This window comes from Hymenobacter rubidus, assembly GCF_016734815.1.
Taxonomy (GTDB): domain Bacteria; phylum Bacteroidota; class Bacteroidia; order Cytophagales; family Hymenobacteraceae; genus Hymenobacter; species Hymenobacter rubidus.
Map to the genome: position 1 here is coordinate 57,672 of NZ_JAERQF010000019.1, position 43,970 is coordinate 101,641.

General features: G+C 60.5%; 34 protein-coding genes and 1 other RNA gene (1 of these 35 only partly in view). 19 read left to right on the top strand and 16 right to left on the bottom strand.

Annotated features, from left to right (window positions below; all coding sequences use genetic code 11):
* Positions 1–712: the start of a DNA polymerase III subunit gamma/tau gene (locus JKL48_RS13755; protein WP_201983421.1), read on the bottom strand. Its footprint begins 1,415 nt before the window's first position; only the first 712 of its 2,127 coding nucleotides appear in the window; its start codon is at positions 710–712; its stop codon lies beyond the left edge, outside the window.
* 310 nt (positions 713–1,022) lie between these two features.
* Here JKL48_RS13755 and ssrA point away from each other — a divergent pair.
* Positions 1,023–1,395, top strand: a transfer-messenger RNA (tmRNA) gene (ssrA, locus tag JKL48_RS13760).
* A gap of 191 nt (positions 1,396–1,586) precedes the next feature.
* On the opposite strand, the gene JKL48_RS13765 is transcribed toward ssrA, so the two are convergent.
* Both JKL48_RS13765 and JKL48_RS13770 read right to left on the bottom strand, forming a co-directional pair.
* Positions 1,587–2,330 carry a sterol desaturase family protein gene (locus tag JKL48_RS13765; RefSeq protein ID WP_201983424.1) on the bottom strand — a complete coding sequence of 248 codons (744 nt, stop codon included), beginning with the start codon at positions 2,328–2,330 and terminating at the stop codon, positions 1,587–1,589.
* Positions 2,331–2,372: 42 nt separating this feature from the next.
* Positions 2,373–3,440: a fatty acid desaturase family protein gene (locus tag JKL48_RS13770; RefSeq protein WP_201983427.1), complete on the bottom strand. Its 1,068-nt coding sequence runs from the start codon at positions 3,438–3,440 to the stop codon at positions 2,373–2,375.
* 314 nt (positions 3,441–3,754) lie between these two features.
* Here JKL48_RS13770 and JKL48_RS13775 point away from each other — a divergent pair, with 314 nt between their 5' ends.
* From JKL48_RS13775 to JKL48_RS13845, 15 genes are all read left to right on the top strand, one after another.
* A complete protein-coding gene (locus JKL48_RS13775; protein ID WP_201983430.1) occupies positions 3,755–4,756 on the top strand; it encodes a helix-turn-helix domain-containing protein in 1,002 nt (333 codons plus the stop codon).
* Positions 4,757–5,081: 325 nt separating this feature from the next.
* Positions 5,082–6,155 (top strand): 1,2-phenylacetyl-CoA epoxidase subunit PaaE, encoded by a 1,074-nt coding sequence (gene paaE / locus JKL48_RS13780; protein WP_201983432.1) that lies wholly within the window; start codon positions 5,082–5,084, stop codon positions 6,153–6,155.
* A 158-nt stretch (positions 6,156–6,313) separates the two neighbouring features.
* Positions 6,314–7,270, top strand: coding sequence for a 1,2-phenylacetyl-CoA epoxidase subunit PaaA (gene paaA, locus JKL48_RS13785; protein WP_201983434.1), 957 nt, complete (start codon positions 6,314–6,316; stop codon positions 7,268–7,270).
* A gap of 152 nt (positions 7,271–7,422) precedes the next feature.
* Positions 7,423–7,710, top strand: coding sequence for a 1,2-phenylacetyl-CoA epoxidase subunit PaaB (gene paaB / locus JKL48_RS13790; RefSeq protein ID WP_201983437.1), 288 nt, complete (start codon positions 7,423–7,425; stop codon positions 7,708–7,710).
* A 5-nt stretch (positions 7,711–7,715) separates the two neighbouring features.
* The gene (paaC, locus tag JKL48_RS13795) at positions 7,716–8,513 is read left to right on the top strand and encodes a 1,2-phenylacetyl-CoA epoxidase subunit PaaC (RefSeq protein WP_201983441.1); all 798 of its coding nucleotides are present in this window, start codon (positions 7,716–7,718) and stop codon (positions 8,511–8,513) included.
* The gene (paaD, locus tag JKL48_RS13800) at positions 8,507–9,022 is read left to right on the top strand and encodes a 1,2-phenylacetyl-CoA epoxidase subunit PaaD (protein ID WP_201983443.1); all 516 of its coding nucleotides are present in this window, start codon (positions 8,507–8,509) and stop codon (positions 9,020–9,022) included. Before paaC ends, paaD begins: the two co-directional genes overlap by 7 nt.
* Positions 9,023–9,111: 89 nt before the next feature.
* Positions 9,112–10,266 carry a 3-hydroxyacyl-CoA dehydrogenase NAD-binding domain-containing protein gene (locus JKL48_RS13805; RefSeq protein WP_201983445.1) on the top strand — a complete coding sequence of 385 codons (1,155 nt, stop codon included), beginning with the start codon at positions 9,112–9,114 and terminating at the stop codon, positions 10,264–10,266.
* A 187-nt stretch (positions 10,267–10,453) separates the two neighbouring features.
* Positions 10,454–12,517 carry a phenylacetic acid degradation bifunctional protein PaaZ gene (gene paaZ, locus JKL48_RS13810; protein WP_201983447.1) on the top strand — a complete coding sequence of 688 codons (2,064 nt, stop codon included), beginning with the start codon at positions 10,454–10,456 and terminating at the stop codon, positions 12,515–12,517.
* A gap of 169 nt (positions 12,518–12,686) precedes the next feature.
* A complete protein-coding gene (locus JKL48_RS13815; protein WP_201983460.1) occupies positions 12,687–15,455 on the top strand; it encodes a substrate-binding domain-containing protein in 2,769 nt (922 codons plus the stop codon).
* A gap of 255 nt (positions 15,456–15,710) precedes the next feature.
* A complete protein-coding gene (locus tag JKL48_RS13820) occupies positions 15,711–18,899 on the top strand; it encodes a SusC/RagA family TonB-linked outer membrane protein (protein ID WP_201983461.1) in 3,189 nt (1,062 codons plus the stop codon).
* 180 nt (positions 18,900–19,079) lie between these two features.
* Positions 19,080–20,804 (top strand): RagB/SusD family nutrient uptake outer membrane protein, encoded by a 1,725-nt coding sequence (locus JKL48_RS13825; RefSeq protein WP_201983462.1) that lies wholly within the window; start codon positions 19,080–19,082, stop codon positions 20,802–20,804.
* A gap of 153 nt (positions 20,805–20,957) precedes the next feature.
* A complete protein-coding gene (locus tag JKL48_RS13830; RefSeq protein ID WP_201983463.1) occupies positions 20,958–22,277 on the top strand; it encodes a sugar porter family MFS transporter in 1,320 nt (439 codons plus the stop codon).
* A 187-nt stretch (positions 22,278–22,464) separates the two neighbouring features.
* On the top strand, positions 22,465–24,597 hold the full coding sequence (locus tag JKL48_RS13835) for an alpha-galactosidase (protein WP_236668797.1): 2,133 nt from the start codon (positions 22,465–22,467) through the stop codon (positions 24,595–24,597).
* Positions 24,598–24,767: 170 nt separating this feature from the next.
* The gene (locus tag JKL48_RS13840; protein WP_201983465.1) at positions 24,768–25,682 is read left to right on the top strand and encodes a carbohydrate kinase family protein; all 915 of its coding nucleotides are present in this window, start codon (positions 24,768–24,770) and stop codon (positions 25,680–25,682) included.
* A 48-nt stretch (positions 25,683–25,730) separates the two neighbouring features.
* A complete protein-coding gene (locus JKL48_RS13845) occupies positions 25,731–27,326 on the top strand; it encodes a glycoside hydrolase family 32 protein (RefSeq protein WP_201983466.1) in 1,596 nt (531 codons plus the stop codon).
* Between the two features lie 77 nt (positions 27,327–27,403).
* Here the strand turns inward: JKL48_RS13845 and JKL48_RS13850 are convergent, their stop codons facing one another.
* The 6 genes from JKL48_RS13850 to JKL48_RS13875 all read right to left on the bottom strand — a co-directional run bounded on the left by JKL48_RS13850 (position 27,404) and on the right by JKL48_RS13875 (position 32,273).
* Entirely contained in the window at positions 27,404–27,787 is a 384-nt protein-coding gene (locus tag JKL48_RS13850) for a DUF3037 domain-containing protein (protein ID WP_201983468.1), read from the bottom strand.
* On the bottom strand, positions 27,765–28,559 hold the full coding sequence (locus tag JKL48_RS13855; RefSeq protein ID WP_201983470.1) for a HipA family kinase: 795 nt from the start codon (positions 28,557–28,559) through the stop codon (positions 27,765–27,767). The genes JKL48_RS13850 and JKL48_RS13855 overlap by 23 nt, the downstream gene beginning before the upstream one ends.
* Positions 28,560–28,838: 279 nt before the next feature.
* A complete protein-coding gene (locus JKL48_RS13860) occupies positions 28,839–29,576 on the bottom strand; it encodes a DUF4097 family beta strand repeat-containing protein (protein ID WP_201983472.1) in 738 nt (245 codons plus the stop codon).
* 180 nt (positions 29,577–29,756) lie between these two features.
* Positions 29,757–30,524: a DUF4097 family beta strand repeat-containing protein gene (locus tag JKL48_RS13865; RefSeq protein ID WP_201983473.1), complete on the bottom strand. Its 768-nt coding sequence runs from the start codon at positions 30,522–30,524 to the stop codon at positions 29,757–29,759.
* Between the two features lie 247 nt (positions 30,525–30,771).
* Positions 30,772–31,608, bottom strand: coding sequence for a zf-HC2 domain-containing protein (locus tag JKL48_RS13870; protein ID WP_201983474.1), 837 nt, complete (start codon positions 31,606–31,608; stop codon positions 30,772–30,774).
* A gap of 125 nt (positions 31,609–31,733) precedes the next feature.
* Positions 31,734–32,273, bottom strand: coding sequence for an RNA polymerase sigma factor (locus JKL48_RS13875; protein ID WP_201983475.1), 540 nt, complete (start codon positions 32,271–32,273; stop codon positions 31,734–31,736).
* Between the two features lie 178 nt (positions 32,274–32,451).
* On the opposite strand from JKL48_RS13875, the gene JKL48_RS13880 reads away from it, so the two are divergent.
* Entirely contained in the window at positions 32,452–34,671 is a 2,220-nt protein-coding gene (locus JKL48_RS13880; RefSeq protein WP_201983476.1) for a choice-of-anchor I family protein, read from the top strand.
* A gap of 157 nt (positions 34,672–34,828) precedes the next feature.
* Here the strand turns inward: JKL48_RS13880 and JKL48_RS13885 are convergent, their stop codons facing one another.
* The 4 genes from JKL48_RS13885 to JKL48_RS13900 all read right to left on the bottom strand — a co-directional run bounded on the left by JKL48_RS13885 (position 34,829) and on the right by JKL48_RS13900 (position 38,176).
* Positions 34,829–35,674, bottom strand: a complete 846-nt coding sequence (locus JKL48_RS13885; RefSeq protein ID WP_201983478.1) for a DUF4097 family beta strand repeat-containing protein — start codon at positions 35,672–35,674, stop codon at positions 34,829–34,831.
* A gap of 237 nt (positions 35,675–35,911) precedes the next feature.
* A complete protein-coding gene (locus JKL48_RS13890; protein WP_236668798.1) occupies positions 35,912–36,787 on the bottom strand; it encodes a DUF4097 family beta strand repeat-containing protein in 876 nt (291 codons plus the stop codon).
* Positions 36,732–37,643 carry a zf-HC2 domain-containing protein gene (locus JKL48_RS13895; RefSeq protein ID WP_201983494.1) on the bottom strand — a complete coding sequence of 304 codons (912 nt, stop codon included), beginning with the start codon at positions 37,641–37,643 and terminating at the stop codon, positions 36,732–36,734. Before JKL48_RS13895 ends, JKL48_RS13890 begins: the two co-directional genes overlap by 56 nt.
* Positions 37,644–37,651: 8 nt before the next feature.
* A complete protein-coding gene (locus tag JKL48_RS13900) occupies positions 37,652–38,176 on the bottom strand; it encodes an RNA polymerase sigma factor (RefSeq protein WP_201983495.1) in 525 nt (174 codons plus the stop codon).
* Positions 38,177–38,499: 323 nt separating this feature from the next.
* On the opposite strand from JKL48_RS13900, the gene JKL48_RS13905 reads away from it, so the two are divergent.
* Together JKL48_RS13905 and JKL48_RS13910 are read left to right on the top strand one after the other, a co-directional pair.
* Positions 38,500–38,829: a hypothetical protein gene (locus tag JKL48_RS13905; protein WP_201983479.1), complete on the top strand. Its 330-nt coding sequence runs from the start codon at positions 38,500–38,502 to the stop codon at positions 38,827–38,829.
* Between the two features lie 93 nt (positions 38,830–38,922).
* The gene (locus JKL48_RS13910; protein ID WP_201983481.1) at positions 38,923–39,303 is read left to right on the top strand and encodes a hypothetical protein; all 381 of its coding nucleotides are present in this window, start codon (positions 38,923–38,925) and stop codon (positions 39,301–39,303) included.
* Between the two features lie 135 nt (positions 39,304–39,438).
* Here the strand turns inward: JKL48_RS13910 and JKL48_RS13915 are convergent, their stop codons facing one another.
* The 3 genes from JKL48_RS13915 to uvsE all read right to left on the bottom strand — a co-directional run bounded on the left by JKL48_RS13915 (position 39,439) and on the right by uvsE (position 43,824).
* Positions 39,439–42,096, bottom strand: a complete 2,658-nt coding sequence (locus tag JKL48_RS13915) for an MGH1-like glycoside hydrolase domain-containing protein (RefSeq protein WP_201983483.1) — start codon at positions 42,094–42,096, stop codon at positions 39,439–39,441.
* A gap of 212 nt (positions 42,097–42,308) precedes the next feature.
* On the bottom strand, positions 42,309–42,662 hold the full coding sequence (locus JKL48_RS13920) for a hypothetical protein (RefSeq protein ID WP_201983485.1): 354 nt from the start codon (positions 42,660–42,662) through the stop codon (positions 42,309–42,311).
* Positions 42,663–42,831: 169 nt separating this feature from the next.
* Positions 42,832–43,824, bottom strand: coding sequence for a UV DNA damage repair endonuclease UvsE (gene uvsE / locus JKL48_RS13925; protein ID WP_201983487.1), 993 nt, complete (start codon positions 43,822–43,824; stop codon positions 42,832–42,834).
* Positions 43,825–43,970: the final 146 nt, after the last annotated feature.

A 43,970-nucleotide genomic window follows, 5' to 3' on the forward strand; every position in this document is an offset into this window, starting at 1 on the left:
CTTTGTAAGTGAGGTTGTTGCCGCCGAAGGTCACCATCTGGTCAAACATCGACAGGGCGTCGCGTAGGCCGCCGTCGGCCTTCTGGGCCAGCAGGTGAAGGGCGTCGTCTTCTGCCGTGATGCCTTCCTGGGTGGCCACATAGCGCAGGTGCCCGCGCATGTCCTCCACCTTGATGCGGCTGAAATCGAAAATCTGGCAGCGCGACAGGATGGTGGGAATAATCTTGTGGCGCTCGGTGGTGGCGAGGATGAAAATAGCGTAGCTTGGCGGCTCCTCCAGCGTCTTCAGAAACGCGTTGAAGGCCGCATTCGAGAGCATGTGCACCTCGTCAATAATGTAGATTTTGTACTTGCCGGCCTGCGGGGCGTAGCGCACCTGCTCCACCAGCGAGCGGATGTCTTCGACCGAGTTATTCGAGGCCGCATCCAGTTCGTGCACGTTGAAGGAGGCATTTTCCTGGAACGCCACGCAGGAGGCGCAGGTACCGCAAGCCTCGGTTTCGGCCGTGAGGTTGGTGCAGTTGATGGTTTTGGCCAGGATGCGGGCGCAGGTGGTTTTGCCCACCCCGCGCGGGCCGCAAAACAGGAACGCCTGGGCCAAGTGGTGGCTCTGAATAGCGTTTTGCAGCGTGGTGGTGACGTGCTGCTGCCCCACCACGCTGCGAAACGTGGAAGGACGGTACTTGCGGGCCGAAACGACGAAATTATCCATAAGTTCTGTCTACAAAGTTACCCAGAAACGGGCGGCTTTGGAAGCGGTTTGCCCCTCATCTGTCATCCTGAGCGCAGCGAAGGACCTTATCACGCTGGCACAGTTAGAAGTAGAAAATCAGCCTGCTTTTCGCATTAAACAAGAGTGCCGTTCAGCATCGTTCATCCGTGAGAAGGTCCTTCGCTGCGCTCAGGATGACAGGCGTGAAAAGGAAACCTTCCCTCTTGCCTTGGCGTTTCTACCCCGAACCGCGTACCTTCGCGGCCCGCTTGGCATTAATCGGACTTGTGGGACTCGTTCTTTACCATTTGGGGATGACCGGAATTGACAGCTTGCGCAAATTGCGGGTAAGCGTGCCAGGAGTTGATGGAAGCTCTCCTGTCAAAAAATCTATCAACAATCAACTGGCGACTATTCGTACGCCATGGCTGCCTAGTTCAGAATTAGGTAATTGCCATCGTTCCGCCCGGGTAAGTTTCTACACCTGGGAGTTCGGAGCGTCGTAAGTAGAAAATAGCCTTCGGGGAGCTGTGACCCGGGGGCGAAACCCAACTGCAGCTAAGGGAAGCTCAAGGGCCTGACTGACGCCTGGGCTTCTTCGAAAATTCAAGTCTGGATACGCACGTAGAAAGCACGTTGATTTCCTTGTCTGGACCAGGGTTCGAATCCCTGCATCTCCACTTTAAACCCCGTTTGCGGCAAGCAGGCGGGGTTTTTCGGTTTTCAAGGGGCGGTATATGAGACACGTCATCACACCCTGCACGACTCGCTATGTGATGAGGTGGTCTGGGCAAGGCGGGCAGCAGAAGGTCGTAAACCAACTAAGCGATAAGCCACCGCCGGGGTTCATCGGCTAAAACCGGCGAGGCGCTATTTATAAACGGCGGCGCGCTGGTGGCTCGGCTTGCGCGGTGTTCATCCACCGGTCCCAGTGTGTGAAGTAATACCCGTAGTTTTTGGTGAAGAGCTGGTGGTGCAGGTTGTGGTGCGTGGCCGACGAGAGCAACCTGCCCCAGAAGCTGGACCGTTTTGTTTGCGGCACAAACTCGAAGCCTAAGTGCCCTACAATGTTGCTCAACAGCACTACCCCAAGGAAACCAGCAAACACATAAATGTGCAGCGGAAACACCAGAATGAGCGGAAACACTACGGCCCCTTCCAGCAGCGCCTCCACTGGATGAAAGGCATATGCGGCCCAGGGCGTGGGATTGGTGGAGCGGTGGTGCACGGTGTGCACGTGCCGGTAAAGCCAGCGCGTGTGCAGCAACCGATGCGTCCAATAAAAATACGTGTCGTGCAGCACCAGCACCAGCCCGCCCGACAGGCTCAGGTAGGCCCACCCGTGCTGGCGCACATCGGTATATAAGGTGGTGTGGCCTCGGGTATAAAGCCAGTACACCAGCACGCCGAGCAACGCAAAAATGTAGGCCGTGGAGCTGGAATAAACCAACTCGTGTCGGATTTGGTCGGCCTTAGGCGACCGGGGCTGAATTTTGAACCGCTGCAAGCCCGGTAGCCCGGGCCGGTAACACAGCGCGTAGCTCAGCCCGGCCAGCACCGCATAGCGCGCAAAGGCCAGCACCACCAGCGCCAATACAATGTTTCCTTCGTGTTCCATGAGGCAGAGAAGTAACCGGTGCAACAAGAAGCCCGCCGAACGTTAGCAGGAACTCAGTTTTTTGAGCAGTCGGAAATGCGACCCCAGGGCCCCAAATAGGGAATTGTGCCGGTAGCGCAAGCCGAACTCCTGCGCCGTGGCTCGCACCAGCTTGGTGATGGCCGGATAGTGCACATGACAATAGCGGGGAAATAGGTGGTGGGCTACATGATGATTGAGGCCGCTAAAGAGGAAGCTGACGAGGCGCGAGTCGGGGCTGTAGTCGTCGGTGGTGCGCAGTTGGTGTTCGCCCCAACTGCAGTCCATGAGGCCGTCGGCGTTGGGCACGGCAAACACCGAGTCTTCTACGGCGTGGTTGGCCAGCAGGGCAAACATGGCCACCACCCCCGAACCCAGGTGCATGCACACAAACCCCAGCCCAATGTGCCAGAACGGCACCGGCAGCACCGCAGCCGGCACCACCAGCAGGTAGAACAGGTAAAAGGCTTTGCTGGCAACTAGCGTGAGCCAATGCACCGCAGCGTGGTGCGCCGTGGCCGTCCCAATCTTCGCGCGCCGGTAGTAGCTAAAGTCCCGAAACAGTACCCAGAACAAGATGTAGAATGGGTAGAGCACCCGCATGTACCAGTGCTGGAGCCGGTGTCTGGCGCGGGAAGTGGTGAAGGGTGTGACGCGCACCAGGGAGCTTTGCTCCAGGTCGATGTCCAGGCCCGGGATGTTGGTGTAGGCATGGTGCGACACGGTGTGCTTATACTTATACATGTAGCCGTCGCCCCCCACCAGGTTGGCAAAGTGTAGCAGCACCGCATTGACCCACGGGCGAGCCGAGAATACGCCATGTGCTGCATCGTGCACCATGCTCATGGCCGCCAGCAGCAGGCAAACGCCCATTAGAAACCACATCGCCAAAAACAAGAATAATGGCATGGTTACCAGCAGAATAATGCCGTAGCTGAGGCCGAACGACCCCGCAAAAAAGGCCGCCTTCCACCGCGCCTCCGGCGTGGCGTAGCGCGGAATTCCTTCCTGTGCAAAGTAGGCCTGCACCCGGCTTTTTAGGGTGTGGTAAAATCCATCGGATGGTTCGGGCTGAAAGCGAATACTGGCCATGACTGTAGCAGGAAAAAGGTGAAAGCAAGAATGAGAAAAGCAAGCATCGCACGGGCACCACTGCGGCACCAGCCACTGGCCCACGCTGTGACGCAGGCATTTACCCAACTTCGGAAAGCTACCGCCCGGCCTTGCGCATCCCTAATTGACTGCTACCGGCGTCCATTTTTATTTCCGCTGGTGCTGCGCCAAAACTGCTATTGCAAAGGTTCGGGCCGCAGGCTTGCCTACTGCAAAGTCAGATTGAAGAGCTTGTGGCAATAATTACTACTTGCTCAAGGAAGCATCGTAATTATTACTAGCTTGCTTTCTGTATGGAAACGCCCGATGCCCAGATTCGCTTCCTTCAGCAAGTCAAAGCCCAGTTGCTGCCTCACCAGTCGCTGGTGGAAGAAATAGCCGACGTGCTGGGCCTAAGCACCGATAGCGCCTATCGGCGCATTAGAGGCGAGAAGCCGCTGGACCTGCCCGAAGTGCAGAAAATAGGCGCCCGGTTTCGAGTGTCTATCGACCAATATCTTTTTCCGCAAACCGAGGGCATCCTCTTCACAGGGCGGCAGCCCTTGCAGCAGGACCACGCTCTGGAGCGGTGGCTGCAGGACGTAGAAAATCAGCTAACGCTGGTAAACCGCTTTCTCGACTCGCATATCTACTTCATCATCAAGGACATTCCTTTGTTCTACCATTTCCAGATACCGGAGTTGGCCGAATTTAAGTTTTTCTTCTGGATGAAGTCCATTCTCCACGACGACCAGTTGCGTGGGGTCAAGTTTCGGTTGGGTGATGCCCGGTACAGCCATCTGCACGTGGCCTGCCAGCGCATCATCAAGCTCTATACCCAAGTGGCCACCACCGAAATCTGGAACGTGGAAAGCCTAAACAGCGCCCTACGCCAAATTCAATTTTACCACGAGTCCGGCAACTTTGCATCTGATGATGACGTGCGCCTGCTGTACGCCAAAGTAAGTGAGTTGCTCGACTACGTAGAGACGCAAGCCGAGCACGGCGTCAAGTGCATCCTGAGTCAGGTCCCTGCCTCCACCGCCCCGCCCTACCGCCTGTTTGTGAACGAGTTGATACTAGGCGACAACACGTTTGCCGCCGAACTGGGCAATACCCGCATCACCTTTCTCAACCACAGTGTGCTGTATTTTGTGGGCACCCGCGACGAGGGATTCAACGACTTCATGTTTGCTCACCTATCCAACCTTATGAAGAAATCGACCCTCATCAGCGGCACTGGCGAAAAAGAGCGAACCCAGTTTTTCAACAGCTTGCGCCGCAACCTGCACACCCACGCGCTAGCCCTACGCTAAGGACGTACTATCGCTGCTGTGCTTGTTCCACGTTGGGCAATGGTGGTCCACAGCCAACCCATTTCAGCGTAATTGTCTCAACAAGAGTGAAAGTTGCCACTTCTGCAAAACGAACAGTCGTTAGTTTTTTTGCGGGAATGTATTACTTTTGCCATTACTTTCACCCCTTCTTTTCCCACCCGTCAACTCTCCGCCTGCGCTTGACAGGCACCGCTTCCATAATTCCGGAGCTGTGGTGCTGATGCAACGCAAGAGGCACTGGCCGCGCCGACAGCATTTTGAAATCGAGCGCGCCTGCTTCTAAAAGCCAGAGCCGAGTTCCCACATGAGCAGGTTCCACAAACTCAAAATCAAGAACATCCGCCGCGAAACGCCCGATTGCGTTTCCCTGGCCTTTGAGGTGCCGGCCGAACTGCGCGAGGCTTTCCGCTACACCCCTGGGCAGTACCTGACCCTGCGCCGTGAGCACCAAGGCGAAGATTTGCGGCGGTCCTACTCCATTTGCAGCAGCCCGTTGGACGAGGAGTGGCGTGTGGCCATCAAGAAAGTGCCCGAGGGGCGCTTCTCGGCCCTGGCTGTGGATGGCCTGCACGTGGGCGACACGCTAGAGGTGATGCCGCCGCAGGGCCGTTTCACCGCTACGCTGCACCCTTCGCATGCCAAGAGCTATGCATTGTTTGCAGCGGGCAGCGGCATCACGCCCATTCTGAGCATCGTCAAAACGATATTGCTGACCGAGCCGGGCAGCCAGGTGTACTTGGTGTACGGCAACCGGGGGCGCAACTCCATTATTTTCAAGGAAGCCATTGAGGGGATGAAGAATAAATTCCTTGACCGGCTGAGCGTGTTCCACATCCTGAGCCGCGAGCAGGGCGACAGCGACCTGTTTTTTGGCCGCCTCGACCAGGCCAAGACGGCGCAGCTACTTGAGAAAGTGCTGCCGGCTTCGTTGCTCGATGAATGCTTCATCTGCGGGCCGGAGGAAATGATTCACGGCGTGCGCGCCGCTCTAGGCGAAGCTGGCGTAGCACCCGAGAAAATTCACTTCGAGCTCTTCACCGCTGCCAACGGGGCCAAGGCCAAAGCCGCCGTGCAGCGACCAGTGGGCGACGACGACCAGAAAAGCCTGGTGACCCTGCGCCTCGACGGCCGCGCCTACTTGCTGGATATGTCGTACTACGGCGATACCGTGCTCGATGCCGCGCTGGCCGCCGGGGTTGATGCGCCGTATTCCTGCAAAAACGGCATGTGCAGCACCTGTCGGGCCCGCGTCACGGCCGGCACCGCCGCCATGGACGTAAACTACTCGCTTTCGGAAACGGAAGTGGCCAAAGGCTACGTTCTGACTTGTCAGGCCCGGCCAACTTCGGCCGAGGTTACCGTTGATTTTGACCATTGATGCGTTATTTAAGAACGTCCTGCTGAGCGCAGTCGAAGCATCTCGCTCGCTTCGTTGACCGATTGATATACTGCTGCACGCGAGATGCTTCGACTGCGCTCAGCAGGACGCTGTTTTTTTATCCCTAGAATACACCCGCAACCCACTCATTCAGTCCCATGGAAACCCTCGAAAAAGTCCTCACCCCAGAAGAGCAGTTTCAGGCCCGCATCGACGCGGATATCCGCATCGAGCCCAAGGACTGGATGCCGGATGCTTACCGCAAAACACTGATTCGTCAGATTTCGCAGCACGCGCACTCGGAGCTGGTGGGCATGCTGCCGGAAGGCAACTGGATTACGCGGGCGCCTTCGCTCAAACGCAAATCCATTTTGTTGGCCAAAGTGCAGGATGAAGCCGGCCACGGCCTCTACCTCTACAGCGCCGCCGAAACCCTTGGGACTACCCGCGACCAGATGCTGGCCGACCTGCACTCCGGCAAGGCCAAATACAGCAGCATTTTCAACTACCCCACCCTGAGCTGGGCCGACATGGGCTGCGTGGGCTGGCTGGTGGATGGCGCCGCGATTCTGAACCAGGTGCCGCTGTGCCGTACCAGCTACGGGCCGTATGCACGGGCCATGGTGCGGGTATGCAAGGAGGAAAGCTTCCACCAGCGCCAGGGTTTCGAGATTATGCAGACGCTGTGCGAAGGCGCTCCTGAGCAGAAAGCCATGGCGCAAGAGGCCCTCAACCGCTGGTGGTGGCCCACGCTGATGATGTTTGGCCCGAAAGACGAAGACTCGCCCAACACGGCCCAAAGCATGAACTGGCGCATCAAGCGCTTCACCAACGACGAGCTACGCCAGAAATTCGTGGACATGATGGTGCCCCAGGCCGAATTCCTGGGCCTGACCGTGCCCGACGAAAAAGTGAAGTGGAACGAGGAGCGCCAAGCCTACGATTTTGGCGAAGTGAACTGGGACGAGTTCTGGTCGGTGGTGAAGGGCAACGGGCTGTGCAACCACGAGCGCCTGCAAGCGCGGGTGCAAGCCCACGAGGAAGGCGCCTGGGTGCGCGAGGCCGCCAACGCCCACGCTGCCAAGCGCGCGGCGCGGGAAGCGGTAGCGGCGTAGGTTTTGGCGAGTAACAAAGGAAAAAGAACGTCATGCTGAGCGCAGCCGAAGCATCTCGCGTGCAGCAGTACATCAATCGGTCAACGAAGCGAGCGAGATGCTTCGACTACGCTCAGCATGACCGTTCTTTTTGACAACGAACAAAAAGCAAAATGAATCAATCCGAATGGCCTCTTTGGGAGGTGTTTATCCGTAGCAAGCAGGGGCTTGACCACAAGCACGTCGGCAGCTTGCACGCCGCCGATGCCACCATGGCCGTGCAAAACGCCCGCGACGTGTACACCCGCCGCCTCGAAGGCGTGAGCATTTGGGTAGTCGAGTCGAAGCACATTCACGCTTCGAATCCCGACGACGCCGATGCCTTCTTCGACCCGGCGGCGGATAAAGTGTACCGCCACCCCACGTTCTACGAGGTGCCGGATTCTATCAAACACATGTAACTTCCATGCTCACGCAAGACCTTTCCGGCACCAAAGCCGCTGCTGCCACTGAGCCGTCGCTGCTGTTTCCGTACGTGTTGCAGCTGGCCGACACCAGCCTGATTCTGGCGCACCGCCTCTCCGAATGGTGCGGCCACGGCCCCATTCTGGAGCAGGATTTGGCCATGGCCAACATTGCGCTGGACCTGCTGGGCGAGGCCCGTAGCTACTACCAATACGCCGCCGAACTTGAAGGCCAGGGCCGTACCGAGGACGACCTAGCTTACTTGCGCAGCGCCGTGGAATACCGCAACCCGCTGCTGGTGGAGCAGCCCAATGGCGACTTTGCGCACACCATTCTGCGGCAATTTCTGTTCGACAACTTCCATTACCACTTGCTGCGAAAGCTGAAAGACGGGCCCGATGCGCAGTTGGCCGCCATTGCCGAGAAGTCGGTAAAAGAGGCTGCGTATCACCTCAAATGGAGCTCGGAATGGGTAATTCGCCTCGGCGATGGCACGGATGAGAGCCGGAAGCGGCTGGACAAAGCCATTGCCACGCTCTGGCGCTTTGCGGGCGAGCTGACCACGCCTACGGCTGCTGAAACAGCCCTGCAGGAAATTGGCGTGCTGCCCGATTACGCTACCCTGCTGCCGGAGATGCAGGCACACACCGAACACGTATTCGCCGAAGCCAACGTGCCACTGCCCACGGCTGTTTTTGCGCAGTTGGGGGGCAAAACCGGCCGCCACTCCGAGCACCTCGGTTACCTGCTGTCGGAGCTGCAATACATGCAACGCACCTATCCCGGCCTGACGTGGTAATCCCCGCAACTTCAGCCCCGACCGAAGCTCGTATCTGGCAACTGCTGGAAGAAGTGAGCGACCCCGAAGTGCCAGTGCTCAGCATCCTGGACCTGGGCATCGTGCGCGGGGTGGCGGTGGAAGGCGATAAAATTACCGTGACCATTACGCCCACTTACTCGGGCTGTCCGGCTATGAACACCATTGCCACCGACATTCGGCTGCGGCTGCTGGCCGAAGGCTACACCCACCTCACCATCCACAACCAGCTCAGCCCGGCCTGGACCACCGACTGGATGAGCCAGGCCGGCCGCGAGAAATTGGAAGCTTATGGCATCGCCCCACCCGTGGACGGTACCGCCACGGGTCACATGCTCAATTTATTTGGCAAAGACACAGCCGTACGCTGCCCCATCTGCAAGTCGGAGCACACGCATTTGGTCAGCCAGTTCGGTTCCACGGCCTGCAAAGCGCATTACCAATGCGACGACTGCCTGGAGCCGTTCGATTATTTCAAATGCCACAATTGAGGTGAAGTCAAGCACCTGTAAAACGTCCTGCTGAGCGGAGGCGCAGCAGGACGACCTCCCCGGCCTAAAAACTCACCATTTCACCAAGTATGACCATTGGAATTATCGGCAGCGGCGCTATGGGTGCGGGCATTGCGCAAGTGGTGGCCGTGGCCGGGCACGAAGTGTACCTGCTCGACCAAAGCGCTACCGCTTTAGAACGCGCTACGGCCGGCATTGCCAGCAACCTGCGCAAGCTGGCCGAGAAGGGTAAAATGCCACAGGAGGCGGCTGAGGCGGCCGTAGCTCGGCTGCATCCCACCACCAATATGCAGGATTTTGCGGGCTGCGGGCTGGTGCTCGAAGCCATTGTGGAAGAGCTAGCGGTGAAGCAAAAGGTGTTTCGGCAGGTGGAAGCCGTGGTGGCGGCGGACTGCATTTTGGCCAGCAATACGTCGTCGTTGTCTATTGCCTCCATTGCCGCCGCGTGCAAGCGGCCGGAGCGTTTCGTTGGCACTCACTTCTTCAATCCGGCCCCGCTCATGGCGCTGGTGGAAGTCATTCCGGCTGTGCAGACGCGGGACGGTTTGGCCGAAGAAGTGCGGGATTTGGTGCAAAGCTGGGGCAAGCTGCCGGTGCTCACCAAAGACACGCCGGGCTTCATCGTGAACCGCGTGGCGCGGCCCTTCTACGGTGAGGCTATCCGCTTGCTGGAAGAAGGTGTAGCCGACATGGCTACCATCGACTGGGCCCTAACCGAACTGGGCGGCTTCCGCATGGGCCCGTTTGCGCTGATGGATTTCATCGGCCACGACGTGAATTACCGCGTCACGGAATCCGTCTTCACCGCCTTCTTTTTCGACCCGCGCTTCAAGCCCTCTTTCACCCAAAAGCGCCTGTTCGAGGCCGGCTACTACGGCCGCAAATCGGGCCGCGGCTTCTATAACTACACCCCCGGCACCACTCTACCCGAGCCCATCCGCGACGAAGCCCTGGGCCACCAAATCCTCACCCGCGTGCTGGCCATGCTCATCAACGAAGCCGTGGATGCGCTAGCTCTCAACGTGGCCTCAAAAGAAGACTTGGAACTGGCCATGACTAAGGGTGTGAACTACCCCAAGGGTCTGCTGGCCTGGGCCGATGAGCTGGGCCCGGCCCAGGTGCTGACCACGCTCGATGCGCTGTACGACGAATACCACGAGGACCGGTACCGCGCCAGCCCGCTGCTGCGCCGCACGGTACGCAATGGCCGTAGCTTTTTGTAGAGTATCATTGAAGGTCATGCAGAGCGCAGCGAAGCATCTCGCTTGCAATCACTAATTACTCGCGTGCCACCACTAATTAACTGATTACTACCCCACGCGAGATGCTTCGCTGCGCTCTGCATGACGAAATAGCTCCCACTTCACCCTTTTACTAGCGCAAGCGGCAGCGTGCGCTACCTTCCCGCCCATGACGCCCACCCTCGAAAATTACACCCTCGGCCGCTGGACTGCCGGCGCCACCGCTCCCCAGGAACTGCTCGACGCCAGCACCGGCGAAGTCATTGCCCTGGCCAATACCGAAGGCTTCGACTTTGCCGCCATTCTCGACTACGGCCGCCGCGTGGGCAACCCGGCGCTGCGCAAAATGACCTTTCACGAACGCGGGCGCATGCTGAAAGCGCTGGCGTTCCACTTGCAGGAAAAGAAGGAAATTTTCTACGAGTTGAGCTACCGCTCGGGCGCTACGCGGGCCGACTCGTGGGTGGATATTGAGGGCGGCATCGGCAATCTGTTTGCCAATGCCTCGCTGCGCCGCAAGTTTCCCGACAAGCCGTTTTACGTGGAAGGCGAGCCGGTGGGCCTGAGCAAGGGCGGCACTTTCATGGCGCAGCACCTGCTGGTGCCGCGCGAAGGCGTGGCCGTGCACATCAACGCCTACAACTTCCCGGTGTGGGGCATGCTAGAAAAAATTGCGGTGAACCTGCTGGCCGGCATGCCCGCCGTGGTGAAGCCCGCCGTGCCCTCGGCTTACCTCACCGAGGCCGTGGTGCGCGAAATCATTGCCTCCGGCATTCTGCCCGAAGGCGCGTTGCAGCTGGTAGTCGGCACCGGCCAGGGCCTGCTCGACCACGTCACCTACCAGGACGTAGTGACCTTCACCGGCTCGGCCGCCACCGGGCGCAAACTGCGGGCCCACCCGCGCATAGTTGAAGAAGCGGTGCCGTTTACCATGGAGGCCGACTCGTTAAACGCCGCCGTGCTGGGGCTGGACACCAAACCCGGCACGCCGGAGTTCGACCTGTTTGTGAAGGAAGTACGCAAGGAAATGACCGGCAAGTCGGGCCAGAAGTGCACGGCCATTCGCCGCATCATCGTGCCCGAAAACGTGCTGGAAGACGTGCAGATTGCGCTGGGCAAGCTCCTGAAGCAAACTACCATTGGCCACCCGCTGGCCGAAGGCGTGCGTATGGGCGCGCTGGCCGGCCGCGAGCAGCTGCAGCGCCTGCGCGAGCAGGTTCAGCACCTCGCCCAAAACACGCCCATCGTGTACGGCGACCTCGAAAATGTGGAAATTTTGGGCAAAGAGCGTGGCGCGCATGCTGAGAAGGGCGCGTTCTGCTCACCCATTTTGCTGCTCAACTCCGAGCCTTTCCGCCACCTCGACTCGCACGAAATCGAAGCCTTCGGGCCGGTGGCTACGCTGATGCCCTACCGCGACACCGACGAGGCCGTGAAACTGGTGAACATGGGCAAAGGCTCGCTGGTGTGCTCCATTGCCACCAACGACCCGCGCACGGCCCAGGACTTTGTACTGGGCGCGGCCACCAACCACGGCCGCATCCTGGTCATCAACGAGGAGATGGCCAAAGAAAGCACCGGGCACGGCTCGCCGCTGCCGCAGCTCATCCACGGCGGGCCGGGCCGGGCGGGCGGCGGTCAGGAAATGGGCGGCATCAGGGGCGTGGAGCATTTCATGCAGCGCGTGGCCCTGCAAGGCTCGCCCAGCATGATTACGGCCATCACGGAAGTGTACCAGCCCAAAGCCCGGCAGATTGAGAAGGACAAGCATCCTTTCCAGCACTATTTCGAGGAACTGGAAATCGGGCAGACCTACGTGACGCACAAGCACACCGTAACGGAGGCCGACATTGCCAGCTTCGCCCAAGTGTCGGGCGATAATTTCTACGCCCACGTCGACGCTACCTCGCTGGAAGGCACGCTCTTCACCGGCCGTGTGGCCCACGGCTACTACATTCTGAGCAAGGCCGCCGGCATGTTTGTGGACCCGCGCAAGGGCCCGGTTTTGTTGAACTACGGTCTGGACGAATGCCGTTTCACCAAGCCCGTGTACCCCGGCACCACCATCGGCGTGACGCTGACGGTAAAGGAAAAAATTGGCCAGGAAAAACGCGATGCCGAGGACGTGGCCAAAGGCATTGTACGCTGGTACGTGGAAGTGACTGACCAAACCAGCGAAACCGTGGCCGTGGCCACCATTCTGACGATGGTGAAAAAGAAAGACCAGGGGTAGCCCCAATGTTGGTTCGTTGTAGGGGCGAGGACTGCCTTCGCCCGTGCGTTCGCGCCGTCATTATGATTCCGTGCAACGACGGGCGGGGACAGGCCCCGCCCCTACATCCAACGACCGGAAACGTTGCCGGAAAGCTTCGCATTTTCCGGCCGGGCGCTACCTTCAAGCCATGAAGCGTGTTGCTCAGCTTTTTTGCGTACTACTCTGCTACGGATGGTGGACAAACCTGGCCCTGGCGGCCGCCCCGCCGCATTACCGCATCGGCTTTTCGCAGTGCACCAACGGCGACGCCTGGCGCCTGGCTATGCTGGCCGGCATGAAAAAGGAGCTGAGCTTCTACCCCGAAGTCAGCTTTCGGATGAAGGACGCCCGCTACAGCAGTGCCCTGCAGAAGCAGCAAATTCAGGAATTTCTGCACGAAGGCATTGACTTGCTGATAGTATCGGCCAACGAAGCCGAGCCGGTGACGCCCATCATCGAAGAAGTGTACAACCGAGGCATTCCGGTGGTTATTCTGGACCGGCGCACCACTTCGCAGCTCTATACGGCCTACGTAGGCGGCAATAACGTGGAAGTAGGCCAGACCGCCGGCGGCTACGCGGCCAACCTGCTCGGGGAGCACGGCCAGGTGCTGGAGATATTGGGCGCGCCCGGTTCCTCGCCGGCCGTGGACCGGCACCGCGGCTTTGCCAAAGCGCTGGCCGCCTATCCCGGCATGCACTTGGTGGCGCAGGTGAACAGCAACTGGGAGCGGCCGTCGGTGCTGGAGCGCCTGCCCGCCGTGCTACGCGACCATCCCGAAGTAGACCTGATTTTTGCGCATAACGACCGGCTGGCCTTGGGCGCCTACCAAGTATGCAAGGAATTGGGCCGGCAGCGCCGCGTCAAAATCATTGGGGTGGACGGGCTACCGGGCAGCCGCGGCGGCATCCAACTGGTACAGGACGGCATCATCACGGCCACGCTGCTCTATTCTCCGGGCGGGGAGGAGGCCATTCGCACGGCCATGCGCATCCTGACCAAGCAGCCTTTTGCGAAGGAGAACATCCTCAGCACGATGGTTATCGACTCGACCAACGTGCTGACGGTGAAGATGCAAACCGAGAAGCTGGCCAGTCAGCAGCAGGATATTCAGCGGCAGCAGCAGCTGTTGCAACAGCAGCGCGACACCTACGCCAGCCAGCAAACCGTGTTGTATGTGCTGGCGGCAGCGCTGCTGCTGGTAGCCGGACTGGGGCTGCTGGCGTGGCGGGCGCTGCGGGCCAACCGCCGCATCACCCGCGTACTGGCCGGGCAGAACGAGGAAATCCGCTCGCAACGCAACCAGATTCAAGAGTTTGCCGAGCGTGCTAAGGTGGAAACGGAGGCCAAGCTGCGCTTCTTCACCAACTTCTCGCACGAGCTGCGCACGCCGCTCACGCTCATTCTGGGGCCGGTAGAGGAAATGCTAACCAGCAGCGCCGATTTCACCGCTCCGCAGCGGCACGACCTGAGTCTGGTGCGCCGCAACGCCCAACGCCTGCTCCGGCTGGTGAACCAGCTCATGGATTTTCGCAAAATCGACGTGGGCAAGATGCCCGTGCGTGCAACCGAAGGCAACCTCGTGGCCTTCGTGCGCGAAATCCTCGATTCCTTCGAAAAGCCAGCCCGGCAGAAGGGCGTGACACTCCGCTTCCTGCCCGCCGAGCCAGTGGTGAATTTGCCCTTCGACGTGAATATTCTGGATAAGGTGTTCTTCAACCTGCTGGCTAATGCCTTGAAATTCACGCCGGAGCGCGGGCAAATTACTGTCAGTATTCAGCCGCTGCCAGCCGAGGGCAGTGTGCGGGTGAGTGTGGAAGATACCGGGCGCGGCATCAGCGAAAAAGACCGGGCACACATCTTCGAGTGGTTCTACCAGGGGCAGCAGCCGGGCGTGCAGGGCTCGGGCATGGGGCTGGCCTTGGCGCTGGGGCTCACGCGCTTGCACATGGGCCAGCTGGCGTTTACGAGCCAGGCAGGGCAAGGCAGCACCTTTGTGGTGACGCTGCCGCTCACGTTGCCGGCCGGGCTGCTAGCGTCAGTAGCGCAACCCGCCCTGCCAGGGCTGGTGCAGGAAGAACCCACGGCCGTAGCCACCGCGGCTGACGAAGCGGCCGAAGCTGGCTTTGCCACAGGCGAGGGGCGCGATGCGTTGGTCCTCATCATCGAAGACAACGCGGAAGTCAACGCCTTTCTGGCCCAGAAGCTGCGGCCGCACTTCCAGGTGCGCACGGCTACCGATGGCGCGGCCGGCCTGCGCTTGGCCGCCGAGCTGATTCCCGACCTGATTGTGAGCGACGTGATGATGCCGGAAGTCAGCGGCATCGAGTTGGTGGCGCAGCTGAAGGGCGACTGGCGCACTTCGCACATTCCGGTGGTGCTGCTCACGGCCCAAGGCGCGCCCGAGCAACAGGTGGAAGGCGTGCAGGCGGGCGCCGACCTTTACCTCACCAAGCCCTTCAACCCCACTTTTCTGCTCGAAAGCCTGCGCACCCTGCTCGGCAACCGGGAGCGGCAGCGCGAGCATTTCCGCCGCGAGCTGAGCGTGGACACCGCCACCGTGGCCCCGGCCCAGCGCGTCGACCAGAAATTCCTGGCCGACTTCACCGCCATTGTAGAAGCCAACCTGGAGCGGGCCGACCTGAGCGTGGAGGACGTGGCCCGCAGCCTGGGCATCTCGCGGGTGCAGCTCTACCGCAAGGTGAAGGCTGTGCTCGGCACCAGCCCGACGGACTTTGTGCAGAGCATTCGCCTCACCAAAGCCCGGCAGCTTTTGCTCGACGACTCCCTCACTATTGCCGAGGTAGCCTACCAACTGGGCTTCAATTCGCCCTCCTATTTCTCTACCAGCTTCAAGGGGCGTTACCAGATTTCACCGTCCGAGTATCGGGCCCTGCACATCGCGCCGGTAGGCTGAACGGATAGTGAAAGTGAGGTAACCTGAGTGTAACCGGGCTGAACGCCCCAAACGTTTGCTATGGGTTAAGATGCTGTAAATCAAAGTTAAAATTATAATTCTGGCAGTGAACGGATAGTTAACGCTTTTGAGAGGATTGAGCAAGCCCGCCGGGGCTGGCTGCCGGAAATTTGGACCATAAATCAACCCGCCGCTCTTGGCAGCCGGGAGCCGTTTCGGTCTTTTTTCCTGCTTTTCACTCCCACTCAAAAACGCATGAACACACTGCTACATTCTCTTCCGCAGGCAGCGCTGGTGGCGCTGCTCGCCGGCGGTCCGGCCCTGGCAGCCAGCCCGGCCGAGCCCGGCCACGCCGCCGGAACGTTCGCCCATCCGGCCCTGGCCGACCGGCCCGTTACGGGCCGCGTGACCGATGATAAAGGCGAGGGCCTGCCCGGCGTGACCGTGCTGGTGAAGGGCACCAACCTGGGCACCAACACCGACATGGACGGCAAGTTCAGCATCAACGTGCCGGAAGGGGCAACGCTGGTTTTCTCTTTCGTGGGCTATAAAACGAAGGAGGTGCCGGTGGGCAGCGAAAGCACCGTAGCCGCCCAACTGGTGACCGACGCCGCCGCACTCGATGAGGTGGTGGTGACCGGCTACCAGGTGCAGCGCAAGGCCGATTTGACCGGCGCCGTGTCGGTTATCAAGTCGGACGAGGTGCGGGATTTGCCGTCGTCGAACCCGGTGAAAAACCTACAGGGCCGGGTGCCGGGCGTGAGCATCACCACAGACGGCTCGCCGGCTGGCAACTCGACGGTACGAATTCGCGGCATCGGTACGCTGGGCAACAACGACCCACTGTACGTAATTGACGGCATCCCGACCCGCGAGGGCATCGGCCAGATTAACCAGAACGACATCGAGAGCATTCAGGTGCTGAAAGATGCCTCGTCGGCCAGCATCTACGGCTCGCGGGCTTCTAACGGGGTGATTATCATCACGACTAAGAAAGCAAAGAAGGGCGTAACGAAGGTTGATTTCTCGACTTTCCTGACGGTGCAGACGCCGGGGCCGCACATCAAAATGCTGAACACCCTGGACTACGGCCGGGTGTATGGGCAGGCAGCCATCAACGATGGCATCACGCCGAACCTGCCGTTCTACAACTTCCAGACGCATACCGGGGCCAACGGCAAGCCGGTGCTGGATGGCGTGACGGTGCCCGAGTTTATTGACGCGGCCCGCACGATGCGCTCGGCCGATACGGACTGGTTTTCGGAAATTCAGCGCAACGCCGTGTTGCAGTCGTACAACCTGAATATCAGCAACGGCGGCGAGCGCGGCGGGGTGCTGTTTTCGGTGAACTACTACGACAACAAGGGCATCATCAAGACCTCGGAATACAACCGCTGGACGGCCCGTTTGAACTCGGATTACAACTTCTTCAACGGCCGGCTGAAGATTGGTCAGAACCTGACGGTGGCCAAAACCCAGGAAACCATCCTGCCCACCAACGACCCCAACACGCCGGGCATCAACTTCATCCGCGACCGGGCCAGCCAGCTGCCGAGCATCGTGCCGGTGCACACCGTGGACGGCGTGGGCTGGGGCGGGCCGGTGTCGGGCATCTCGGACCGCGACAACCCGGTGCGCCTGCTCGAAGACAATAAGCAGAACATGGCCAACACCGGCCGGGCCTTCGGCAACGCCTTCGCCGACCTGGAAGTGGTGAAAAATCTGCACTTGCGCACCAGCTTCGGCATCGACTACAGCCTGTACCGCTACCGCGAAATCTACAAGACCTACACCGCCGGCTACCTCTCCGAAGCCAACAACCGCGTGACCGTCAACGACCGGTTCTACGGCAACTGGGTGCTGCAAAACACGCTGAACTACAACCTGAACTTCGGCGGCGGCAAGCACCAACTCGATTTCCTGCTCGGCAACGAACGCATCGGTTACTACGACGAGAGCAGCTACGCTTCACGCACCAACTTCGCCAGCGAAAGCCTCGACTACGCCTACCTCGACGCCGGCACGCTGAACAAGGACAACGGCGGCTCGGCCACGGCCTTCCGCCTGGCCTCGTACTTCGCCAAGGTCAACTACTCGTTCAACGACAAGTACTTGCTGAGCGGCACGGTGCGGCGCGACGGCTCGTCGCGCTTCGGCACAAACAATCAGTTCGGTATTTTCCCGGCCGTGTCGGGCGGCTGGCGCATCTCGGAAGAGGCGTTTATTAAGGACAACGCGCCACAGATTTCGGACCTGAAGCTGCGCGCCGGCTGGGGCCAGACCGGCAACCAGGACATTGCCAACTTCGCCTCGCGCGGCCTCTACCAGTCGCTGCTCGGCACGCTGGACCCCAACTTCACCACCGACAAAGGCACGGCCTACGACATCTACGGCACCAACAGCAACCTGCCCTCGGGCTACCGCCGCATTCAACAGGCCAATCCGAATTTGAAGTGGGAAACCACCACGCAAACCAATCTGGGCCTGGACTTTGGCTTCCTGGACAACAAGATTTCCGGTACGATTGACTACTTCATCAAGAACAGCACCGACATTCTGGTGAACCTGCCGTACCCCGCCGTGGTGGGCGAGGGCGGCGACAAGTTTGTGAACGGCGCTTCGCTGCGAAACAAGGGCTGGGAATTCCTGCTCGCCTACCAGAACAAGCTGGCTAATGGCTTGACTTACAACATTGCCGCCAACCTCTCGACCTACCGCAACGAGGTGACTTACCTGCCCGATGAGGTGATTAACGCCTACGGTGGCAACGGCCAGGACGTGACGCGCCTGGGCCACTCCATCAACGCGGTGTACGGCTACGTGGCCGACGGCCTGTTCCAGAACGCTGGCGAGGTGAGCGGCGCACCCACCCAGGTGGGCGCCGCCCCCGGCCGCATCCGCTACAAAGACCTGAACGGCGACGGTAAAATCGACAACTTCGACCAGACTTGGATTACCGAAGCAGTGCCCAACTACAGCTACGGTCTGAACGTGGGTGCCAACTACAAAGGCTTTGATTTACAGATGTTCTTCCAGGGTGTGCAGGGGCTGAATGCCTACAATAACATCAAGTTCCGCACCGATTTCGCGGGCCTGGCGGCGGGCGAAAACTGGGGCCAGCGCACCCTCGATGCCTGGACGCCGACCAACACCGGCTCGACCATCCCGGCCGTGTCGCTCATCAACAACAACGCCGAAAACCGCTCCTCGACCTACTTCATCGAGAATGCTTCCTACATGAAGCTGCGCAACCTGCAACTGGGCTATTCGCTGCCCAACACGCTGGTGGAGAAGGTGAAGCTACAGGGCATTCGGGTGTATGTGCAGGCCCAGAACGTGTTCACCATCAAGAGCAAGGAGTACACCGCGCCCGACCCGGAAGTGACCAACTACCAGTACCCGATTCCGCGGATTTTCACGACTGGTTTGAACGTCACTTTCTAACGAGGCACCGCCTGACGCCGGAACCTCACCCCCGGCCCCTCTCCTCTGGGAGAGGGGAGCCGGACGATTGCAGACGAAAAACCATACGCCCGCGCCGCCGTGGCTCCCCTCTCCTGGGGAGAGGGGCCGGGGGTGAGGTTAGCCGCCTGAACATCTCCCCACCTAAGCCTTCAAATTCCCATGAAATTCTTTAAACTCACCGCCTTATCCCTGGGCCTGCTTACCCTCTCCGTCGGCTGCTCCGACAAGGATTTTCTGAACGTAGACCCCAAAGGCACGCTCACCGACGAGCAACTCAACACCCCGACCAATATTGATAAACAGGTAATTGCGACTTACTCGCAGCTTGGCAACGACGTGTTCTACTGCCCCTACTCGTCGATGTGGCCCTATGGCAACATCCGCTCGGGCGATGCCTACAAGGGTGGTGGCGGCACGGCCGACGTGGACGGCTTCCACTTCTACGAAACCTTCTCCTTCAACCGCGTCGACAACGGTAACACCAACGACTTATGGACGTTATTGTTCATCGGTGTATCGCGGGCCAACGACGCCCTGCGCCGCCTCAATACGGTGGACGCCAGCACCATGCCCACCAAGGCCATCCGGCAGGGCGAGGCGCGCTTCCTACGTGGGCACTTCTATTTCCTGCTGAAAGAAGTGTTCAAGTTCGTGCCCTACATCGACGAGACGGTGCCGGTGGACCAGTACAACACCATCTCGAACACGGCCCTGAGCAACGATGCGCTGTGGAGCAAGATTGCCGACGACTTCCGCTTCGGCGCGGCCAACCTGCCGGTGACGCAGCCCGAAGTGGGCCGCGCGACCAAAGGGGCAGCGCAGGCTTACTTAGCTAAAACGCTGCTGTACCAGGCTTACAACCAAAGCGCTACCAATGCCGTGACGAGCATCGACGCGGCCAAGCTGCAGGAAGTGGTGGCGCTGGTGGACCAGATTGCTGCATCCGGCAAGTTTTCGCTGAACAACGATTTCGCCACCAACTTCCTCACCACGGGTGATAACGGGCCGGAGTCGGTGTTTCAGATTCAGTTTTCGCGCAACGACGGCACCGCCAAGGGCCGCACCCAGCGCGGCAACGAGTTGAACTATCCGATGAACCCCGACTACGGCTGCTGCTCCTTCCACCAGCCCAGCCAGAACCTGGTCAACGCTTTCAAAACCGATGCCCAGGGCCTGCCGCGCTTCAACGATTTCAACACCTCGGGCGACCTGACCACGGCCGCCGATTTCCTGGCCAACCCCGTCGACCCGCGCCTCGACCACACAGTAGCCATTGTGGGCCACCCGTTTAAGTACGACCCCAGCTTCGTGTTCCAGCAGTCGTGGGTGCGTGTGCCGCAGGTGTACGGCTACAACCTGTCGATGAAAGAGGCCGTGCTGCCCACCGACCCGAGCTTCCAGAAAAACCCGCCCTTCATGAGCACCTCGAAGAACTGGAACATCATCCGCTACGCCGATGTGCTGCTTTGGAAAGCCGAAGCCCTGATTGAGCTGAACCGCGCCAGCGAGGCCCTGCCCATCATCAACCAGATTCGGACCCGTGCCCAAAACAGTACCGCTATGCTGAAGCAGGCCAACGGCGCAGCCACCTCTAACTACCGCATCGGCCAGTATCCGGCTTCCGTCTGGACGCAGGCCTACGCCCGCCAGGCCCTGCGCTACGAGCGCCGCATGGAGTTCGCCATGGAAGGCTTCCGCTTCTTCGACCTCGTGCGCTGGGGCATCGCCGACTCGTTCCTGAACACCTATTTCACCCAGGAAAAAACCAAGCGCCAGTACCTGCAGGATGCCCGCTTCACGGCCGGCCGCGACGAGTACCTGCCCATTCCGCTCACCCAGATTAACCTGAGCCGCGGCCTGTACAAGCAGAACAACGGCTGGTAGGAATTGATAGGAAACCTTCGACAAATAAGAACGTCATGCTGAGCGCAGCCGAAGCATCTCGCGTGTGGTAGTAATTCAATCGCATTGATTAGTGATGGCACGCGAGATGCTTCGGCTGCGCTCAGCATGACGTTCCTGTTTACTTCAGTTACAATGAAAAATAACGTCTTCTTCTGGTCCATCGTGGTAGCGCTGGGCGGGTTCCTGTTCGGCTTCGATACGGCCGTGATTTCGGGGGCCGAGAAAGCCATCCAGCAGGTGTGGGGCCTCAGCGCCTGGGAGCACGGCTTCACCATCTCCATCGCCTTGATTGGCACGGTGATAGGTGCCATTTTCGGCGGCATTCCCTCCGATGCGCTGGGTCGCCGCCGCACCCTGAGCTGGATTGCGGTGCTCTACCTGGTGTCGGCGGTGGGGGCGGCGCTGTCGCCGGCCTGGGTACCGTTTATGATTTTCCGCTTTTTGGGCGGGCTGGGCGTGGGCGCGTCGTCGGTCACGGCGCCGCTGTACATCTCCGAAGTGTCGCCGCCCGAGTCGCGGGGCCGCATGGTGGGCATGTTCCAGTTCAACGTGGTGTTCGGCATCCTGGCCGCGTATCTGTCTAACTACCTGCTGAAAAACATCGGACCCGATGCCTGGCGCTGGATGCTGGGTGTGCAGGCGGTGCCCGCCATTGCCTTCTTCCTGCTGCTGTTCCGCATTCCCGAAAGCCCCCGCTGGCTGCTCCGCCAAAACCGCGTCGCCGAAGCCCGCGCCGTATTCGAGCGCATCGACCCGGCCACGGCCGAGCAAAACGTGCAAACCATCTTGGTCGCCAACGCCGCCGAGGAAGGCCCCGGTGAGTCGCTGTGGGCGCCGCAGTACCGCCGCCCGGTGATGCTGGCGGTACTTTTCGCCATGTTCAACCAACTGGCTGGCATCAATGCCATCATCTACTACGCGCCACGCATTTTCGAAATGACGGGGCTGGGGCAGGACACGGCGTTGCTGTCGTCGGCGGGCATCGGGCTGGTCAATTTCATCTTCACCTTGCTGGGTGTCAACATCATCGACCGGTTTGGGCGGCGCAAGTTGATGCTGGTGGGCTCTTTCGGGCTTATTGCCACGCTGGCGCTGGTGGCGCGGGCATTCTACACGCAGGAGTTCGGCGGCATGCTGGTACCGGTGCTGCTGTTCGTGTACATCGGCTTTTTCGCTTTCTCGCAGGGGGCGGTTATCTGGGTGTTTATTTCCGAGATTTTCCCCTCAGCGGTGCGGGCCAAAGGGCAGGCGCTGGGCAGCTCCACGCACTGGGTGATGGCGGCGGCCATTGCCTTCACCTTCCCCTATTTCGCCGAGAAGCTGGGCGGCGGCAACACCTTTGCCTTCTTCGCGGCCATGATGGTGCTGCAGCTGCTCTACGTGCTGAAGCTGATGCCCGAGACGAAGGGCACCACGCTGGAAGCAGCCGATAAGGCACTGGTGCTGCACTAGTTGCAGTAAGCACGAAATAGCACGTCATGCTGAGCGCAGTCGAAGCATCTCTACTGCTTCGTAGCAAAAGCATTGATTAGTTGCGCAGTAGAGATGCTTCGACTGCGCTCAGCATGACGTGCTGGTTTTACTTGCCATTCCCACCCAATAAATGCTCCGACTGCTCCTCTTTCTTAGTTGCCTCGCGATGACTACTATTGCCGGCATGGCCCAAACCGCGCCCGGCACCAGCATTGTCATCGAAACCGACCACACCAGCCTAGTGTTGACCGTGGGCGACCAGCAGCGCCTGTACCAGACCTATCTGGGCCAGCGCCTGAGCCCGGTCGACCAGAGCCGCTTGCCCGTGAGCACGCAGCAGGCCTACGTGCCATCGGGGCTGGATAACCTGTTCGAGCCGGCCATTCGGATGGTGCACAACGATGGGAATCCTTCGCTGGAGCTGCGCTACAAGAGCCACAAAACCGATGCGCTGGCGCAGGGCCAAATCCACACGGCCATCGAACTGCGCGACCCGAAATACCCCGTGGAAGTAACGCTGCATTTCAGCGCCTACCCGGCCGAAGACCTCATCAAAACCTGGATGGAGGTGCGTCACCACGAGAAGAAGCCGGTGGTGTTGAGCCGCTTCGCCTCAGCCATGCTGCATTTTGAAGCGCCGCACTACTGGCTCACGCAGTTCCACGGCGACTGGGCTGAAGAGGTGCGCCAGCAGGAAGCCGAGTTGACCAGCGGCATCAAAATCATCGACAGCAAGCTGGGCAGCCGGGCCCAGATGTACCAGTCGCCCATGTTCCTGCTGGGCCTCGATAAGCAGGCCACCGAAACCACCGGCGACGTACTGGCCGGCACGCTGGCGTGGTCGGGCAATTTCCAGTTTTCGTTTGAGCTGGATAACCGCAACGCCCTGCGGATGATGGCGGGCATGAACCCCTTCGCCTCCGAATATACTCTGAAACCCGACGAGAAGTTCGAAACGCCGGCCTTCATCTTTACCTACAGCCACCAGGGCAAAGGACTGGCCTCGCGCAATTTGCACCGCTGGGCGCGGCAATACGGCGTGCTCGATGGCACCAAGGAGCGCCTCACGCTGCTCAACAACTGGGAGGCCACGTTCTTCGATTTCAACGAGCAAAAGCTCGATGCGCTGATTGGCGACGCGGGCAAGCTGGGCGTCGATTTATTTCTGCTCGACGACGGTTGGTTTGGCAACAAATACCCGCGCAACACCGACAGCACCAGCCTCGGCGACTGGCAGGTGGCCAAATCGAAGCTGCCCAACGGCCTCGGCCATCTGGTGCAAACGGCCACCAAAGCCGGCGTGAAATTCGGCATCTGGATTGAGCCCGAAATGGTGAACCCGAAGAGCGAGCTATACGCCAAGCACCCCGACTGGATTCTGAAATTGCCCAACCGCCCCGAGCACTACTACCGCCAGCAGCTGGTGCTGGACCTCACCAATCCGAAGGTGCAGGACTTCGTGTATGGCGTGGTGGATGAACTGTTTACCAGCAACCCGCAGCTGGCCTACATTAAGTGGGACTGCAACCGGATGATGACCAACGCCTACTCGCAGTACCTAGGCCGCGACCAGTCGCACCTCTACATCGACTACGTGCGCGGGCTCTACAAAGTGTTTGGGCGGATGCGCCAAAAGTACCCGCATGTGCCCATGATGCTCTGCTCCGGCGGCGGCGGCCGGGCCGACTACGGCGCCATGCCCTACTTCACCGAATTCTGGCTTTCGGACAACACCGATGCCTACGAGCGGGTTTTCATCCAGTGGGGCTATTCGCAGTTCTTCCCCAGCATTGCCATGTCGGCACACGTCACGAGCTGGAATAAGCAGCAGAGCCTGAAATTCCGCACCGATGTGGCCATGATGGGCCGCCTGGGCTACGACATTCGGGTGGAGGAAATGACGGCCGACGAGCTGACATTCAGCCAGCAGGCCGTGCGGGAATACAAACGCCTGAGCGACGTCATCTGGCACGGCGACCTGTACCGGCTGGCCTCGCCCTACGAGGGCAACCGCGCCGTCTCGATGTTCGTGAACCCAACCCAAACCCAGGCCGTGGTCTTCGCCTACAACCTGCACCTGCGCACCGGCGAGGAGCTTGGGCGGGTGCGCCTGCAGGGCCTCGACCCCGCCCGCCAGTACCGCGTACAGGAAATCAACCTCATGCCCGGCGCGAAATCCAACCTCCCTGAGAACAATCAAACTTACTCCGGCGATTACCTGATGAAAGTGGGCGTGCTGGCCTCGGGGCCAAATCCGGCCGCGCTGACCAGCAAAGTGCTGGAGCTGACGGCGCAGTAACTATCTGCCTGCGCTACCGGAAAACCTCACCCACGGCCCCTCTCCAAAAAAGAGGGGAGCCTGACGAATTTCGTCAGAAGCTGAACCGGTGCCCCCTCTCTTTTGGAGAGGGGGTCAGGGGGTGAGGTTTCGCATGAACGAGCTATCTATCAGTCAAAATCCTTCCAACCATGTTCCCAAGTTCTCAAGACCCTAAGTCTCCAATAGTTGCCTGCTTCGGCGAAATCCTTTGGGACATCCTGCCCACCGGCAAGCAGCCGGGCGGCGCACCCTTCAACGTGGCCGTGCACCTGCACCAGTTGGGTTTGCCCGTGCGCTTCATCAGCCGCGTGGGCGATGACGAATTGGGCACAGAGCTGGTCGATTTCGTGGCCTCAAAAGGTGTGGACACGGCCCTCATCCAGCACGGCAAAACCCACCTCACCGGCGTGGTGAAAGCCAACGTGGACGACGCCAACGAGGTGACCTACAAGATAGTGCAGCCCGTAGCCTGGGACTACATTCACTACGACGATGAAGTAGAAGCCGCCGTGGCTACCGCCGATGCCTTCGTGTTTGGCAGCCTGGCCGCCCGGCAGGCAGGCACCCGTGAGACGCTGTACCGCCTGCTCGAAAGCGCCAAGTTTAAGGTGTTTGATGTGAACATGCGCCCCCCGCACTACACCCGCGAGGTGGTGAAATACCTGCTCACCAAAGCCAACATGGTGAAGATGAACCACCACGAATTGGCCGAAATCATGGAATGGTTCGGCACCGCAACCGAGCCGGCCGCCGCCATGCCTTGGCTGGCCCAGCGCTTCGACCTGCAGGCCGTGTGCGTGACCTGCGGGGCCGACGGCGCCCTGCTCTGGACCAACGGCCGGCTTTACCGCGCGCCCGGCGTGGCGGTGCAGGTGCAGGACACCATCGGCAGCGGCGACGCCTTCTTGGCCGCATTGCTCAAGGGCTGGCTTACGGGCCAGCCGCCGCAGGATGCCCTCAATTTTGCCTGCGCCGCCGGAGCTTTGGTCGCCACGCATCAGGGCGCTACGCCCGCTTTCAGCGAAGCCGATGTGCAGGCGCTGATGCAGGGGGCGGTGGCCTAAGGCAATTCTGTCGCAATACCCATAGCCTCAATTCCCACCCAGATAGTGATGATAAAAAACGTCCTCTTTTTGCTGCTCACCGCCGCCAGCGTAGCTGCCTGCACCCAGGAAACCAAAACCACCGACACAACCACGGCGGCTACCCAAGGCTCCACCGCAACAGCCGCCACGGACACGGCTGCCGTGCCGCCCGCCACGCCGCAGTACCGGCCCGGCTACCACTTCAGCCCTGCCGCGCACTGGATGAACGACCCCAACGGCATGGTGTACCTCAACGGTACTTATCACCTGTTTTTCCAGTACTACCCCAAGGCCATGGTGTGGGGCCCCATGCACTGGGGCCACGCCACCAGCCGCGATTTGGTGAGCTGGCAGGAGCAGCCCATTGCCTTATACCCCGACTCGCTGGGCTGGATTTTCTCGGGCTCGGCCGTGATTGATAAGGACAACACCGCCGGCTTCGGCCCGAATGCGATGGTGGCCATTTTCACGCATCACAACGACCCCGAGGAGAAAAAGAAAACCAACAAACACCAGTACCAAAGCCTGGCATATAGCCTCGACGAAGGCAAAACCTGGACGAAATACAAGGGCAACCCCGTGCTGCCCAACCCCGGCATCCAGGACTTCCGCGACCCGAAAGTGAGCTGGAACGACGTGGCCAAGAAGTGGATAATGACCTTGGCCACCAAGGACCGCATCACCTTCTACAGCTCGCCCAACCTGAAAAGCTGGACCAAGGAAAGCGAGTTTGGCGTGAAGCTGGGCGCCCACGGCGGCGTGTGGGAATGCCCCGATTTGTTCCCGCTCACGCTGAATGGCCAAACCCACTGGGTGCTCATCGTGAACCTGAACCCCGGCGGCCCCAACGGCGGCTCGGGCACCCAATACTTCGTGGGCAATTTCGACGGCCACCACTTCACCCCGCTGAACAACAAGACCAAGTGGGCCGACTACGGCCCCGACGACTACGCCGGCGTGACCTGGAGCAACACCGGCGCCCGCCGCATTTTCCTGGGCTGGATGAGCAACTGGGACTACGCCAACCAAGTGCCCACCTCGCCCTGGCGCAACGCCACCACCATCCCCCGCGAATTGGGCCTGCGCCAGGAAGGCTCCGAAATCTACCTCACCTCGCAGCCGGTGAAGGAGCTGGCCAAGCTGGCGCAGCCGGGAGTCACGCTCAAAGACGTGAAAGCCACTGCCACGCCGCTGGACCTGACCAGTAAGCTCAGCTTCAACGGCGATAAGTTTTCCGTAAAAATGAGCACCACGCAGTTGCGCGACTTTGCGCTGGTGCTCAGCAACGCGGCCGGCGAGGAGCTGCGCCTCGGCTACGATGCCAAGGCCAAAAACTATTACATTGACCGGCGCAAGGCGGGCCCTACGGCCTTTAGCCCCAAGTTTGCAGGCCGGCATACCACCCCGCGCCTGGCCACCGCGCCGGCTGCCGACGTGACGCTGTATTTCGATGCGACTTCGGTGGAGCTGTTTGCCGATGGTGGGCTGAGCGTGGCGTCCGAGCTATTTTTCCCTTCCCAGCCCTTCACCACGCTCAAGCTGGAATCGGCTGGTGGGCTGACTGTGCAAAGCCTGGGGTATATGCCGCTGGCCAGTCCGCTGCTAAAAATGGCTGCCAACTAGCTTGGCCACCTTCTGCATCGGCATTATAACCTCGCCGCCATCTCCCCGCTCGCTGGGTTGATGGCGGCTTTTGTTTGCTATTCCACCAGCTGCGTCAGCAGGCGCGTCAGGGTTTCGCCGGCATCCAGGCAGCGGCCGGGGTGCACGGGCGAGCACTGCACCACCGTGCTGCGCGTGGCCGTGAGCCAGCGAAACCGCTCGGCAATGGGCAGTTGGCCGATGGCGCCGCCGGTGGCCCGGCCCTGGCAAATACGCTCGAAGGTCAGCAAGCGGGCGGCTATTTCTTCCAAATCCAGGCCGGGAGCCACGGCCAGCAGCTTAGCTTCGGGTAGTTCAAAGCGCGCTTGCAGGAAGCCCAACGAGCGGCAATACACAATGACGCCCACGTTCAGGAATTCTTCGCGCTCTACCCGGGGCACGACGCGCAGTACGGCGTACTCAAATAAGTGCATTTCGGGCATCTTGCGCTTCCTGAACAAAGGTTTCTGAAGTAGCCAGGCGGGCTTCGAGGAAGGCCACGTAGGCTTGGCGCTGCTCCTCGGCAGTGCCGTGGCCGTTGGTTAGCCATTCGTCGGGCACCAGGGCCACGATGGCGCGGAGGATTTCGGGCGTGAGCAGGGCGCGGCTTTCGATGTCAACGGCGGCCAACTCGCTGGCTTGCGGCAGCAGCACGTGGGTTTTTATCTGGGGAAATGGCCGGGGGCGTGGCGCGGCCCAGTCGGGGCCGGCGTGGTGCACGTAGAGGGCCGCGCCGTGGTCAATCAGCCACAGCTCTTTGTGCCACATCAGCATGTTGGTGTTGCGCACGGTGCGGTCCACGTTCAGCGTGAGGGCATCGAGCCACACAATCTGGGAGGCCAGGTGCGGCGCCACGGTGGTCACCAACGAATCGAAGGTGATGGCGCCGGCGAGGTAGTGCAGAGCCAGGTTGCGGCCGGTGCTGGCTTGCAGCAGGTCCTGAATTTCCTCGTCGGGCTCGGTGCGGCCAAAGCTTTCGTCCAGCTCGCAAAACACCAGCTCCGGCACGCGCAGGCCCAATACGCGGGCTATTTCGCCCACAATCAACTCGGCAATCAGCGCCTTCACGCCCTGCCCCGCGCCCCGGAACTTCACCACGTAGAGGAAGCCATCATCGGCCTCCATGAGGGCGGGCAGGGAGCCGCCCTCGCGGAGCGGCGTCACGTAGCGCGTGAGCACAACGGTGCGAATTTCGGGGGCAGTGCTTGCTGCCATAAGGAGAGAATGGAAAAATTGCCCCGCAAAGAACGGGCACGCGGAGCGCCGCCCGCCAAAACGGGAAAATGGGGCGGGCCATTCGGCTTGTTCACACTCACCAGGAACAATCCGAAACCACAACCACCCGTGCGCCGGCTTGCAGACCATTCACACCAGCAGCGCCCCTATTTCCACGCATTCAAAACCAGTGTATGGCACTGACTTTCAGACAACAGTCTTTTCTCAAGGCACCCGAGCTGCTGCCTTTTGCTGGGAAACTACCCGTTTGGTGAATGGTTACTTCCGCTTGCGGAAATACACGTCGTTGCTGATGGATTCGAGCTTGACGAGCGGGCCGCTGCCCTTGAGCGTGCCGCGCAGCTGGTAGCCCACGATGGGGTTTTTCTTCGGCGCCGAGCTGAACGCAATGTCTTGGTCGGTGTACACTTCGCCGGTAATGGTTTTCAGGGCCAGCTCGGCGCCCTGGGCGGCCGGCCACGCCACGTCCACAAAGCCGCTCAGCGACTTGGCCTCGATAGGCCCGGTCAAGCCCGCGATGTCGATGTTGCCGCTGAGGGTGCTCACGCGCAGGTTTGCACCAGCCGGCACCGTGATTTCGTAGTCGATAACCGCGCATACCTGGACGCGGGTCTGGCCGTCGTGGTCGTCGTTTTTGCCGTTCGAGTAGTAGGTATCGCCGTAGTACGAGCCGCCGTTGGGGCAGTCGCCGGGCGCGGCGTTGCGCAGCATTTCCTTGTCGAAGGCTGCGGTCAGCTTCAGTTCCTCCCCCGTTTGCTCTGTGGTGAGCAGTAAGGCATCATTGAGGTGATTCTGGTTGATGCTGACGGAGGCTTTCAGCGTCATTTTATCGCCGGCCCCGGCCCGGATGCGAATGCTGCTGGCCTGCCGCAGATTCAGATATAACCGCTGATTAGACGCTAAAACAGCAGTTTTTTCAATGATTTTCTGGGCGAATGCCGTCTGGATTCCGCCCGTAGCGAGTACCAGCAAAAGGAAGAATAGAACGCGGCGCATGGGAGTAGGATTTTGCAGAAAGGTGGAAGTTGTGGGTTGGGATAGCAGAATGTCATGCCGAGCGCAGCCGAGGCATCTCGCTCGGGGCAGTAATCTAGTGCATTAAGGTTAGTTAAAGCACGCGAGATACCTCGGCTGCGCTCGGCATGACCGTTTTCTCTAGTATTTCCGTAAAGCGGTCTACTTCGCTTTGCGCACGTAGATGTCGCCGCTCACGGTTTTCAGCGACACGGCGTTGCCGCCGCCGTTGATGGTGCCGTCCACCACCTGCCCGCCGATGTGGCGCATGCTGTCCTGGTCTTTGCCCATGCTCAGGTCGAAATCGGTGTAGACTTCGCCCGATACCGAACGCAGGCGCAGGGTGGCTTTGGTGCTGGCGGGCATGCTCACGTCCACGTCGCCGCTCACGGTGGTGATGGAGCTGGGGCCCTGGCGCATGGGCGCAAATTTCACCTGAATGTCGCCGCTCACGGCCGTGGCCACCACCGGCCCCGACACGTTGATGAGTTTCATATCGCCCGACTTTACGGTCAGTTCCAGGTCGCCGCTCACGTCGCGCACCACCAGGTCGCCGCCGTTCCAGTTGCCCTGGGTGTATTGCACGCTGGAGCTGCGCGGCACCTGAATCACGTAGTTGGCATCCTTGCGCGAGGCCCGCACAATGCGCACCGTGTTGTCGGCCTGCGTCACCGAAAGGCCGATATTGGTGTTGTCGACGGCCGTGTTGTAGATGGGGTGCAGGCCCTCGGCGCGCTTCGGCGCGGGCTCGAAGCCGTTGCCTTTTATCACCAGCTCGTTGCCGTCGATGCCTTCCACAGTCACGTCGCTGCCTTGCATTTCGAGCACAATTTTACGGTCTTTGCCGCCGAGCTTGGTCTTGTATTCCTGAGCGTGCGCGGCCGAAACCGCGAGGGTGCCCGCCAAAGCGAGCAGGGTCAACTTATTCATAATCGAGGGAAAATTTTAGCAAGTGAAGTCCGGTTGCGGCGCCGGTTTCCGGCGCCGCCTGCAGAAGAAAGGAGAGAAAAGCGAGTGAGTGGAAAAGGAGGCTGCAACGGCCTGACTGTCATGCTGAGCGCAGTCGAAGCATCTCTACCGCTTCGTTAAATCGGCATTGATTACTTGCACACACGGTAGAGATGCTTCGACTGTGCTCAGCATGACGGCCTTTTATCGTCACTGCCTGCCATCCATGTTATATCAGTTTACCAATGCCAGCCTCCGCTTGAGCGCGCACGACTGGCAGCGCATCCGGGCGCTTGGACAGCTTTTCGAGCTGGGGCACGGCGCGGCGTACGTGCATCGAAACCACCATGTCAATCAGCGTAATCTGCACGTTGGGGTCGGTCTGGATGGCCAGCGAATGCACCAGGCCCTCCTGCACACGGGGGTCTTCGCGCAGACGGTAGAGGGCCTCGCAGGCAGCCAGGCGCACGTTGGGGTTAGCGTCGAAATTGAGGGTATTGAGCAGCACCTGCACCGTGGGGTCGCCGGGCTCGGATTCCTTGCTCGAATTGGTCACCAGCTGAATCCGGTTGCTGGCCGTAGCGCCGTGGAGGGATTGGGCGAGCTCAACCTGGGCGGGCTTGCTATCAACGGCGAGGGCATCGCCCCCCTGGCGGCCCCAGTGCAGGTTGCGGCCCAGCAGCACGCCAGCGGCCACAAGCACGATGCTGGCAGCGATGCGCAACCAATTGCTGGCTACGGCCGTGGGCCACATCGATACGATTTTGGCTTCTTTGGCTTCGGGTTGTGCTGGGGCAGCCACCGACGCAGCTTCGGGAATCAGCAGCGCTTTTTGCTGCTCCAGCATGGCCATAAAGTTGGCGCGCAGGGCGGTGCGGGGCACTTCGGGCAGGGCGGTGTCCAGGTCGTCGGAAAGGGCGCGGAGCTGGGTTACCTGAAGCTGGCAGTTAGGGCAATTGAGCAGGTGAGCAGCCACGCGCTCGGCCTCGGCGGCCGGCAGGCTACGCTCGACGTAGGCCGGCAGCAGCGCTTCGAGCTCGTGGCAGGCTGATAGTTCGGGCTTCATTTTAGTTATTGGTTGTTGGTTGTCAGTTGTTAGTCGCGGGCGTTTTTCTTTCGGTGCAGTATGTCAGAAGAGGCATTTTTCACAAATACTAACAACTGACAACGAGCAACTAACAACTATTTTTTTCAGGCGAAATAGATTTTGCGAAGCGCCTGCAACGCGCGGTGCGCTTTCACGCGGGCAGCTTCGGCGGTGCAGCCCAGCAGCTTGCCGATTTCCTCGTAGCCGAAGCCCTGGAAGCGGTTCAGCACCAGGATTTCGCGCTGCGGCACGGGCAGTAGGTTCAGGGCTTCGTGCAGGTCGTCGTGGCTGCCGCTGGCCTGCATGTGCGAGAAAGCCGCAGTGCGCAGGCCGCCGGTGCGCTCCACTTCTTCCACGTCGGCGGTGCGCAGCTTTTGCTGGCGCTGCCAGTGGTCGGCGTGCACGTTGCGGGCCATTTGGTACACCCAGGCTTTGAAGGGCTGGGTAGCCTGGTAGCTGCTGCGGTATTTGAGGATGCGCTCGAACACGGTTTGGGTGAGGTCTTCGCTGATTTCGCGGTCGTTGGTGAGGCGGGTGAGGTAATTGAACAAGGGCCCGTGGTAGCGCTCAAATAGCGGCACCAGCTGGTCGAGGTCATCGGCCCGGACGGCGGCCATCAGTGCTTCGTCGCTCGTGGTTTCCACGGAAGGTGTTTAGGGTTGGAATGCAGGGAGTACCCGGACAAAGGTCATTCGTTACAGCGGCTTCGAAAAAAAATTGCAGGCGTCGCAAAAATCAGCTTTCCGATTCGGTAACACGCTCGCAATGTTAAGGTAACGTCACGCAAATAGTTTTGCCCCTTGATTCATCAAGTCTTCATCTATGTTCCTGAAAACTACTTTTTCCCGCTTTTCTGTTACCTCGCTTGTAGCCTTGAGCACGGCCGGTACCGCCGCCCACGCCCAGACCATTGGCTTCATGGGCGCCACCACGCCGCGCATCGTGGCCGAAAACGCGGGCACGGTTTCGCTGCCCCTGGCCATTGCCAGCCCCAACGCCACGGCCAGCACGGTGCAGGCCATTGTAGCCCCGCTAGGCACTGCCACAGCCGGCTCCGATTTTACATTCGCCACCACCCAGACGCTGACTTTCGCGCCGGGCAGCACCACGGCCACCCTCACACTACCCATTCTGGACGACGCCACGGCCGAATCGACTGAGTACTTCACGGTGCGCCTCCAAAACCCCACCAACGCCACGCTCACGGCCGGTGCTACGGAGTTTCTGGTGTTCATAAAGGACAACGACCTGCAAGCCCCGGCCCGCACCAACAACCTGCGCCTGAACTTGCTGGGCAGCTACCAAAACGGCGCGAGCGGCACCAACTCGGCCGAAATTGTGGCCCACGACCCCACCACGCAACGCCTGTACGTGGCCAATTCCGTCGGGGGCAAGCTGGACATTCTGAACTTCAGCACGCCCGGTGCACTCACGTCGGTGGCTTCCATCAGCATGGCCCCGTATGGGGGCATCAATTCCGTGACGGTGCGCAACGGGCTGGTGGCCTGCGCTGTGGAAAGCACCAACCCGCAGGCCGATGGCAGCATTGTGTTCTTCGACCAGAACGGGGTGTTCATCAAGCAAGTGACCGTAGGCGCGATGCCCGACATGATAACCTTCTCGCCCGACGGCCTGAAGCTGCTCACTGCCAACGAGGGCGAGCCAAACACGGCATACACCACCGACCCGCTCGGCTCAGTATCAGTCGTGGACCTGACCGGCGGCATCGCGGCCGTAACCCAGGCCCGCGTGACCACACTGGATTTCAGTACTTACAACTCCCAGGCTGCCGCCCTGCGCACGGCCGGCATCCGCATCTACGGCGGTCCGGCGGGCACGCCCAGCAGCGTGGCCCAGGACTTGGAGCCGGAGTACGTGGCCGTGTCGGCCGACTCGCGCACCGCCTACATTGGCTTGCAGGAAAACAACGCCCTGGCCACGCTCGACCTGACCACGCTGCAATTCACCAGCCTGCGCCCCATTGGCTACCAGGACCACAGCCAGCCCGGTTTCAGTCTCGATGCATCGGACCAGGCCGCCGACGTACTGCTGGCCAACTGGCCGGTGCGCGGCATGCGCCAGCCCGATGCCATTGCCTCTTTTGAGCTGCCGGCTGCGCTGGGCGGCGGCCGCTACCTCATCACGGCTAACGAGGGCGACGCCCGCGAATACACCGGCATGAGCGAGGTCAACCGCCTCGGCGATGCGGCTTATGTGCTCGACCCCACGGCTTTTCCGCAGGCCGCCATGCTGAAAAACGCCAGCGCCCTGGGCCGCCTCAACGTGACCAACAAGCTGGGTGATACCGACGGCGACGGCGACTTCGACCAGATTTATGCCTTTGGCGGCCGCTCGTTCAGTATTCTCAATGCTGGCACCGGCGCGCTGGTGCACGACAGCGGCGACCTGCTCGAACGCATCACCAGCACCGACGCGGCCTTTGGCAGCATTTTCAACGCCAGCAACACCACCGGCAACCCCGTTCGGAAAAACCGCTCCGACGACAAAGGCCCCGAGCCCGAAGGCACTACCATCGGCATGATTCGCGACACCACCTATGCCTTTGTAAGCATGGAGCGCATGGGCGGCGTGGTGGTCCTGAACGTGAACGACCCCACCAACCCGCGCCTCGTGCAGTACATCAACAACCGCAGCCTGACGACGGGCACCGGCGACCAGGGCCCCGAAGGCATCGTCTTCGTATCGGCCGCCAACAGCCCCACCGGTACGCCCCTGCTGCTGCTGGCCAACGAAGTGAGCAGCACCGTGGCGGTGTACCAGATTGGCCTGCGCGGCACGGTGACCAGCGCTAAAAATGGCCTTGCGGCACCGGAAAGCCTCTACAGCTTCCCCAACCCCGCCGCCCCCGAAACCGCCGTGCGCCTCAGCCGCCCCGTAACCGGTGCCCTGCTCGATGGCCTGGGCCGCACCGTGCGTCACCTGCCGGTAGCTACCGACCAGCTTGACCTAAGCGGCCTGCCCGCCGGCTTCTACCTGCTGCGTGCGGCCGATGGCGCCACCAGCCGCGTGGTGGTCCGGTAGCTTTCCCGGCAGGGCTGTATTTATAGAACGTCCTGCTGAGCGAAGTCGAAGCATCTCTACCGAGGAAGTAAATAATTACTCTTCGCGGTAGAGATGCTTCGACTTCGCTCAGCATGACGTGCTTTTTATTGTTATTTTTTGCCAGTTCCCTTCTCCCCTACTTGGCTTTGCGCAGGTAAATATTTCCGTTGAACGTCTTCACCATTACCTCGGCGCCGCCGCCGTTCACTTTGCCGTAGGTCCAGTCGTCGGTGCTGAGCCGGGTGAGGCCGTTTTGGGTGGTGCGCGTCACTTTGCCGGGCGCTTTGTCCACGTCCACATCGAAGTCGCTGTAGACTTCGCCTCGGTCCGACTTCATTTTTAGCGAGGCCTTGATGTTGCTTGGGAAGCTCACGTCCACCTTGCCGTTAAGGGTTGAAAAGGCCATGGGTGTGCCCGACGTCACGCTTTTGAACGTGGCGGTGAGGTTGCCATTCACCGTGTTGGCCACGGCCGAGCCGGCCACGTCGTTGAGTTGAATGGCACCGTTCACGTTGGAAACTTCCAGCTCGCCGCTCACGCCGTCAACAATGATGTCGCCGTTGTTAACGGTGCTGAGCTGCAACGAGAAATTGCGCGGCACCCTGATGGTTAAGTCCACCGGCTGGGTGTGCGATTCCGTCGAAACCTCTACGTGGTTGTTCTTTTCCTCCACGCTCAGGTTCAGGTTATTGGACGACGACAAACGCTTCATGCCGGCGGGCGCGGCTTCGCTGCGGCGGTTCTGATTCGGGCGAAAGGCTGCCTCAACCTGCACGTCTTTGCCGCCGTAGCCACTGACGTGGATGAAGCCGAAAACCAGGCCCACTTCCAGAATGCCGGGCTTGCCGGGCGCGCTCAAGGGCACGGTGAGGGTTTCTTTGGAGTCCTGGGCCCGGCCGGGCAAGGCGCTGCCGAGCAGCACGAAAGCCAGCGCAGCACGGCGCGTGGCAGATGCGAAGGATAATAGACGGGAATGATTCATGATAATAGGTTGGGTTGCTTGAACGTAAGCAGGGGGAAGTTTTAGCGACAAGTCATGCCGATACCGCAGTGAGTCAACCGGCTGTCATCCTGAGCAGAGCGAAGAACCTTCTCACGTTTGTGCCAAAAGGAATTACTGCCAATTGCCCTTCCGTGAGAAGGTCCTTCGCTCTGTTCAGGATGACACGCGACGCACGCGAGGTGCTTCGGCTTGGCCTCTGCATGACGGGTGTTTGCCCTAGAGCTTGGACACGGTCACGTTGCCGTTGAGGGTTTCGAAATGGAAATCGGGCCCGCCTTTGCCGATACGCACGGCGGTGTCTTTGGTGAGTTTGTAGACCGTGCCACCGCCTTTGCCCTCCTGGTTTTTGGTTACCTGTGCCGGCAGGATTTCGGCGTTCGGAAAGTCCGTCAGGAATTCGCCGTGCATGCTTTTGAAGTGCAGGTCGGCGCCGAGGCTGGCCGGGTAATGCACCCGAATCTGCCCGTTGATGGTGTGGTAGGACGACGCGCCGGGCGGATTGGCGGCGTAGGTGGCGTCCACGTTGCCGTTCACGGTGTGGGCCTTGGTGGTGCCCTTCACGTTGCGCAGCGTGATGGCGCCGTTCACGTTGCCCACGTTCAACGGGCCGGCCACGTCGGTCACTGTCATCGAGCCACCGTTCACCGTCCCAACGTGCAGATTCATCTGGTAGGGCACTTTCACCACAAAATCGAACGTGTAGCGGTAGTCGATTTCCTTGTGGCTGCGGTAGCGGTTGTGGTCGTCGTGGGGGCGCGAGTCGTAGGGCCCGGCCAGGTACACCACCACGCTGTCGCCGTGCTGCGTGAATCCCAATTGGGCTTCCTTTCGGCCGGTTTCCAGGGTTTGGTCATCGTCGGCGCGAACGGTTTTGGTGGCTTCTACCAGCACCTTGTTGCCAGCGTAGCCCTGCACCGTCACCGAGCCGAAGATGTTGTAGAGGGCCAGTGTGCTTTTCCCCGCATCAGCCGTCAGGGTGAATTCCCGGCTGATTTTTTCGGTGGCTTCCTTGCTTTGGGCGCGGCAGGCGGCGGCGCTACACAGCACGAGTAGCAGGCTGCTCAGGCTGCGGCGAAGTGAGGGTTTGGTCATGGCGAGAGGGAGTTGAGGGCGCAGCGGGCTGGCCGGTTTGCAGGGTGTGAATGCTTTGCTGGATTTTACTTTTCACCGATTCGTCGAGATTGGGCTGTTGAAGCAGGCGGCGCAGCGGGGCCACCGAGCGGCGCTCCTGCAGCTGCACCATCGCATCGGCCAGAGCCGACTGTACCAGCGGCGAATCCTGCCGGGCCAGCGAGTGCACTAGGCCCAGCCGCACGGTGGGGTCGTCGGCCAGTGGTATCAGGGCTTCCAAGGTGGCCAGGCGCACGTTCACGTTGGCATCGTGGTCGAGGGTACTCAGCAGGGCACTCACCACCTTGGCATTCGGCGCGGTCAGGTCCTTGGTGTAGCCCACGGCCCGCAGTCGCTCGGTGGCCGACGGGTTGTCGATGAGCGAGAGCACCATCACCTGCCGCATCTGGCTCACCTCGGTGGCCAGGGCAGCAATTTGCTGCTGCTCGCCGGTGGCAGTTGCTGGCCGCCGGTTCAGCCAATAGCCGCCCGCGAGGCCCACGCCCAGCAGGCACAGGCTATACACAGCCCGCAGGATGGGCCGGGGCACCTCCAGGTTTAGCCACCAATGCCACAGCCCTTTGAGGGAGTAATCCGGCGTGGCTTTCATCTCATCTTTGAAAGCCGACAACATGGCGTAAAACTCGGGCCGCAGGTGCTCGTCGGGTTCGGGCACGCGCACGGTGCCCATGGCCTGCCATAGCCGCTGGGTGGCTTGCAGCTCTTCGCGGCAGTCGGCGCAGTCGGCCAGATGGGCCGTCAGGGCGGCTTGCTCCGGGGCCGAAAGCTGGCCGCTCAGGTAATCGACCAATTGGTCTTTGACATGCTCACAATTCATCACGTTGGTTAGTTTTCGATGCGGTGGTAGGCAGTTTTCAGCTCGTTCATGGCGCGGTGCACCCGCACCTTCACGGCGCCCTCGGTGGTGCCCAGCACTTGGGCAATTTCGCCGTATTTCATTTCCTGAAACCGACTCAACACCAGCACTTCCCGGTGCTCAGCGCTAAGGCGCGCCAGGGCTTGATGCAGCGTGGCTACCTCCTGGGCGCGCTCCAGGCCGGCATCGGCCGTGGCGCCGCCGCCAAGGTACTCGGCCACGTCATCCAAGTCGGTTTGGTAGCGGGCGTGGCGGTTTTTCTTGAGGTAGTCGGCCAGCACGTTGCGGGCCAGGTGGTACATCCAGGTGCGAAATTCGCCCTCCCCGGTGAAGGTGTGACGGTACTTCAGCATGCGGTAGAACACGTTCTGCACCAGGTCTTCGCTGGCATCGGCGCGGCCCAGCATGTGGTAGAGAAAGCCAAACAGCGGCCGATGGTAGCGCTCAAAGAGCAGGCCCATGCGGTCGACGTCGCCGGCTTTCACCCGCAGCATTAAGGCATTATCCGAGAGCGAGTCCAAACGATTACGCGGGGGTTTTTAGGGTATTTGGATGTGGACACCGCGCCAGGCTGGGAAGGTTACCGGAAGGTGGGCCCTTTTTTTCAGAATGCTTTGACTAACAGGGAAACGGGCCAACAAACCAGACATATAATTCTAGCGCTACTTCTAAGTTAAATGGTTGAGGTTAAAAAAGTTAACTTCTAAAAATCAGCCATTTTCTGTAACCAATCGGGGGCGTGTAGCCGTAAGGAAATATGCAGCGCCACACTGCCTTGCATCAGCAGCTTCCTTTCCACATTTCCAACATTTTTCAGATGAAGACCCCCAAATTCTTTCTCGCCGCCATCCTGACCATGGGCCTGAGCAGCGCCGCCTTCGCCCAAACCACGCCCGGCACTACCGGCGGCACCATGCAAACTTCGCCCGGCTCTACTACCACCGGCACTAGCGGCACGGGCACCATCCGCACCGGCGATGGTACCATGCGCGACGGCTCTATGCAGTCCGCGCCCGGCTCCACCAATACCGGCTCGGGCACGATGCGCAACGGCGACGGCACCATGCGGGACGGCGCCTCCGGCCGCCGCACCAAAACCAAAGGCAACATGTCGAACAGCAAAACGAAAAGCAAGTCGACCATGTAATAACTTTTTGCGGCTCAGCGCCGTATGAGGTTCAAGCCGGTTGTTTCGCCCGAAACAACCGGCTTTTTCTTTCTCCCCCTTTCCGCTCATCCCATGAAACTGCATTTCCTGCTGGCGAGCCTGCTATTCGCCGCCACGGCCCAGGCCCAAACCGTTCCCTTCGACCCCTCGGCGCCGGTGCGCGGCGGCAGCCAGGGCCAGACCAACGTGCCGCCCGTGAATCCGGCCCTTAACCAAAGCACCATTCAGGGCCCGCCCGAAATGCAGCGCACCCCTACCAACCGCGACGCCCAGCCCACGCGCCAGCTACAGGACCAGGGCTTTTCGCCGGCCGCCACGCCCGAAGTATCGCCCAACGCCGTGCCCGACGTGCGCGAGCAGCCCATCATCAAAGACGGGGGCCGCCGCCGGCAGTCAACCGACGTAGTGCCCAGCCGCTCGCGCCGCAGCAACAGCAGCAACGTCACTCAATAATAGAAAAACGTCATGCAGAGCGCAGCGAAGCATCTCGCGTGAGGCAGTAATTCAATCAAGTGATTTACTTTGGCACGCGAGATGCTTCGCTGCGCTCTGCATGACGGCCACTTTTAACCATTTCTACAGTCCTGCTTAGAAATGGCTGTTTTCCAGCTCGTCTTTTCCTTCCGACTTAACCTGCAGGAGCTTGGCTACCAGGCCAGTCCAGCCGGTTTGGTGGCTGGCGCCGAGGCCGTGGCCATCGTCGCCGTGGAAGTACTCGTGAAACAGCAGGTAGTCGCGGAAGTGCGGGTCGGTTTGCAATAATTCATTTTGACCGAATGCCGGGCGGCGGCCTTTCTCGTCTTTGAGCAGCAGGCGGGTGAGGCGGCCCGCCAGCTTATCGGCCACCTCGTTTAGATTCAATAGGTTGCCCGAGCCCGTGGGGTATTCCACCTTGAAGGAGTCGCCGTAGTAGGCGTAGAACCGCTGCAACGACTCCACAATGAGGTAGTTGATGGGAAACCACACCGGGCCGCGCCAGTTGCTGTTGCCCCCAAACATGCCGGAATCGGACTCGCCCGGCAGGTACTGCACCACGAAGTCGGTTTTGCCGGCCCGGTACACGTAGGGGTAGTTTTTGTGGTAGCGCGACAGGGCCCGCACGCCGAATTCGGACAGGAATTCGCTTTCGTCCAGCATGCGGCTGAGCAGACCCTTGAGGCGGCTGCGGCGCACCAGGCTCATGAGGTGGCGGGCGCCCTTGCCGGGCTCTTGCCAGCGCGCCACCAGCTGCGCCAGGTGCGGCCGGTTGGTGACCAGCCAGCGGGCCCGCCGGGCAAAAGCCGGCATGGCATCCAGCAGCTCGTCGTCGATGATTTCGACGGCAAACAGTGGAATCAGGCCCACAATGGAGCGCACTTTGAGGCGGGTGCGCGCATTGTCGGGCGTGTGCAGCACGTCGTAGTAAAACTGGTCGTCCTCGTCCCAGAGGTTGAAGCGGCCGTCGCCGCCGCGGGTCATGGCATCGGCGATGTAGAGGAAGTGCTCGAAGAATTTACCGGCCATTTCCTGGTACACCGGGTTTTGCTTGGATAGCTCCAGCGCCATGCGCATCAGGTTGAGGGCGTACATGGCCATCCAGCTGGTGCCGTCGCTCTGCTCCATTTTGCCGCCAGTGGGCAGCGGGGCGGAGCGGTCGAACACGCCAATGTTGTCGAGGCCCAGGAAGCCACCCTCGAAGATGTTGCGGCCGTCGCGGTCCTTGCGGTTCACCCACCACGTAAAGTTCAAAGACAGCTTGTGGAACACCATTTCCAGAAACGTGTTGTCGCCCTGGCCGCCGCGCCGTTTTTTGTCCATCTGGTACACGCGCCAGGTAGCCCAGGCGTGCACGGGCGGGTTTACGTCGCTCAGGTTCCACTCGTAGGCCGGCAGCTGGCCGCTGGGGTGCAGGTACCGGTCTTTGGTGAGCAGGCGCAGCTGGTTTTTGGCAAACTCGGAGTCCACCATGGCCAGCGGAATGCAGTGAAAAGCCAAATCCCAGGCCGCATACCAGGGATATTCCCACTTATCAGGCATCGACACCAGGTCGGCGTTGTGCAGGTGCCGCCAGTCGCTGTTGCGAATGAGCTGGCGCTTGGGGTCCGGCGGCGGCATGGCCGGGTCGCCGTCGAGCCACTGCGCCACGTCGTAATAAAAATACTGCTTGCTCCAGAGCATGCCGGCAAAGGCCTGGCGCTGCACATTGCGAGCGTCGGCGTCGGGCTGGTGCTGCTGAATGCAGTCGTAGAAAGCATCGGCCTCCTGCAGCCGGGCGGCAAACAGCGTGTTGAAGTCCTCGAACGGCCGGCCGAGTGCGGCCTTGCTCAGCCGCAGCCGTATCCGGCGCGCCTGGCCGGCCCCAATCTTCAGCTTGTAGTGCGCCGCCACTTTGGTGCCCTGTTGCGCCGGGTTCACGGCCGCAGTCCGGCCCTCCACCACGTAGTCGTTGATGCCGTCTTTGAAGTAGCGCCCCACGCCCGGCAAGCCGTAGAGGCGGGTGCCGTTGGTGTCGTTGTCGCAGAACAGCAAATCGGGCCGCTCGTCGCAATAAAAGTGGTAGCGGCCCAGCTCGCTGTGGTAGGCCTCTACCGCGCCGGGCGCGGTGGCCGTCAGCGTCGGCCGCTCTTCGTCGTAGCCCCAGGCCCAGGTGTTGCGAAACCAAAGCTGCGGCAGCACCTGCACGCTGGCCCGCCGCGCGCCGCGGTTGTGCACCGTCACCTGCATCAGAATGTCGTCGGGGCCGGCTTTGGCATACTCGATGAACACATCAAAATAGCGACTATCGTTAAATATGCCGGTATCCAGTAGCTCGTACTCGGGGTCGAGGCGGGTGCGCTGGGCGTTTTGCCGCACCAGCTTTTGGTAGGGGAAAGCCTGCTGCGGATACTTGTACAGCATTTTTTGATAGGAGTGCGTGGGGGTGCTGTCCAGGTAGTAGTACAGTTCCTTCACGTCCTCGCCGTGGTTGCCCTGGCCGTTGGTGAGGCCAAACAGGCGCTCTTTCAGTTGGTTGTCCCGGCCGTTCCACAGGGCCACGTTCAGGCACAGCTGCTGCTGGTCGTCGCAGAAGCCGCCCAGGCCCTCTTCGCCCCAGCGGTAGGCGTAGGAGCGCGCCACGTCGTGCGTGATGTGGTCCCAGGCGTTGCCATTGGCGCTGTAGTCCTCGCGCACCGTTCCCCACTGACGCTCGGTGAGGTAGGGGCCGAATTTCTTCCAGTTTACTGACTGCGTATCGGTATCAGTCAAGCGTAATTCTTCCTGCGTCATGCCTTGGTAAAAGCGCGTAGTTGAGCGGTAAAAAACTCCTAGTACGGGCTTTCTGGCCAAGAAAGCAATGAATAAAAACAACTATCTAGTAAACAATGCTATACATTTAAATAACAAACCCTTTCGACCCACGAGTTGCCGGCCAGCATCTGCGGACGCTTGCCAGTAACCCAAGGGCCGAAAGGGCTGATGTTGTGCCTGCGGCGGGTCCGTTATTTTTTGCTCTTTTCGGCGTGCACCAGCAGGTCGCTGCCGTGGCGGCGCAGCAGGTCGGCGAGTTCAGTCAGGGGCTTTTTAAGGTCGGCTTCCGCATGGGCGCTGACCTGGCTGGTCTGGTCGCCGAGCATGGTCAGCGAGTTGCCGATGGCGTGGGCGCTCAGGCTGCCGCTGGTCAGCATCGATTGCAGGTTGCCGATTTCGCGGGCAATGTCCTGCAGGCCGGGCAGGCCGCTTTGCAGAAACTGCTGCTGCCAGGTTTCGGTATTGTCCATGGCCGAGCCGAGGGGCAGGCTGGTGAGGCCGTTTTTCAGGGCGCTGACGGTGGCGAGAAGGTGGTCGGAGGGCATTTGGTGAAGTGGTGAGGTGGTGAAATAGTGAGTTGTTTTTATGCTGGATACTTCCTATCATCCTGAGCTTGCGAAGGACCTTACCACCGCCGAACAGTTGGCAGTAACTCAACGGGCACAGGCATGATAAGGTCCTTCGCAAGCTCAGGATGACAGAGGATTTGAGTAGTTAAACCCCTGCCTTTTTAACGCCTACTGCTTTTGTACGCTTGGTGGGGGTGCCAGGGTCGCGGGGCAGGTTCAAGGGAGGGATGGGCAGGTTGGGAGCGGGCGCGCTTAGGCCCAGCTCGCGCAGAATGGCTACGGCGCGCAAGGCGCTGGCTTCCTTGTTCTTGATTTCCAGCATCATGTCAAAGTCAAGACCGTGCAGGTGGGTAAGAAATTCACGAAACGAGTCGTCTACCAGGTCGTCGGTGTGCTTGCCCTTGCGCTCGCCCAGGGCCTGCGAGCTGTAATCCATCATGGGCACGCCGTCGGCAATGGGGTGCCAGGTGCCGGCCGCCAAGCGCAGGGCCTCGGCCATGGGTTCGCCGTGGTTGAGGCATTCGTGGTGGAAGTTGTCGAACAGAATGGGCACGCCCGTCAGCTCGTGCAGGTGCAGGCAGTCGCGCAGCGGAAACAACCGGTCGTCGTTTTCCACCACCAGCCGGGCCTTCACCGCGTCGGGCAGCGTGGCGTGCACCTGGGCAAACCGGCTGATGGCCAGCTCCCGCTCACCGTACAGCCCGCCCACGTGAATCTGGAGCTTGGCCGTACCGTCCAGCCCCATCAAATCCAGCATCGAGCCCTGGTATATCAGCTCCTGAATGCTGCGCTGCACAATGTCTGGGCTGGGCGAGTTCAACACCACAAACTGGTCGGGGTGGAAGCTTACGCGCAAGTGGTTGGCCTTGATGTAGTCGCCAATGGCCCGGAATTCGGCCACGAAATGCATTTGCCAGGGAAAGGTGTTGATGGGGTGCGAGCCAAAGGGAACAATGCCCGAGCCCATCCGAAAAAAGAGCAGGCCCTGGGCCACGTTCCATTCCAGCATCCGGCGCAAGCAGGTCAGGTTGGCCGTCACGGCCGTCACCACCCGCTCATCGGTGTAAGAGGCCAGCCGGAAGGTGTTGGCCGCGCTGCAATCCATGGCCTCGTTCACGCAGGGATACCCGATTTTCATACTTCAGGCTTACGCGGATGGACAATGAACAGTTATCAATGAGCAATGAGTAATGAGCAAAATAAAGGTCATGCAGAGCGCAGCGAAGCATCTCGCGTGCATTAGTACTTCAATCGCCTGTCATCCTGAGCGCAGCGAAGGACCTT

Coding starts and splice junctions, on each gene's coding strand:
- JKL48_RS13880 (WP_201983476.1), top strand. CDS start 32,452: ATGTTCCTGAAAACTACTTTTTCCCGCTTTTCTGTTACCTCGCTTGTA.
- JKL48_RS13765 (WP_201983424.1), bottom strand. CDS start 2,330: ATGGAACACGAAGGAAACATTGTATTGGCGCTGGTGGTGCTGGCCTTT.
- JKL48_RS13855 (WP_201983470.1), bottom strand. CDS start 28,559: ATGGCAGCAAGCACTGCCCCCGAAATTCGCACCGTTGTGCTCACGCGC.
- paaA (WP_201983434.1), top strand. CDS start 6,314: ATGGAAACCCTCGAAAAAGTCCTCACCCCAGAAGAGCAGTTTCAGGCC.
- JKL48_RS13815 (WP_201983460.1), top strand. CDS start 12,687: ATGAAGCGTGTTGCTCAGCTTTTTTGCGTACTACTCTGCTACGGATGG.
- JKL48_RS13845 (WP_201983466.1), top strand. CDS start 25,731: ATGATAAAAAACGTCCTCTTTTTGCTGCTCACCGCCGCCAGCGTAGCT.
- JKL48_RS13890 (WP_236668798.1), bottom strand. CDS start 36,787: ATGACCAAACCCTCACTTCGCCGCAGCCTGAGCAGCCTGCTACTCGTG.
- JKL48_RS13900 (WP_201983495.1), bottom strand. CDS start 38,176: ATGCTGCGGGTGAAAGCCGGCGACGTCGACCGCATGGGCCTGCTCTTT.
- JKL48_RS13775 (WP_201983430.1), top strand. CDS start 3,755: ATGGAAACGCCCGATGCCCAGATTCGCTTCCTTCAGCAAGTCAAAGCC.
- JKL48_RS13860 (WP_201983472.1), bottom strand. CDS start 29,576: ATGCGCCGCGTTCTATTCTTCCTTTTGCTGGTACTCGCTACGGGCGGA.
- JKL48_RS13850 (WP_201983468.1), bottom strand. CDS start 27,787: ATGCCCGAAATGCACTTATTTGAGTACGCCGTACTGCGCGTCGTGCCC.
- uvsE (WP_201983487.1), bottom strand. CDS start 43,824: ATGAAAATCGGGTATCCCTGCGTGAACGAGGCCATGGATTGCAGCGCG.
- JKL48_RS13820 (WP_201983461.1), top strand. CDS start 15,711: ATGAACACACTGCTACATTCTCTTCCGCAGGCAGCGCTGGTGGCGCTG.
- JKL48_RS13830 (WP_201983463.1), top strand. CDS start 20,958: ATGAAAAATAACGTCTTCTTCTGGTCCATCGTGGTAGCGCTGGGCGGG.
- JKL48_RS13915 (WP_201983483.1), bottom strand. CDS start 42,096: ATGACGCAGGAAGAATTACGCTTGACTGATACCGATACGCAGTCAGTA.
- JKL48_RS13805 (WP_201983445.1), top strand. CDS start 9,112: ATGACCATTGGAATTATCGGCAGCGGCGCTATGGGTGCGGGCATTGCG.
- JKL48_RS13885 (WP_201983478.1), bottom strand. CDS start 35,674: ATGAATCATTCCCGTCTATTATCCTTCGCATCTGCCACGCGCCGTGCT.
- paaE (WP_201983432.1), top strand. CDS start 5,082: ATGAGCAGGTTCCACAAACTCAAAATCAAGAACATCCGCCGCGAAACG.
- JKL48_RS13835 (WP_236668797.1), top strand. CDS start 22,465: ATGACTACTATTGCCGGCATGGCCCAAACCGCGCCCGGCACCAGCATT.
- JKL48_RS13865 (WP_201983473.1), bottom strand. CDS start 30,524: ATGAATAAGTTGACCCTGCTCGCTTTGGCGGGCACCCTCGCGGTTTCG.
- paaC (WP_201983441.1), top strand. CDS start 7,716: ATGCTCACGCAAGACCTTTCCGGCACCAAAGCCGCTGCTGCCACTGAG.
- JKL48_RS13895 (WP_201983494.1), bottom strand. CDS start 37,643: ATGAATTGTGAGCATGTCAAAGACCAATTGGTCGATTACCTGAGCGGC.
- paaB (WP_201983437.1), top strand. CDS start 7,423: ATGAATCAATCCGAATGGCCTCTTTGGGAGGTGTTTATCCGTAGCAAG.
- JKL48_RS13920 (WP_201983485.1), bottom strand. CDS start 42,662: ATGCCCTCCGACCACCTTCTCGCCACCGTCAGCGCCCTGAAAAACGGC.
- JKL48_RS13825 (WP_201983462.1), top strand. CDS start 19,080: ATGAAATTCTTTAAACTCACCGCCTTATCCCTGGGCCTGCTTACCCTC.
- JKL48_RS13770 (WP_201983427.1), bottom strand. CDS start 3,440: ATGGCCAGTATTCGCTTTCAGCCCGAACCATCCGATGGATTTTACCAC.
- JKL48_RS13840 (WP_201983465.1), top strand. CDS start 24,768: ATGTTCCCAAGTTCTCAAGACCCTAAGTCTCCAATAGTTGCCTGCTTC.
- JKL48_RS13870 (WP_201983474.1), bottom strand. CDS start 31,608: ATGAAGCCCGAACTATCAGCCTGCCACGAGCTCGAAGCGCTGCTGCCG.
- JKL48_RS13905 (WP_201983479.1), top strand. CDS start 38,500: ATGAAGACCCCCAAATTCTTTCTCGCCGCCATCCTGACCATGGGCCTG.
- JKL48_RS13910 (WP_201983481.1), top strand. CDS start 38,923: ATGAAACTGCATTTCCTGCTGGCGAGCCTGCTATTCGCCGCCACGGCC.
- paaZ (WP_201983447.1), top strand. CDS start 10,454: ATGACGCCCACCCTCGAAAATTACACCCTCGGCCGCTGGACTGCCGGC.